Source organism: Mucilaginibacter sp. (assembly GCF_041660805.1).
Lineage (GTDB): Bacteria > Bacteroidota > Bacteroidia > Sphingobacteriales > Sphingobacteriaceae > Mucilaginibacter.
Genome location: NZ_JBAZVP010000007.1, coordinates 115,343 through 173,013, shown reverse-complemented (window position 1 = coordinate 173,013; position 57,671 = coordinate 115,343). Strand labels below are relative to the sequence as shown.

47 protein-coding genes and 1 riboswitch (2 of these 48 running past the window's edge) are annotated in these 57,671 nt (G+C 41.7%); of the genes, 27 read left to right on the top strand and 20 right to left on the bottom strand.

Features of this window, described 5'->3' with window-relative positions:
• The 5 genes from WC743_RS12245 to WC743_RS12225 all read left to right on the top strand — a co-directional run.
• Positions 1 to 278 carry the 3' end of a rhodanese-related sulfurtransferase gene (locus WC743_RS12245; protein ID WP_373012292.1) on the top strand. Its footprint begins 673 nt before the window's first position, so 278 of the gene's 951 nt are visible here — the last part of the coding sequence; the start codon falls outside the window, past its left edge; the stop codon is at positions 276 to 278.
• A 327-nt stretch (positions 279 to 605) separates the two neighbouring features.
• Positions 606 to 3,605 (top strand): SusC/RagA family TonB-linked outer membrane protein, encoded by a 3,000-nt coding sequence (locus WC743_RS12240; protein WP_373012290.1) that lies wholly within the window; start codon positions 606 to 608, stop codon positions 3,603 to 3,605.
• Positions 3,606 to 3,617: 12 nt separating this feature from the next.
• A complete protein-coding gene (locus tag WC743_RS12235) occupies positions 3,618 to 5,153 on the top strand; it encodes a RagB/SusD family nutrient uptake outer membrane protein (protein ID WP_373012288.1) in 1,536 nt (511 codons plus the stop codon).
• A gap of 87 nt (positions 5,154 to 5,240) precedes the next feature.
• Positions 5,241 to 6,593 (top strand): glucoamylase family protein, encoded by a 1,353-nt coding sequence (locus WC743_RS12230; RefSeq protein WP_373012287.1) that lies wholly within the window; start codon positions 5,241 to 5,243, stop codon positions 6,591 to 6,593.
• A gap of 108 nt (positions 6,594 to 6,701) precedes the next feature.
• A complete protein-coding gene (locus WC743_RS12225; protein WP_373012286.1) occupies positions 6,702 to 7,499 on the top strand; it encodes a prolyl oligopeptidase family serine peptidase in 798 nt (265 codons plus the stop codon).
• A 4-nt stretch (positions 7,500 to 7,503) separates the two neighbouring features.
• Here the strand turns inward: WC743_RS12225 and WC743_RS12220 are convergent, their stop codons facing one another.
• From WC743_RS12220 to WC743_RS12200, 5 genes are all read right to left on the bottom strand, one after another.
• The gene (locus WC743_RS12220) at positions 7,504 to 7,791 is read right to left on the bottom strand and encodes a hypothetical protein (protein ID WP_373012285.1); all 288 of its coding nucleotides are present in this window, start codon (positions 7,789 to 7,791) and stop codon (positions 7,504 to 7,506) included.
• A 748-nt stretch (positions 7,792 to 8,539) separates the two neighbouring features.
• Complete coding sequence (locus WC743_RS12215; protein WP_373012284.1) at positions 8,540 to 9,025, bottom strand: hypothetical protein; 486 nt, start codon at positions 9,023 to 9,025, stop codon at positions 8,540 to 8,542.
• Positions 9,026 to 9,035: 10 nt separating this feature from the next.
• Entirely contained in the window at positions 9,036 to 10,592 is a 1,557-nt protein-coding gene (locus WC743_RS12210) for a hypothetical protein (RefSeq protein WP_373012283.1), read from the bottom strand.
• A 222-nt stretch (positions 10,593 to 10,814) separates the two neighbouring features.
• A complete protein-coding gene (locus tag WC743_RS12205; RefSeq protein WP_373012281.1) occupies positions 10,815 to 11,576 on the bottom strand; it encodes a phosphosulfolactate synthase in 762 nt (253 codons plus the stop codon).
• 286 nt (positions 11,577 to 11,862) lie between these two features.
• Positions 11,863 to 13,266, bottom strand: coding sequence for a tetratricopeptide repeat protein (locus WC743_RS12200; RefSeq protein WP_373012280.1), 1,404 nt, complete (start codon positions 13,264 to 13,266; stop codon positions 11,863 to 11,865).
• Positions 13,267 to 13,505: 239 nt separating this feature from the next.
• Between WC743_RS12200 and WC743_RS12195 the strand changes: the two genes are divergently transcribed.
• Both WC743_RS12195 and WC743_RS12190 read left to right on the top strand, forming a co-directional pair.
• Entirely contained in the window at positions 13,506 to 15,047 is a 1,542-nt protein-coding gene (locus tag WC743_RS12195; RefSeq protein ID WP_373012279.1) for an aldehyde dehydrogenase family protein, read from the top strand.
• A gap of 28 nt (positions 15,048 to 15,075) precedes the next feature.
• Positions 15,076 to 16,752 (top strand): S8 family serine peptidase, encoded by a 1,677-nt coding sequence (locus tag WC743_RS12190; protein ID WP_373012278.1) that lies wholly within the window; start codon positions 15,076 to 15,078, stop codon positions 16,750 to 16,752.
• Positions 16,753 to 17,085: 333 nt separating this feature from the next.
• Here WC743_RS12190 and metF read toward each other — a convergent pair whose 3' ends face one another.
• The 5 genes from metF to murQ all read right to left on the bottom strand — a co-directional run bounded on the left by metF (position 17,086) and on the right by murQ (position 24,720).
• Positions 17,086 to 18,042 carry a methylenetetrahydrofolate reductase [NAD(P)H] gene (gene metF / locus WC743_RS12185; RefSeq protein WP_373012277.1) on the bottom strand — a complete coding sequence of 319 codons (957 nt, stop codon included), beginning with the start codon at positions 18,040 to 18,042 and terminating at the stop codon, positions 17,086 to 17,088.
• A 286-nt stretch (positions 18,043 to 18,328) separates the two neighbouring features.
• Positions 18,329 to 22,018 (bottom strand): methionine synthase, encoded by a 3,690-nt coding sequence (metH, locus tag WC743_RS12180; protein WP_373012276.1) that lies wholly within the window; start codon positions 22,016 to 22,018, stop codon positions 18,329 to 18,331.
• Between the two features lie 138 nt (positions 22,019 to 22,156).
• Positions 22,157 to 22,268, bottom strand: a riboswitch (SAM riboswitch).
• A 114-nt stretch (positions 22,269 to 22,382) separates the two neighbouring features.
• On the bottom strand, positions 22,383 to 23,120 hold the full coding sequence (locus WC743_RS12175) for a Bax inhibitor-1/YccA family protein (protein WP_373012275.1): 738 nt from the start codon (positions 23,118 to 23,120) through the stop codon (positions 22,383 to 22,385).
• Positions 23,121 to 23,232: 112 nt separating this feature from the next.
• Positions 23,233 to 23,799, bottom strand: coding sequence for a hypothetical protein (locus WC743_RS12170; protein ID WP_373012274.1), 567 nt, complete (start codon positions 23,797 to 23,799; stop codon positions 23,233 to 23,235).
• A 114-nt stretch (positions 23,800 to 23,913) separates the two neighbouring features.
• On the bottom strand, positions 23,914 to 24,720 hold the full coding sequence (gene murQ / locus WC743_RS12165; RefSeq protein WP_373012273.1) for an N-acetylmuramic acid 6-phosphate etherase: 807 nt from the start codon (positions 24,718 to 24,720) through the stop codon (positions 23,914 to 23,916).
• A gap of 110 nt (positions 24,721 to 24,830) precedes the next feature.
• Between murQ and WC743_RS12160 the strand changes: the two genes are divergently transcribed.
• Positions 24,831 to 26,420, top strand: coding sequence for a S41 family peptidase (locus WC743_RS12160; RefSeq protein ID WP_373012272.1), 1,590 nt, complete (start codon positions 24,831 to 24,833; stop codon positions 26,418 to 26,420).
• On the opposite strand, the gene WC743_RS12155 is transcribed toward WC743_RS12160, so the two are convergent.
• Positions 26,421 to 28,142: a glycoside hydrolase family 3 protein gene (locus tag WC743_RS12155; protein ID WP_373012271.1), complete on the bottom strand. Its 1,722-nt coding sequence runs from the start codon at positions 28,140 to 28,142 to the stop codon at positions 26,421 to 26,423. It abuts the gene before it with no gap.
• 126 nt (positions 28,143 to 28,268) lie between these two features.
• On the opposite strand from WC743_RS12155, the gene WC743_RS12150 reads away from it, so the two are divergent.
• Positions 28,269 to 28,961: a porin family protein gene (locus WC743_RS12150; protein WP_373012270.1), complete on the top strand. Its 693-nt coding sequence runs from the start codon at positions 28,269 to 28,271 to the stop codon at positions 28,959 to 28,961.
• Between the two features lie 155 nt (positions 28,962 to 29,116).
• Positions 29,117 to 29,992: a glycosyltransferase gene (locus tag WC743_RS12145; protein WP_373012268.1), complete on the top strand. Its 876-nt coding sequence runs from the start codon at positions 29,117 to 29,119 to the stop codon at positions 29,990 to 29,992.
• Between the two features lie 56 nt (positions 29,993 to 30,048).
• On the opposite strand, the gene WC743_RS12140 is transcribed toward WC743_RS12145, so the two are convergent.
• Genes WC743_RS12140 through WC743_RS12125 form a run of 4 tightly spaced genes read right to left on the bottom strand, consistent with a single transcriptional unit; the run spans position 30,049 to position 34,470 of the window.
• Complete coding sequence (locus tag WC743_RS12140) at positions 30,049 to 31,902, bottom strand: ABC transporter ATP-binding protein (RefSeq protein WP_373012267.1); 1,854 nt, start codon at positions 31,900 to 31,902, stop codon at positions 30,049 to 30,051.
• A 53-nt stretch (positions 31,903 to 31,955) separates the two neighbouring features.
• The gene (locus tag WC743_RS12135; RefSeq protein ID WP_373012266.1) at positions 31,956 to 32,879 is read right to left on the bottom strand and encodes a glycosyltransferase; all 924 of its coding nucleotides are present in this window, start codon (positions 32,877 to 32,879) and stop codon (positions 31,956 to 31,958) included.
• Positions 32,876 to 33,682 carry a glycosyltransferase family 2 protein gene (locus tag WC743_RS12130; RefSeq protein ID WP_373012265.1) on the bottom strand — a complete coding sequence of 269 codons (807 nt, stop codon included), beginning with the start codon at positions 33,680 to 33,682 and terminating at the stop codon, positions 32,876 to 32,878. Before WC743_RS12130 ends, WC743_RS12135 begins: the two co-directional genes overlap by 4 nt.
• Positions 33,682 to 34,470: a glycosyltransferase family 2 protein gene (locus WC743_RS12125; protein WP_373012264.1), complete on the bottom strand. Its 789-nt coding sequence runs from the start codon at positions 34,468 to 34,470 to the stop codon at positions 33,682 to 33,684. The genes WC743_RS12130 and WC743_RS12125 overlap by 1 nt, the downstream gene beginning before the upstream one ends.
• Positions 34,471 to 34,634: 164 nt before the next feature.
• On the opposite strand from WC743_RS12125, the gene meaB reads away from it, so the two are divergent.
• On the top strand, positions 34,635 to 35,510 hold the full coding sequence (gene meaB, locus WC743_RS12120) for a methylmalonyl Co-A mutase-associated GTPase MeaB (RefSeq protein ID WP_373012263.1): 876 nt from the start codon (positions 34,635 to 34,637) through the stop codon (positions 35,508 to 35,510).
• Between the two features lie 62 nt (positions 35,511 to 35,572).
• Here meaB and WC743_RS12115 read toward each other — a convergent pair whose 3' ends face one another.
• Entirely contained in the window at positions 35,573 to 36,859 is a 1,287-nt protein-coding gene (locus tag WC743_RS12115; RefSeq protein ID WP_373012262.1) for an aminopeptidase P N-terminal domain-containing protein, read from the bottom strand.
• Positions 36,860 to 37,006: 147 nt separating this feature from the next.
• Between WC743_RS12115 and WC743_RS12110 the strand changes: the two genes are divergently transcribed.
• The 9 genes from WC743_RS12110 to WC743_RS12070 all read left to right on the top strand — a co-directional run bounded on the left by WC743_RS12110 (position 37,007) and on the right by WC743_RS12070 (position 46,930).
• On the top strand, positions 37,007 to 38,386 hold the full coding sequence (locus WC743_RS12110) for an OmpA family protein (RefSeq protein ID WP_373012331.1): 1,380 nt from the start codon (positions 37,007 to 37,009) through the stop codon (positions 38,384 to 38,386).
• 75 nt (positions 38,387 to 38,461) lie between these two features.
• A complete protein-coding gene (locus WC743_RS12105) occupies positions 38,462 to 38,605 on the top strand; it encodes a DUF6728 family protein (protein WP_373012261.1) in 144 nt (47 codons plus the stop codon).
• Between the two features lie 37 nt (positions 38,606 to 38,642).
• Positions 38,643 to 39,023 carry a RidA family protein gene (locus tag WC743_RS12100; RefSeq protein ID WP_373012260.1) on the top strand — a complete coding sequence of 127 codons (381 nt, stop codon included), beginning with the start codon at positions 38,643 to 38,645 and terminating at the stop codon, positions 39,021 to 39,023.
• A gap of 13 nt (positions 39,024 to 39,036) precedes the next feature.
• On the top strand, positions 39,037 to 41,145 hold the full coding sequence (gene recG / locus WC743_RS12095) for an ATP-dependent DNA helicase RecG (protein ID WP_373012259.1): 2,109 nt from the start codon (positions 39,037 to 39,039) through the stop codon (positions 41,143 to 41,145).
• Between the two features lie 323 nt (positions 41,146 to 41,468).
• Positions 41,469 to 42,848, top strand: coding sequence for a M20/M25/M40 family metallo-hydrolase (locus tag WC743_RS12090; protein WP_373012258.1), 1,380 nt, complete (start codon positions 41,469 to 41,471; stop codon positions 42,846 to 42,848).
• A 134-nt stretch (positions 42,849 to 42,982) separates the two neighbouring features.
• On the top strand, positions 42,983 to 44,272 hold the full coding sequence (locus WC743_RS12085) for an MFS transporter (protein ID WP_373012257.1): 1,290 nt from the start codon (positions 42,983 to 42,985) through the stop codon (positions 44,270 to 44,272).
• Between the two features lie 282 nt (positions 44,273 to 44,554).
• Positions 44,555 to 46,132, top strand: a complete 1,578-nt coding sequence (locus WC743_RS12080; protein WP_373012256.1) for a tetratricopeptide repeat protein — start codon at positions 44,555 to 44,557, stop codon at positions 46,130 to 46,132.
• Positions 46,133 to 46,237: 105 nt separating this feature from the next.
• The gene (locus WC743_RS12075) at positions 46,238 to 46,609 is read left to right on the top strand and encodes a response regulator (RefSeq protein WP_373012255.1); all 372 of its coding nucleotides are present in this window, start codon (positions 46,238 to 46,240) and stop codon (positions 46,607 to 46,609) included.
• A 39-nt stretch (positions 46,610 to 46,648) separates the two neighbouring features.
• Positions 46,649 to 46,930, top strand: coding sequence for a hypothetical protein (locus tag WC743_RS12070; protein ID WP_373012254.1), 282 nt, complete (start codon positions 46,649 to 46,651; stop codon positions 46,928 to 46,930).
• Between the two features lie 10 nt (positions 46,931 to 46,940).
• On the opposite strand, the gene WC743_RS12065 is transcribed toward WC743_RS12070, so the two are convergent.
• Positions 46,941 to 48,257: a polysaccharide deacetylase family protein gene (locus tag WC743_RS12065; RefSeq protein ID WP_373012253.1), complete on the bottom strand. Its 1,317-nt coding sequence runs from the start codon at positions 48,255 to 48,257 to the stop codon at positions 46,941 to 46,943.
• A 107-nt stretch (positions 48,258 to 48,364) separates the two neighbouring features.
• Here WC743_RS12065 and WC743_RS12060 point away from each other — a divergent pair, with 107 nt between their 5' ends.
• From WC743_RS12060 to WC743_RS12045, 4 genes are read left to right on the top strand one after another with little or no spacing between them, the layout of a single operon-like run.
• A complete protein-coding gene (locus WC743_RS12060) occupies positions 48,365 to 48,958 on the top strand; it encodes a TetR/AcrR family transcriptional regulator (protein WP_373012252.1) in 594 nt (197 codons plus the stop codon).
• Positions 48,955 to 49,191 carry a hypothetical protein gene (locus WC743_RS12055; protein ID WP_373012251.1) on the top strand — a complete coding sequence of 79 codons (237 nt, stop codon included), beginning with the start codon at positions 48,955 to 48,957 and terminating at the stop codon, positions 49,189 to 49,191. The genes WC743_RS12060 and WC743_RS12055 overlap by 4 nt, the downstream gene beginning before the upstream one ends.
• 6 nt (positions 49,192 to 49,197) lie before the next feature.
• Entirely contained in the window at positions 49,198 to 50,475 is a 1,278-nt protein-coding gene (locus WC743_RS12050; RefSeq protein WP_373012250.1) for an MFS transporter, read from the top strand.
• Positions 50,462 to 51,445, top strand: a complete 984-nt coding sequence (locus WC743_RS12045) for a hypothetical protein (protein WP_373012249.1) — start codon at positions 50,462 to 50,464, stop codon at positions 51,443 to 51,445. The genes WC743_RS12050 and WC743_RS12045 overlap by 14 nt, the downstream gene beginning before the upstream one ends.
• 3 nt (positions 51,446 to 51,448) lie before the next feature.
• Here WC743_RS12045 and WC743_RS12040 read toward each other — a convergent pair whose 3' ends face one another.
• Entirely contained in the window at positions 51,449 to 52,342 is an 894-nt protein-coding gene (locus tag WC743_RS12040) for a PfkB family carbohydrate kinase (RefSeq protein WP_373012248.1), read from the bottom strand.
• Between the two features lie 265 nt (positions 52,343 to 52,607).
• Here WC743_RS12040 and WC743_RS12035 point away from each other — a divergent pair, with 265 nt between their 5' ends.
• Both WC743_RS12035 and WC743_RS12030 read left to right on the top strand, forming a co-directional pair.
• Positions 52,608 to 52,994: a VOC family protein gene (locus WC743_RS12035; protein WP_373012247.1), complete on the top strand. Its 387-nt coding sequence runs from the start codon at positions 52,608 to 52,610 to the stop codon at positions 52,992 to 52,994.
• Between the two features lie 150 nt (positions 52,995 to 53,144).
• Entirely contained in the window at positions 53,145 to 55,475 is a 2,331-nt protein-coding gene (locus WC743_RS12030) for a family 20 glycosylhydrolase (protein WP_373012246.1), read from the top strand.
• 141 nt (positions 55,476 to 55,616) lie between these two features.
• Here WC743_RS12030 and WC743_RS12025 read toward each other — a convergent pair whose 3' ends face one another.
• Positions 55,617 to 56,681, bottom strand: a complete 1,065-nt coding sequence (locus tag WC743_RS12025; protein WP_373012245.1) for an EamA family transporter — start codon at positions 56,679 to 56,681, stop codon at positions 55,617 to 55,619.
• The gene (locus WC743_RS12020) at positions 56,668 to 57,132 is read right to left on the bottom strand and encodes a DoxX family protein (RefSeq protein ID WP_373012244.1); all 465 of its coding nucleotides are present in this window, start codon (positions 57,130 to 57,132) and stop codon (positions 56,668 to 56,670) included. The genes WC743_RS12025 and WC743_RS12020 overlap by 14 nt, the downstream gene beginning before the upstream one ends.
• 80 nt (positions 57,133 to 57,212) lie before the next feature.
• Between WC743_RS12020 and WC743_RS12015 the strand changes: the two genes are divergently transcribed.
• Positions 57,213 to 57,671, top strand: partial view of a PLP-dependent aminotransferase family protein gene (locus WC743_RS12015; RefSeq protein WP_373012243.1) — the 5' portion only. 1,026 nt of this gene lie beyond the right edge of the window; the window shows 459 of its 1,485 coding nt (coding positions 1-459); its start codon is at positions 57,213 to 57,215; the stop codon falls past the right edge of the window.

The following is a 57,671-nucleotide window of genomic DNA, read 5'->3' as shown; positions in this document are numbered from 1 at the left end:
TGTTTGACAATCGCCTATCTGTTGATGTGAATAGTGTTAACCCTGTGGTTATTTCAAAATGCCTAAACTGCGGTACTACTACCCATAAAATGATAAACTGCGCTAACCCCGAGTGCAATGAGCATTTTACCCAGTGCGATGAGTGCGGTACAAAAATGGAAGGCTGTTGCAGCGATGCCTGTCAGGCCCATCCCCGTAAAAGGATTTATGACGGTACAGGTTACTATGTAAAAGTGCCTCAGCCGGTAAATACTGCTAAAAAAGAAATATTTAGTTAAACGAAACTACAGTTTTAAAGCAATTCCCTTTCTTTTTTCTACTGAAAGTTCAGGTATTTACATTCCATGCAACGCGCTAATTTACAGGATCATAATACACTAAGTAATTAGCTGTAATTCGTTTTCTTTTCGCCAAAGGCGAGAAAATGTATTACAATTGGTTTGGCATGTTGTATAAAATACACTATCTCCATTATCAATTTTGTTTCAAAAATTGATTTTATTAAAACATTCTTCATACAAATGTGTTAAATCCATCATAATAATGCCGGGGATATGTTTCGACATTAGAAAATCTATTATCCAAATACTTAACATTTAACCACTATGAAGAGAATTTCTACAATCTCAGGGTTGATGCTTTTGTTTTCCTTTTTTGTTAACACAGCTATAGCGCAAAACGTTGCCGTAAAGGGTAAAGTTACTGATGCCGCTACTGGCGAAAGCCTTATTGGCGTAAGTGTAGGCGTAAGAGGAACCGCAACCGGCGTCCAAACTGATGTAAATGGTGCCTATTCAATATCTGCACCATCAAACGCCACATTAACATTCAGTTATATTGGGTATACTGCCCAAGCCCTGCCGGTTAACGGTCAAACAACCTTAAATGTTCAATTAAAAAGCGAACCAAATGAGCTTAAACAGGTAGTTGTAATAGGTTATGGTACGCAGCGCAAGCGTGATGTTACCGGCGCTGTAGCCAGCGTAAACGGCGACCAGCTAACCAAGCAACCGGTACAAACCGCTACCCAGGCATTACAAGGTAAAGTTGCCGGTGTACAGGTACTATCATCAGGCCAGCCAAATGCGGCGCCTATATTGCGTATCCGTGGTACAGGATCTGTACTTGCCGGTGCAAACCCGCTGTATGTGGTTGACGGGGTATTAACTGATGACATCCGTAACATTAACAATGCAGATATAGTAAGTGTTGATGTTTTAAAAGATGCATCTGCTGCTATCTATGGTGTGCGTGGTGCTAACGGTGTGGTTATTATTACCACTAAAAAAGGTAAAAGCGGCCCTGCTGTTGTTAGCTATGATGCTAACGTAGGCTTCAGGGAAATTGCCAGCCAGATCCAGTTAGCTAACAGGCAGCAATATGTTGATTATTTAAACGTAGCCAACCCGGGTAAAATAGCAGCCGATGATAAATCGCCATTAACTATTCCGGGTACTACCAATTGGGCCGATGCCGTATCCCGTAAAGGTTTTTATACTAATCATAACATATCTGTTGCAGGCGGCGGCGATAAAAGCACTTATTTTATCAGCGCCAACTATTATGATGAGAATGGTGTTATTAAAACCAACAATTTTCAACGTTTTTCATTACGTGCCAATAATGATGTTAAAATATCAGATAAGCTAAAATTCAGCAATCAGTTGTCTTTAACCCGCGGTGCAGAGAGAGGTGTTCCTATTGCCGATATTTACGGTAACGTATATAGGGCTGCACCAATCATCCCTACAATATCAAACGGTTTGTATGGTAACGCATCAGCCTGGGGCAATGTAAGCAACCCGTTGCTGCAATTAGATAAAACCAATAATTTCACCCTTAACAACCGTGTGCAAGGTAATGTGGCAGCTGATTATAACCCGGTGAAATGGTTAACATTTCATTCCGCATTTAACCTTGATGCCCGTTTCAACAATCAAAAAAATTACGGATACCAGTTTAATAACGATGGTAGTACATTTACTGTGGGCGGTGGCAATCAGCGCCAGCCTAACAGCACGTTATTTGTACAGAACGATAATTCATACCAGTACCAATGGGACAACACGGTAACTTTCGACAGAACATTTAACAAACACCATTTTACAGTTTTAGGTGGTATTGTTACAGAAAAAGGACGTTCAAACTTTATCAACGGCTCACGTATTGATGTCCCACCTAATCAGGACCAGTGGTTTTTAGATCTGGGTAACCCCGATTTGAATGCGGTAGACAAAAACAGTGGTACATTGTTTACCCGCCAGTCATATATAGGCCGTATTAATTATGACTACGCCGGTAAATACCTGCTAACAGGCTCTATCCGTCGTGACGGCAGTTCTAAATTCAGCCAAAGATATGCCACATTCTATACTGTTGGTGCAGGTTGGGTAATTTCTGAAGAAGACTTCATGAAAGACGGCATTTTTGACCAGTTAAAACTTCGTGGCAGCTATGGTGAGTTGGGTAATGATAATATCGATCCGGCATTATTTATTGTAACAGGCTCGCCATATCAGCCTTATTACTTCAATAATGGCCAACTTGCAGCGGGGACGGTGATACAGGACATCAAAAACACTAACCTTAAATGGGAAACTACCAAGCAATTAGATATCGGATTGGATTTTGGCTTCCTGAACAACCGTTTAAGCGGTGAGTTTGATTACTATGATAAAAAAGTGAACAACGCTTTAACCTATATAACTCTTCCGGGTATATTAGGCGATCCTGATAACCGCTATATTACCAACGCAGCATCATACCAAAATAAAGGTGTTGAGTTTGCCCTGAGATGGAGGGATAACATTAACGATCATATTTCTTATAATGTTGGTGCTAACATTAGCTACAACAAAAACACTATTACGGGTTTAAATGGCGGCCAGGCGCTTAATGCAGGTGGCGCCAACTCGCAACCCATTACCCGTACAGACAATGGCCAGCCAATTGCAAGTTACTATGTGCTGAATGCTATTGGTGTATTTCAAAACCAGGCAGAGGTTGATGCAGCACCAACTTACGATGTTGGCGAGGCGAAACATATTGGCGGTTTAAAATATGCGGATACAAACGCTGATGGTAAAATTGACGCTAATGATCGCATTTTTGCAGGTTCATACCAGCCTAAATATTTTGGCGGTTTTAACTTTGGCATTAACTACTATAGCTTTGACCTTAGCGCCGATTTCTATGGCAACTGGGGCAACAAAATTTACAATGGTAAAAAGAATGCAAGGGGTAATGCAAATGATAATATTGAGGTCAGCTATGCTAACAGTCGCTTTACACCAACTAACCCATCATCAACCGACCCTGATGTAATTAGTCAAAGTACCCCGCCATCAACCTATTTTATTGAATCGGGCGCGTTTTTAAGGTTAAACAACTTAACTGTGGGTTATACTATACCCACTAACATGTTAAAACGTATAGGTATCTCCAAATTTAGAATGTATTTAACCTCGCAGAACCTATTTACTGCTAAACGCTACAGTGGCTCATCGCCGGAGTTGTTTAATACTGATATTTTAACATCAGGTATTGATGCTACCAACTATCCGGTAACACGCACTTTTGCATTTGGTGTAAATGTTCAATTTTAACGCTATTGTATTATGAAAAAGATATATAAGAAATATTCAACACTGCTATTTATTTGCGCAGCTGTTATAGCAAGTACTTTTAGTGCTTGTAAAAATTACCTGGATGTACAGCCACAGGGCCAAATAACCCAGGACCAGATAGCTACAGACCCGGCACAGGCCAAAAACCTGGTTACGGGCATCTACAATGTATTTTACATTGGCGGTTTTGATCCTGATATCGATAGTTTTCAGTTTGTAATCATGACCGATATTGCATCAGATGATGCGGACAAAGGTAGTGAGCCGCTGGATTATGGAGATGCGCTGCAAATTGATAACTTAACCACATCGGCTACAAACGGCGTAGTAAACAACGTTTGGACAGGTCACTATCAGGGTATTGCCCGTGCCAACCAGGCGTTAGATAAGTTAAACGCCGCCCAGTTTGATGCTGCTACAAAAAACGCGCTGATAGCCGAGGCCCGGTTTTTAAGGGCATATTTTTACTTTAACCTTGTGCGCCTTTATGGTGGTGTGCCTTTGCTTGATAAAGTACCATTGCCAAGTGAGGCTAATGACGACAAATACCAGACCCGTGCTACTGCAGATGATATTTATAAATTTATTGTTTCTGATCTTGATTTCGCGGCAGCTAACCTGCCGGATAAGGGGGCAACGGATGTTGGGCGTGCAACTAAAACTGCGGCACAGGCTTTAGAGGCCAAAGTATATCTATATATGAAAGATTACCAGAAAGCATATGAGCTTTCAAATGCTGTAATTACCAGCAATAAATATTCATTGGTGAACGATTACTCGCTTATATGGAGGCAAAAAGCGGTTAATGGCGATGGTGGCAATAACAATAATGAATCGATATTTGAGATACAGGCAGGTATTAACAAAAGCTGCACCGCGGGGATAAACCTGTATACTGTATCACAGGGCCCTCGTGCCGGTGGTAAAAGAGGCTGGGCAGATTTGGGTTTTGGCTTTAACAACCCATCACTAAGTTTGCTTAACGAGTATGAGCCTAATGATGTAAGGCGAGCTGCAACAGTACTTACTATTCAGCCAAACGGAACTGTATTATTTGACGGCTTCCGTATTCCAAGTCGCGATTCTGTTCAAAATGACCGCTATAGCTATAAAGCTTATCACAGCCGCACCGCCGAAGATAACTGCGGTGGTAATACAGACCGTTTACCAAAACAGGTCCGTATTTTACGTTATGCCGATATACTGCTGATAAACGCCGAGGCTGCCATACAAATTGGCAACACAGGTGCAGCAAATACAGCACTAACAGCAGTGCGTGCACGTGCTAAATTAGCCCCGGTTGCACCAACCCTGTTAAACGTATGGCATGAACGCCGTGTGGAAATGGCCGAAGAGCATGACCGTTTCTTTGACATAGTGCGCCAGGATGCCGTACAACCCGGCCGCGCAGCAGCAGCATTTGCGGCACATGGCAAAACATGGGTAGCCAGGGCGGCACTGTTCCCTATCCCGCAAACACAAATTGATTTAAGCGGGGGCCGTTTAAAACAAAACCCGGGATATTAATACAATAAACATTTACTTTGAATAAGTTTTAAGGTTGTCCGTCCGCATGGGCGGGCAACCTTTCTTATTTACCTGAAAAACCATTTCATGAAAAAAATATTCTTATCCGCATGCCTGTTAATGATAGCTGTTTGCGGTATGGCTCAAAAAAAAGGTGGAAAAGAAAGCGACGCCATTAAACCTGTTGGCATCATAAAAGGCCTTTCGGACAGTGCCTTGTTAGATGTGGTACAACGCCAAACCTTCCGGTATTTTTGGGATTTTGGGCATCCAAAAAGTGGCCTTGCGCGTGAACGCAGCAATGTGGCCTTTGATTATGGCAACGAAGTAGTTACTACCGGCGGCACAGGTTTTGGCATTATGGCTTTAATCGCAGCAGATCATCGTAAATTCATTCCCCATGACCAGGCTGTTAACCGTATGGTTAAGATCGTTGAATTTTTATACAAGGCCGATTCTTACCATGGCGCGTTTCCGCATTGGATGAATGGCGAGACCGGTAAAACCATCCGTTTTGGCCGCCGGGACGATGGTGCCGATATAGTTGAAACCGCATACCTGTTCCAGGGGTTATTATGTGCCCGCCAATACTTTACAGCTGATGACCCAAAAGAGCGTCGCATACGTGATATGATCAACTGGATGTGGGGCGAAATGGACTGGGCATGGTTTACCCGAGAAGGCAGGGATAACCTGTACTGGCACTGGAGCCCTAATTACGGCTGGGCCATGAACTTCCCTATCCGTGGTTTTAATGAGTGTTTAATTACCTATATCCTTGCCGAATCATCAGACCGCTCGCCGGTAAGTGCCGATATTTATGACAGGGGCTGGGCGCAAAGCGATTTTTTTAAAAATGGCAAAACGTTTTATGGTTATAAATTGCCGTTGGGTTTTGATTATGGCGGACCGCTTTTCTTTTCACAATACTCTTTCCTGGGTTTAAACCCCAAAGGCTTAAAAGATAAATATGCCGACTACTGGGAGCAAAATGTAAACCATACTTTAATAAACCGGGCGTATTGTATTGATAACCCCAAAAAGTTTAAAGGTTATGGCGAAAATTGCTGGGGACTAACAGCAAGCGATAACTTTGAAGGTTATAATGCCCATTCACCCACTAATGATCTTGGGGTGATCACGCCAACAGCCGCTTTATCAGCATTCCCCTACACGCCGGAATATTCTATGAAAGCGCTACGCCATTTTTATTATGACCTGGGCGATAAAATTTGGGGCGAATACGGTTTTACCGATGCCTTTAGCGAATCAAAAAACTGGTATGGCAAATCATACCTGGCAATTGATCAGGGGCCCATTATTGTAATGATAGAGAACCAACGCTCGGGCCTGTTATGGAAGTTATTCATGAGCTGCCCTGAAATTCAACGTGGCTTAAAAAAGCTTGATTTTCAAAGTCCGGCATTGAGTAAGAATTAATTTATTGAAGCATTTTTTTAGGTTGGCATCAAAAAAAAGCTAATTTGCGCTAATATTACCGCGGTATGTTCCATTACATGCTGCAATTATAACATCAACCTGAGAACAATGACCATAAAAAAAATAATAGTTTTAGGAATGCTGTGTGCCATGTACCTGACATTTCCTTTTTTAGCCCATGCACAAGTAAACGGAGCGTTTGACAGGGGGAGCTTCATCAGCAAAAAAGATACTCTTCCATACCGCATCCTTTTCCCTGAAAAGTTTGACCCTAAAAATAAATACCCGCTTATAATTGTACTGCATGGATCAGGCGAGCGCGGTACTAACAATGAAGCACAACTGGCTTACGGGCCGCAATTATTTTTGAATGATACTATCCGCACAAACTACCCGGCTATAGTGATATTTCCGCAGTGCCCTAAGGATAGCTACTGGAGCAATGTTGCTATTGACACAACAGGAGGCAAAAGAAAATTCAACTTTATTGAAGGCGGCGAACCAACCCGTGCTATGAGCGCATTAATGGGCATGGTTGACCAGTTTTTGGAAAAGCCCTATGTGGAGAAAAAACAAGTATACATAGGCGGCCTGTCAATGGGTGGCATGGGCACTTTAGAGATATTAAGACGCAAGCCAAACGTTTTTGCCGCGGCATTTGACATTTGCGGTGGCGATAATACCAACAACGTTAAAAAGTATGCTAAGAAAGTGCCGTTATGGATCTTTCACGGGGCAAAAGACAGCGTTGTACCTTTCACACATTCAGAAGCTGTGGTTAGCGCCCTTAAAGAAGCCGGAGCTACCCCAAAATTTACCGTGTACCCTAATGATGATCATAACAGCTGGAACGATGCCTTTGCCGAGCCGGAGCTGATACCATGGCTTTTCTCGTATAAAAAATAAAAGGTTATATTACTGATCGGTCGCCTGCTATTTCTGCATCGGTAGCGGTATCACCGCTTGCCGTTTGGCTGTCGGTTGCTCCGTATGTATCGGCATTAAGCGCTGTTGATGGCTCAGTATCGCTTAGGGTCTCTTGTATGCCATCCATATCTGCAATAGCACCATCCGCGCCATCTGTATTTACCACCTTGTCAGCCTCGTCTGCATTGGTTACTATACCCTGCTCTGCCTTATTGGTTTTCGGGCCGCCGTTTGGATCTTGTGCAGGAACCTTGTTTTCTGGAGTGCTCATAATTATCGCTTTTTAACAACAACATATGAAAAATAGGGTTGTTTACGAAAAGCTCACCCGGCTTACATCTAAACTTGATAGGAGGGCTTTTATTTTTTTATATTTCCCATACCGGCAGTTAAGTTGAAAGCTTAATACTACTTAGGTCGAAGTTATAAACTTCGACCAGTGGGGGATTAAATATTATATCGTTTTTTAAACCATACAGGAATAAAGTAAAGCTCTAATAGTAAAACTGAGATGATCCCCGTGAGGCAATACGAAATGGTTATTTTAAGCGATTTATAATAAGTACTCATACTGGCTTCATCATTGTATAAAACTCGCGATAAACAATAACCAACCAATAATGCAAAAAGACATTTTAATATCAAGTCGTTTTTTAGTTTGATAATATTAAATAGATAATAATAAACGATCACGCAAATTGCAAAGATCCAACTGTGAAAAATTAAAAAGTCGATAATATACAATCCTAAAAAATTAATCCTTTTTAAAGCATTTGTAAAGTTAATTACCATATCCCCTATAAAGCTAACAACAGATAAATTGATGCTTATAATTAATATCGAAAGGGCTAATCGTGCTATAAGATTTGATTTCATATTCCAACTGGTCGAAGTTTAGCTAAAGCTAAACTTCGACTTATAATTAAAAAAGCTTCCGGCTTAATTACGCAAGAAAACTCTTGCCACATTTTAGATCGAAGTTGGAAACTTCGACCAGTTAGGGTGGGGGATTATAATTGTTATGGCTGCGGTTTGCTATACCCATACAATAACAAATTTGGCATAAAGATGGTTCCCGGATCATCTTTAATCAGTTGAGACATGTAGCCCCAAATTTTTGCAGCTGCATCGTTTGGTGCATAAAACATCTTATCCCCCGGCTTTTCTGTACAGCCTTCCAAGTTATCAATTCCAAGATAAAACACAATTGGATGCTTATCAATTTTCATTTTCTTTGAAAACTGATGTCCTATCAAAAAATCAAATGCGGTTTTAATTTCATTGGGAGGGTTATTCACGAATTCAATTTTTATTATTTTGTTTTTGTTATCCGTTTTTACTTTTACAATCGCATACATCCATTCGCAGTTAGTTTTCAACTCATTCGGTAAATGAAAATTTCTTAATACGAATTGCGTAAAAGACTTAATTTCAGATGATGTTTGACTCTTACCTATAAAAGGGAGAATTACAAATAACAAGATGACGAATACCTTTTTTAACATATTTTAGGTTTTATGGTGTACATGGCTGGCCACTTGTTCCAGATTTATAAGCCGAATTGATATTTGATATGTTGTTTTTTTCCACTGTACTAAGACTATTATATAACGATCCAGCTTCACTCTGTAATCCTCCCCAAGCTAAAGCATTAGCATCGGATGCGGATAAATTGGGGTACATTGATTGTAATTGAGTAGACATTGAGTTTAAATAATTTCTCGCCATGTCCAAATGCTGGTTTACAATTGTTTGGCTGTAAGATAAATAAGCATGCAGTGCTTCATGTATTATTGTTGCAGTTACATATTCTTTAGACGAATTTGATAAAGAAGAATTTAATCTTATTGATACATTCATAAAGTCTATAATCTTTCGATTGGTTCCATCTGGTTGTTTTATCAAGTGTGATTTAATATTATCTACGGCAGCATCCCCATCTACATTAGGGCTCGAAAAAGTCTGAGGTAAGGCATCGGTGAAATCGATATTGAAATTTGTATTTTGATCAAAAACGGAATTCATTGTTTCATTTAAACTATATTGTATGTTAACGCTCCTCGACGCTTCCACCATTTTATGCAAACAGGGATCTTTTACTTGATTATCTATTTTAGGTGGCTCTTCTACCGGTGGCGGCTCTACAGGGCATCCCGCACCCGGATCACCGCCCTGCACTAATCTAATCATTTTTTTGCCGTTAATAGATTCTACCAATATAGGTGGGTTAGTTGGAGGGGTTCCCGGGGTGCCGGGAGGACAGGTGGGAGGAGTATACCCACCACCGCCGCCACCACCTGTCGCAGGAGTGCAATAAGTGTATTCTTCAGTATATATCAAAACCTCATCAGAACAAAACTCAACATCTGAATAGGTTACACATGTCTGCTCAAAATAACCAATAAGGATTGTTTCACAGTCGCCGGGTGCCGGCAGTAAAAAAACCTGCGGCCCGCCTGGCTTTGTAGCCTGGGTAACTGTTCTTTTACTCGTACGGGTTATTTTGCCATTTTCATATATATTACCATTAACAAAAAGCCCCTGCAACGTAGTGTAAAAAATATTACCGCTAAAATTTTGCGGTACACTCATATAATGTACATTAGTAATATTGCTTCCCGGTTCGCCGTGTACCTGCATTAAAGCGGCGCTCAAATCGCCGTTACGTTTATCCTTCAAAACCAGCAGCCGGGTTATACCATTAACATTGTTTTGAGTACCATCTGTAGTAAAAGCTATCTTTTTTACATATTTAGCGGGCACTTCTACCACGTAAAAATTGGTATCAACCGCAGTACGGGCGCTATCCCAAAGCGGTGTAAAATTGGCTATTTTACTCAAAAAAGAAGTTTCGGAGGTTAGCTTTATTTTTGTTGCCAACGTAGTTTTGTTGTTGCCAAACCATGCTTTGGCATCGCTAACAGCAAGATGAGAAGCGGTTTCAACTGAATTGGTTTGCTGCCCTATCAGCTTAGTATCCTTGCGGCAGCTATTTATAATTAATACCATTGTAAGCATAACAAGGGCGCAGCAAGCGGTTTTAATAAACCGGGTGAGTACAGTTTTTTTCATTGACTTGGTTTAGGTAGTTCTGTATACGATGTTGCAACATTAAATGTTACTATAAGGAAGGCTATTGGTTAATTATTATTTAAGTAAATAAATTAATAACAATACTTTCCTGCAAGCATATTAAGTGCAAGTTTACCATCCAAAACGGGAGTATGCAACACGTAGAACTACGCAATTTGCAATCAGGTATTTTTACTTTAAAAGCTTAGGGAGGAGGTTCTATTACTTCTTCAGGAAATGTTCAAATGTATCGCTCCTGATGCCCAGGCGCAATGTTTCAAGCGGGATAATATCTGCGGGAGCTATATTGCCCAGGCTTACGTTGGCGCCTATTAGTTTTATAAACCAAACCTGCTGTGCCTTTTGGGGAGCTTCCCAAATAATGGTTTCTTCGGGGATCTGGGTCAGGATCTCGTCTACCAAACCCTGCCTTACTTCGCCAGAATCGCGGTAAATGCCCACATTGCCGCTTTCGCGTGCTTCGGCAATCACCTTCCATGACCCGGCCTCAAGCTCGGCTTTCATCAGCTGGATCCATTTATAAGGGGCAAAGATCTTTTGCACGTCTTTAGAGCCTACTTCAGATATTACGGTGATCTGTTTACTTAACTTGCGGATATACTCGCATTTTACGTCGTGCTCAATAGTGATAGACCCGTCTGATACTTCGGCGTATTCCATCTGGTATTTGTCCAGGATGCGACAATAATCATCAAACTGCCCTCTAACTATCATGGCCTCAAACAAAGTGCCGCCAAAGTATACGGGCAAACCAGCTTCTTTGTATAATTTTAACTTGGCATCCAAATTCGGACTAACATAGGAGGTGGCCCAGCCTAACTTTACAACATCAGTATAACCAGCCCCCATTTCAATAAAATCTTCAACCTGCCTAAGGCTTAGCCCTTTATCCATAACCATAGTTAAACCGCTGTTACGTGGCTTGGCTGTGCGTTCCGGAAGATCATTGATTTGGTAGTTCATATAGTATGTTATAGGTTATAACTAAAAGTATTAACGCGGCAAATATCCGCTTTGCTGTGCAGATATGCAAACTTCAAATTGCACTGCACACATTATTTGACATTTAATGTACAAGATGCTTACATAACGGTTATTGCAAAAAAAATGTGCAGATGAGGAAGATGTGCGGATTTCAAATGTGCAGATATGCAGATGAGGAAGATGCTTGCATGATGGTTATTGCAAAAAAAATGTGCAGATGACTTTTTTCATCTGCACATCTGAAATCCGCACATCTGCACATCTCTTATTTCGTATATCTGTTTATAATATCAATGATGATCTTATTCTCCTGCAGCTGTGGCAGATAATCAAACAGGATATAATGTTTTTCAGGGTCTGATGACAGGGCCATCTCCAAATAGCTTAACGCTTCATTAAACTCTCCTTTAGCAAACAGATAGGCCACCATGCGGTAGTAAAGCTCTGCAGCATCGGGGTTGTTCTTTATCGCGTCAGATATTATACCAATAGCATCTGCCAGGCGTTGCTGCTCATACAATATGGAGGAATAATCCAGCCATGCATCAACATCCAACGGGTTCAGCTCCACCACTTTTTCGTAAGCCTGCTCGGCCTCGTGCATGTGGCCAAGCTTATATTCAGCATCGGCAATGGCAAACCAGTAATCGGCATTGGCAATATCAAGGTCAAGCGCTTTTTTGTAAAAGTGCAGGGCCTCAAAATACCGTTCTTCAAAATCAAGCGTAACACCAATACCAAACCAGGCATCAGACAGCTTAGGATCCATCTTCACAGATTTTTTGTAGAAAGACCGCGCTTCATCCATCTGCTCCAGTTTTTCGTAGCACTCGCCTATCGCGCAATAAGTATCGGCATTAGGTTGTTCATACTCAAACGTTTGGCGGTATACATCAATCGCTTCGGCATATTTCTCTAAATTAACCAGGGCGTTACCTTTGTTAAAATAGGCCGATGCAAAGCTGTCTTTTATCAGGATAGCATAATCGTACGCATCAATGGCTTTTTCAAACAGGCTCAGTTTAGTATAAGCGTTACCTAAGTTATACCATGCGGCATAGCTGTAAGGTTCGTTATCAATATAAGCCTGATAAAACTGAACACTTTCCTGCTGGTTATCTAAAACATCATAGCAAAACGCAAGCTCATAAAGCGCGTCCTGGTTTTCCATGTTTTGTTTAAGGCACAGCTTAAGGTAAGTAATTGCCGTATCATAATCGCCCATATTTTGGTAAACGTAGGCTATATGCAGTAAAATTTCGTCGGTTTCTTCGGCAAGGCCAAGTGCCTTTTCGTAGTTCTCCAGCGCCTCGGCATTACGCTCCATGCTCTCATAAAGGTTACCCCGTATAATGTATATGTCGGCATCTGATGCTTCCAGCATGGCTGCTTTATCAAGTGCCGCGAACGCCTCGCTCGCGCGATTGGTAACTACAAGCAATTGCGCCTGTTTTATTAAAAATACAGCAGCGAAAGGATGCTGATTACGTGCATATTCTGAAACCTGCAAGGCTTTAGCCGGATCGTTCTTTTCGATGTAGTAGTCAATGATGTTCTCAAACGCCTGTGCATCAAAAAAGTACTGATCATGATTGCGAATCATTTCTTCGTACCGTTCTACCGAAAACTTTGGATCTTCGGTAAAACCAAATTCAAATTCTTCTTCCATTCAAGTTTATTTGCAGAACACCCTATTTTCCCGGCGGATGTTTATCCGCAAGGCTTAAACAATGAGTTCAAATTACAATAATAAGCGTCTATAATGCAATTAAGTTTTCAACATACAAACATTATTAACACCGGTTAATACAAATAGCTGATAATAAATGAAAAGCATTTTTTAACCGGCAGCAGGTGAGTTGATTTATTTTGCCCTAAAGATTTTTACCTTTGACAAAAGTAACCATTATGAGCTTAGCAATAAAAGATATTCTTAATCATTTACATATTAACGACATAAATGACGCTTTTAGTACAGGCAGTACCTGGGGCAGCAGCCCAAATGCCGCTGTAAAAGACATCATATCGCCGGTTGATGGTAAAAAGATAGCTGCCGTAAAATTCGCGTCGGCCGGTGATTATAACACCGTAGTTGAAACCGCCGCCAAAGCTTTTAAAACATGGCGGCAGGTACCTGCGCCAAAGCGCGGGGAAATAGTACGCCAGATAGGTGATTCATTAAGGGCCAACAAAAAACAGCTGGGCACACTGGTATCATACGAAATGGGCAAAAGCCTGCAGGAAGGTTACGGCGAGGTGCAGGAGATGATTGATATCTGTGATTTTGCCGTTGGGCTAAGCAGGCAATTATACGGCCTAACCATGCACAGCGAACGCCCCGAGCACCGTATGTATGAGCAGTATCATCCGCTGGGGATTGTTGGTGTAATATCGGCGTTTAACTTCCCGGTAGCGGTTTGGAGCTGGAACGCCATGCTGGCCTGGGTTTGCGGCGATGTATGCATTTGGAAACCATCAGAAAAAACACCGTTAACCGCTATAGCCTGCCAGCACATTGCGCAGGAGGTTTTTAAACTTAATAATATTGATGAAGGGGTATCATGCCTGGTAATAGGCGACCGCAACATTGGTGAACTGATGGCCAATGATACCCGCGTACCCCTAATATCAGCCACCGGATCCACCCGGATGGGGAAGGCGGTGAGCGCGGCAGTTGGCGCACGTTTAGGAAAAAGCCTGTTAGAGCTGGGCGGCAATAACTCCATCATCATTACCGAAAATGCCGATTTGGATATGTCGCTTATTGGTGCTGTGTTTGGCGCAGTGGGCACTGCTGGTCAGCGTTGTACAAGTACCCGCAGGCTTATTATCCACGAAAGTGTTTATGAAGCTTTTAAACAGAAACTGGTTAGCGCCTACGCTCAGATTAAAATTGGCGACCCACTGGATGAGAACAACCACATGGGCCCACTGATAGATGTAGATGCGGTTACCTTATATTTAACCTCGATTGAGAAATGCAAGGCTGAGGGCGGCAGGTTTGTTGTTGAAGGCGGTAAGCTGGAGGGCGAAGCTTATGCATCCGGCTGTTATGTAAAGCCCTGCATTGCGGAAGTAGAGAACCAATATGCTATTGTTCAGCATGAAACATTCGCGCCTATTCTTTACCTGATAAAATACGCGAGTATTGAGGAGGCTATCGAACTGCAAAATGGTGTACCTCAGGGCTTATCATCGGCAATTATGACCAATAATCTGCGCGAAGCAGAAACATTTTTATCATACGCCGGTTCTGATTGCGGCATTGCCAACGTTAATATAGGTACATCAGGTGCCGAAATTGGCGGGGCGTTCGGCGGCGAAAAAGAAACCGGTGGTGGCCGTGAATCAGGTTCTGATGCATGGAAAGTTTATATGAGGCGGCAAACTAATACTATAAACTATTCAAAAACGTTGCCTTTAGCACAGGGTATTAAATTTGATCTGTAATTTTTTTAGATAAACTATTTTTTAACACATGCACAAAATTTGCAAATTTATAGCCGGGGCCGTTCTATCTGGCTTCGTACTCATCAATTATAGTTCAGTAGCGCAAACGGCGCCAAAATCAGCGGCGACAGCCGCGGCAATAGAACTTCCGAAGAACTGGCATACCATGGACCTCAAAACCGATGGTTATTTTGGCGTAAGCCTTAACCAGGCCTATTTGTTTGTAAAGGGCAAAAAAAGCAAACCGGTAGTAGTAGCCACTATTGATAGCGGCATTGATACCGCACAGGCGGATCTGAAACCCATACTGTGGGTGAATACGAAGGAAATTCCGGGTAACGGTATTGATGACGACAAGAATGGCTATGTTGACGATATACACGGCTGGGACTTTTTAGGTGGCCCGGGTGGCAAATGCAACTATACTGAAACCACCGAAGAGGTACGTGAGTTTAACCGCTTAAAAGAAAAATACGCTAATTTAACAGCTGCACCTGCCGGTAATGATAAAGAATATGCCTACTGGTTAAAGGTTAAGGAAACACATGATGCTACCGTAACCAAATCACAAGGCGAAATTCAACAACTGCAACCTGCAATGAACGCGTTAATGGTTACCAGCGGGTATATTAAAAGAGCGCTTAACTTAAAAACAGACGACTCGTTTAAAGTTACAGATCTTGCAAAGATCACAACCACTAACGACACCATAAACCGCAGCAAATATGTTTGGGAATCGGTTTTTCAGCAGGAAGGCGGTAGTTCTGATAATGCTAAGATCATAAAAGACCTGAGCGAATACCTGGCCAAATTAAATAACGATGTTAACCCTGATCTGGATGCCCGCAAACGCATAATTGGCGACGACCCAAATGTTAATGACGGCAAACCTTATGGTAATAACCTTTTAAAGTTTGCTGATGCATCGCACGGAACAGGTGTTGCGGGCTTAATTGGCGCGGTACGTAATAACAAATATGGCATAAATGGCATTGCTGATAACGTTAGGTTAATGGGCATTAAAGCCGTCCCTAATGGCGACGAGTATGATAAAGATATTGCTAACGCGATACATTACGCCGTTGATAATGGCGCGAAAGTGATCAATATGAGCTTTGGTAAAAAGCTATCGCCGCATAAAGCGTGGGTTGATGAGGCCTTTAAATATGCAGCCGCTAAAGATGTACTATTGGTACAGGCATCTGGTAACGACAACCAGGATGTAGATGCTAAACCGGAGTACCCGAATGACATGTTTGAGGATGGCTCGGCAACCGATGCGCCTAATGTGATAAGTGTTGGTGCTTCGGCAGAAAAACAGGATGAAAACCTTGCGGGCACTTTTAGCAATTACGGTAAAGCAAATGTGGATGTATTTGCACCGGGTGTAAAAGTTACTTCTATTGATATGGATGCTGAATTTAACACTGCGGATGGCACCAGCTTTGCATCGCCTATTACAGCTGGTATAGCAGCTTTAGTATTGGAGTACTACCCAAACCTGAGCGCGAAACAGTTGAAACAGGTTATAATGGAATCGGCAACGCCGCTAACCGGTACCATGGTATTAAAGCCAGGCAGCAAAACAGATAAGGTTGATTTTACCACTCTGTCAAAAACAGGCGGTGTAGTAAATGCTTACAAGGCATTGGTAGCAGCCAGCAAATTAAAAGGCGAAAGAAAACAAGTCAATTCTTCCTTATAAATGAGAGGGAATTGCAAAATACGGAGATTGTTTTAGTCAAAGATAATTGGGCTAAAGCCCCGTATTACCGCTTATTACCCGTTGACTTTAGTCAACGGCAATGAAAACAAAAAAGCCGGTCTGTTAAGGACCGGCTTTTTTGTTTTATATTAAAATTCGCGAAAATGATATGTACTGGGGTCATCCTGAGCTTGTCGAAGAACGTGCGCAAGGGCCTCTGCCCGCAATGGTTCGACAGGCTCACCATGACAAGACAAGCTCAGCATGACAAGACAAGCTCAGCATGACAAGACAAGCTCAGCATGACCCAAGCCTCAAACCTGTCATGGGCAATTAAAATATCGCTTCGGCTATTTTCTTGGTTGGGCCGGGGTTACCCATGGTATAAAAATGCAATACCGGCGCGCCAAATTTTACCAGTTCTTTGCATTGGTTTATCATCCATTCAATACCTACATCTTTCACATTCTTTTCTTCTTTACAGTCATGAATAGCATCACTTAATGCTTCCGGAATATCTATATGGAATGTTTTAGAAAGGTTAACCAACTGCTTTGATGTAGTGATAGGTTTCAATCCCGGAATAATTGGCACATTGATACCCGCTGCACGGCAGTTATTCACAAAATCGAAATACTTTTGATTATCAAAAAACATCTGCGTAACAACGAAGCCCGCACCCATATCAACCTTTTGTTTTAGATATTTAAAGTCGGTTTTTAGGTTTGGCGCCTCAAAATGCTTTTCGGGATAACCGGCAACACCTATACAAAAATCTGTCTGGTAAACGCCTTCATGGTTCTCATGCAGGTAAATACCTTTATTCATGTTAACCACCTGCTGTAAAAGATCAGTAGCATAGCAATGGCCATTAGGTGTAGGCACAAATGAAGAATCGCCCCGGCGGGCATCACCACGTAATACCAGCACATTATCGATACCTAAAAATTGTAGATCTACCAAACCATTCTCGGTCTCATCCTTAGTAAAACCACCGCACAATAAATGCGGAACGGTATCTACCTTATACTTATTCATGATAGCCGCGCAGATAGCAATTGTGCCAGGGCGTTTGCGATAAGCAAGCTTCTCCAGCAATCCGGTTTCATGCTGTTTATAAATATAATCTTCGCGCAGCGATGTCACATCAATAAACGGCGGCTTAAACTCCATCAGCGGGTCAATAGCATCATAAATACCCTGTATGCTCTGCCCCTTTAATGGCGGTATCAATTCAAAGGAAAATAAGGTTTTGCCGTTGGCATTAGCAATGTGTTCTGTAATTTTCATTTAGGTTTATCTCTATCGCGTCATTGCGAGGAACGAAGCAATCTCAAAACTGTGCATATCAAATATGCCTATCGGGAGATTGCTTCGTTCCTCGCAATGACGCTTTATTATTTTTATGTATTCTTTCTAATAATTTATATTCGGCCCAAGCCATCTTTCTATTATTTTATAATCATGTTATTGCGAGCGATAGCGTGGCAATCTCGTCGCATGCTAAGCGTTCATGCATTGGCGACGAGATTGCCGCGTCGTTCCTCCTCGCAATGACATTTATTTTATGCCTGATCTAATAATTTATATTCGGCCCAAGCCATCTTTCTACTGTTTCAAGCGACATGTTTTTTCTCTTCGCATAATCTTCTACCTGATCTTTGCTGATCTTGCCCAAACCAAAATAACGGGCCTCGGGGTGTGCAAAGTAGAAACCGCTTACAGATGCTGCCGGCATCATGGCCAAACTTTCGGTAAGGTGCATGTGGGCGTTGTCTTCGGCCTTTAGTATTTCAAACAAGGTTGTCTTTTCGGTATGATCCGGACAAGCAGGATAACCCGGTGCCGGGCGGATCCCCTGGTATTCTTCTTTGATCAGCTCATCGGTATCCAATTGTTCAGCTTTAGCATAACCCCAGTATTCCTTACGTACCAGTTCGTGCATTTTTTCGGCAAATGCTTCGGCAAGGCGGTCGGCAAGGGCTTTAGCCATAATGCTGTTATAATCGTCATGGTCTTTTTCAAACTCCGCCACCAATTCATCGCAACCAATACCGGTAGTTACCGCGAAACCGCCCCAGTAATCAGGCACTCCGCTTTCCTTTGGAGCAATAAAATCCGACAGGGCATAATACGGCTCACCTTTCACTTTCTCTGCCTGCTGGCGAAGCGTATGTATACGGGTAAGCAAATGCTGGCGGGTATCATCAGTATAGATCTCAATATCATCGCCTACGCTGTTTGCAGGCCAAAAGCCTATAACACCGTTTGCACGCAGTAATTTCTCGTCTACTATTTTCTTTAACAATGCCTGTGCATCGTCATAAAGCTTTTTAGCTTCAACGCCCACATATTTGTCATTAAATATCTTAGGATAACTGCCACGCAATTCCCAGGTGTGGAAGAAAGGTGTCCAGTCAATATATGGCACCAGCTCCTCTAACGGATAAGCTTCAAATACCTTTGTACCTACCAGCGTTGGCTTAGACGGTACAGAACCATTCAGGTTAATCTGGCATTTTTGCCCGCGTGCTTCCTCAATGCTTACAAATCGTTTGTCGCTTTTTTTATTGGCATGTGCCTCACGGGCTTTTGCGTATTCGTCTTTAATCCCCTGTATGTAGCCATCCCGGTTATCTTTATTCATCAGGCTGCTGCAAACTGTTACACTGCGCGATGCATCCAGTACGTGTATGGCAGGGCCTGAATAATTTGGCGCCACCTTTACCGCCGCATGGATCCGCGATGTTGTTGCACCACCAATAATTAACGGAATGGTGAATCCCTGGCGCTCCATTTCTTTAGCAAAATGTACCATTTCATCTAATGATGGGGTGATCAATCCGCTCAGGCCAATAATATCAACATCATGCTTTTTAGCTTCTTCAATAATGCGTTGGGCGGGTACCATTACACCAAGGTCTATCACCTCAAAGTTGTTACAGGCCAATACAACGCCAACTATATTTTTACCAATATCATGTACATCACCCTTAACGGTGGCCATTAATATTTTTCCTGCATTGGCACGGCTACCGCTGCTGTCTTCTCCGGCATCAATAACACGTTGTTTTTCCAGCTCAATAAATGGCAGCAAATAAGCCACCGCTTTTTTCATTACACGTGCGGATTTTACTACCTGCGGTAAAAACATTTTCCCGGCGCCAAACAGGTCACCTACTACGTTCATCCCATCCATCAGCGGGCCTTCAATTACCTCTAAAGGTTTGGCAAACTTTTGGCGGGCTTCTTCTACGTCATCATCAAGGTATTCTATAATACCTTTTACCAGCGCGTGCGATAAGCGTTTTTCAACCGGATCTTTGCGCCATTCTTCATCACGCACAATCTCTTTACCCTTACTTTTTATGGTATCGGCAAACTCAACAAGCCGTTCTGTGGCATCATCGCGGCGGTTCAGTAAAACATCCTCAACAAGTTCCAGCAGGTTCTTAGGGATCTCTTCATAAACCTCCAACATACCCGCGTTTACAATGCCCATATCTAAACCGGCACCAATAGCGTGATACAAAAATGCCGAGTGCATAGCCTCGCGCACGGTGTTATTCCCCCTAAAGGAGAACGAGATATTACTTACACCACCGCTTACTTTAGCGTATGGCAGGTTTTGTTTTATCCAGCGGGTAGCCTCAATAAAATCTACCGCGTAGTTATTATGTTCTTCGAGCCCGGTTGCAACGGTCAGGATATTGGGGTCGAAGATGATATCCTGCGGAGGGAAACCAACCTTATCAACCAGTATGCGGTAGGAGCGTTCGCAGATCTCTTTACGGCGCTCCAATGAATCGGCCTGGCCGGTTTCATCAAAAGCCATTACAACCGCGGCAGCACCGTAGCTTAAGATCTTTTTAGCATATTCAATAAATTTCTCTTCGCCCTCTTTAAGGGAAATGGAGTTTACAATCCCCTTCCCTTGCAGGCATTTTAGCCCGGCCTCAATCACCGTCCATTTAGATGAGTCGATCATGATAGGCAACTTGGCAATATCAGGCTCCGATGCAACCAGGTTCAGGAATTTCACCATCACCGCTTCCGAATCAATCATCCCCTCATCCATGTTTATATCGATGACCTGGGCACCACCTTCTACCTGTTGCAGGGCAACGGCAAGGGCGGCTTCGTAATCTTCGGCTAATATTAGTTTAGAGAATTTTGGCGACCCGGTAATATTGGTACGCTCACCTATGTTGGCAAAGTTAGTTTCGGGGGTTAAGGTAATGGCTTCTAATCCGCTCAGGCGTAAATAAGGCTCAATTACAGGTTTTTTGCGGGGCTGATATTTGGCAGCTTTATCCGCAATGCATTTAATATGCTCCGGCGTGGTGCCGCAACAACCACCTACAATATTTACCAACCCTGCTTTTATAAAATCATCAACCTGGTGGGCGGTTTCATGCGGCGTTTCGTCATAGGCGCCAAACTCGTTAGGCAGGCCCGCGTTAGGGTAGGCCGATATAAATACATCAGCTTTTTGAGAAAGTTCCTCCAGGTGGGGCCTCATTTCTTTTGCACCCAAAGCACAGTTTAACCCTACCGACAGCAAATTGGCATGGCGGATAGAGTTCCAGAATGCCTCAACCGTTTGCCCCGAAAGGGTACGGCCGGATGCATCAGTAATAGTACCCGAGATCATGACAGGCAGATGGATGCCGGTTTCGTTCGCGTAACGGTTTATGGCAAATAGCGCCGCCTTGGCGTTAAGCGTATCAAATATGGTTTCTACCAGTAACAAATCCGACCCACCATCAACCAAACCCCTTACCTGCTCGTAGTAAGCTTCACTCAGATCATCAAAAGTAACGGCACGGTAACCCGGGTCGTTCACATCTGGCGATAAGGAGGCCGTACGGTTAGTTGGACCAACAGCACCGGCTACAAAGCGGGGTTTATCCGGGTTATTTTTAGTGTATTCGGTAGCAACTTCTTTGGCTATGCGGGCACCTTCGTAACTCAACTCGTAAGCCAGTTCTTCCAGGTGATAATCGGCCAGCGAAATGCGTTGCGTGCTGAAAGTATTTGTTTCAATAATATCTGCACCGGCATCCAAATACTCGGCGTGGATGGCTTTTATAACATCCGGGCGCGTAATATTCAGCAGGTCATTATTGCCTTTAAGATCTGATGCATGGTCACGAAAACGCTCTCCGCGGAAATCTTCCTCGGTGAGTTCGTACCGTTGTATCATGGTGCCCATTGCACCGTCAATAACCAGGATGCGTTTCTCTAATTCTTTTTTAATATCCATTTTTTCAGTTGGCCGTTGCCAGTTACCAGTGGGCAGTTAAATAAATACTCAGATACAGCAAAACACCGCAAACTGCTTACTCAAAACTGCAAACTGTATAATAGCTTATCTCGAAAAGTCGGGTATATGGTTGACTTTCACTTATCTGTCCCAGGCCATTCATTTGGCCGGAGTAGAATGTAGCACCTTGTTAAGTAACAGGTTGCTAAGACATCGCAGGGTCTAATCCCTCCGTCTTTCTCCATAAGCGACACAAAGATGAGTAATAATGTTGTAAAGTGCAAGCCAATACTACATCATTACAATTGTACTATAAACAAAAAAGCCGCTCCTAACAGAGCGGCTTTTCATAAAGACTTTTAAATTATCTTCTGTTACCGCCAAATACGCGCAGCAACATCAGGAAAAGGTTAATAAAATCAAGATACAAGGTCAATGCACCCATGATAGCCATTTTTGAGGCCGTTGCATCGCCATACTCTAAGCCTGCGCCAATGCGTTTTAGCTTTTGCACATCATAAGCGGTTAAGCCCACAAACACGGCAACACCTACGTAGCTGATGATCAGGTCAAGGCCACTGCTGTGCAGTATTAGTAAATTTAATACACTTGCTATAATGATGCCTACTAATAGCATGATCATGATTGAACCAAACTTGGTTAGGTCCTGATGTGTGATGTATCCTCCTACAGCCATTACACCAAACACAACGGCAGTTGTGATAAACACACTTGATATGGTACCTACTGAATAAGCAAAAAATATGTAGCTTAAACTTATACCCATCAAAGCAGAAAACGCCACGAACATCAATACTAACCCAATAAATGGCAGCTTGTTAAAGCCTACCCTAAAAAGTAATACAAAAATTAATGGGGAGAACATTACAACTGTTCCCATGATGTTATTTCTCCCGGTAGCCGGATCACGCAATAGTGATGACAACTCCGGATTGAAGGCGAATATATATGAACATACAGCCGAAAGGCCTAACGCAACAAACATCCATACAAATACATTTGCTATGAACCTTCGGGACGCATCGGCATTTTCAACATAACTTACGTCTTCGTAGACGTAATCAGTGGTTTTAGTTTCCATTTTTATAAAGAATTATTTTTATACGAATATAGGGGTTTTAGCTTGAAAACGTTGCAGGGGTTATATTTGTTGTAAGAATTATAAAGCTTACAAACGGATGTGAATTTAAGCCTTAATTCAGCCGTTTCTGTAGTTGTTCTTCTACCCTTTTAAATACCTGCAGGGGTTTTAAAGAACGCCAGTTAAGTTCATCCAGTTGGCCGCCAAAGTTTATGTAGTAATCAATATTGCTTTTCTTAAACTCGCCAATAACATGATCCTGGAAATTTATGCCGGCTATCCAGCCATCTTCCACCTCCTGAAACCATTCTTCATAATAGCTATCGTCAGAGAAATGGAAGTTCAGCACATTCTCGCCTATCAGTATATACTTATTTATGCCCTGATCTATCATCAGCTCAAAAAGCTCCCGCTTCATCAGCATAATGTCGTTATTAATGGCATCGTTCCATTCTCCAATAAATTCTATAATGCTGTAACCACGGTCATAATCAACGTATAAAATTTTAAGATATAACGTGTTCGAGCCAAATGAATCCCACTGCGGGTGCAGCAAATAGTTATATATCTGCTTATCATACTCAAACTCGTTATACTGTGTGGCATAAAAAGGCGAAAACTCATCCTCAGATGCTATATAGTCATCCCTCCACCTGTAATATGGTTCTATTTCGTGCATAGTTCTTTATAATGTGCAAATATGCAATTGTGCAGCGGAACTGCGCATTTTGCTGCATATCTACTGTTATTTAATTCATTGTATTTAATTTGCACATCTCCCGCATTTGCACAGCTATTTATGAAACGCTTCAACCGCTTTCCTAACACTTCCGTTCTCTCTAAGCAACCTGGCCGACTCCTGTTCATCTAAACCGGTTTCGCTCATTACCATGTGGGTGCCGCGGTCAATCAATTTATTATTGCTTAACTGCATATCAATCATTTTATTACCTTTTACACGGCCCAGCTGTATCATTACGGCAGTGCTTAGCATATTCAAAACCAGCTTTTGCGCGGTACCTGCTTTCATACGGGTAGATCCGGTTAAAAACTCGGGGCCGGTAATCACTTCAACTGCATATTTAGCTTCGGCTGCAATGGGGCTGCCGCTGTTGCAAACTATACAACCGGTGATAACGTTATTTTCATTTGCCGCTTTTAAGCCGCCAATTACATAAGGCGTTGTACCTGATGCGGCAATACCTACCACCACATCTTTGTCGTTAATATTAAACTCGGCAAGGTCTTTCCAGGCCTGCTCGGTATCATCCTCTGCAAATTCAACCGCTTTACGAATAGCGCTGTCGCCGCCCGCTATAATGCCAATCACCCAGTCAAAAGGCACCCCAAACGTTGGCGGGCATTCTGATGCATCAACAACACCCAGCCTGCCGCTGGTACCGGCGCCTATGTAAAATAGCCTGCCGCCGTTACGCATGCGTTCGGCTGTAATGGTTGCCAGCGCTTCTATCTTCGGCAGGGCTTTTTCAACCGCTGCGGGCACTGTTTTATCCTCGTTATTTATGTTTTGGAGCAACTCCTTTACTGACATGTTTTCGAGGCCGGTATAGTTTGAATCCTTTTCGGTAGTTCTATCCATTTAATTCAAATATTTTTTAACAAAATTGAATAAAAAACATCAAAGCAAAGAACATGATATAAATTATCGGTAATACCCGGTAATGTTTAAATTTGCAAGGCGATATAGAGATGAAAAGAACTGCGGGTATTATTTTCCGGACATTAATACTGATCCTTATTGGGGTAACAATTGGATTGCTGATAAGTGACAATAATTTTTCAACACACCCCCTTGGCTTTAATTTATCAAAGGACAATGGTAAACTGTCAAAAGTGCTTTACCTGGTCACCAATAAATATGTAGACTCCATAAATACCGACAGCATTGAAGGGATTACAGTTAACGATATGCTGCAAAACCTTGATCCGCATTCGGTTTACCTGCCCGCGCAACAGGCCCGCTCAATTAACGAAAGATTAGAGGGTGGCTTTAACGGCATTGGTTTAGAATACCAGCTGCTGCGCGATACCATTGTTATTACCCTTATATACCCTAACGGACCGGCAGCCAAAGCAGGCCTTGAAACCGGCGACAAGGTGATAACTGTTGATGGCAAACCATTTTCGGGCACTAAGCTTACCGTAAACCGCATCAGTAAAAGCTTTAGGGGCGATAAAGACACCCGCATTACGCTTGGCATATCAAAAAACCATGGCCCTGTGAAGGATTACCTTATTAAACGCGGCCGCGTTGACCTGAGTAGTGTAGATGCCGCCTACCTGGCCGGTGATAAAACCGGGTATGTTAAAATAAGCAAGTTTGCATCACAAACTGATACCGATTTTAGAAGCGCGCTATTTAAATTAAAGGCCGAAGGCATGCAAAAACTGGTGCTTGACCTGCGCGGAAACGGCGGCGGATATTTAAACACTGCTACCGCCCTGGCCGATGAATTTTTGCCAAAGGGAGATTTAATTGTTTACACTTTAGGTGTACATGAACCACGTACAGATTATTTCGCGACAGATTCAGGGAGTTATGAAAAAGGTAAGCTAACCGTTATTATAGATGAATATTCGGCATCTGCCAGTGAGATATTGGCCGGGGCTTTACAAGATCTGGACAGGGCCACTATAGTGGGCAGGCGTTCATTTGGTAAAGGGTTGGTACAGCAGCAGTTTCCGTTTGGCGATGGCACGGCGGTAAATTTAACTGTTGCCAGGTATTACACCCCATCCGGCAGGTCAATACAAAAATCATATAAGAACGGTGTTAGCAGTTACCGTAATGAACTGGCAGACCGTGTACGCAAAGGGGAACTGTTAACAGAAAGCAGTAATTTAAGCGACAGCGTTTTTTTAAAGGGCTCTGCTTTTCATACTACCAGCGGCCGTAAGGTTTTTAGTTTTGGCGGCATAATGCCCGATGTTTTTGTACCCGCAGATACCACTCAAAACACACGGGTTATCAGCGACCTGTATAACGAGCAATTATTTACAGGCTATGTAATAGACAAGCTTCAGCCGCAGTTAAAAAAGTTTAATACTTCTTATGATTTTATTAAACAATTCGCTGTAAGTGACGAAGCTTTTGGTGATTTTGTTATTTACGCGTCGCAAAAAGTAAAGCAGATGGATTTGAATGAGCTGCGCATATCACGGGAGACCATCAAAACGCTTTTAAAAGCAAATGCCGCGCGCTTTAAATGGGGCACTAATGCTTATTATTACGTGATGAACGAGAACGACAGCACGTTTAAAACTGCCCTGCAGCAGTAATTATAAAGCCACACTCATGCCGGTAGTGAAGTACATATTTATACTTACCGGTAATTTACCAATTGGTTTTTGCTGCCCGGTTATCACTTTTACCGCCGAACGCTGTAAGGCATCATCTTTTTGATAACAGGCCAATAGCGCACCGCTTTTTTCTATTCCCGGCAAGCCGGCAATGGAATAAGGATTGGCAAAAACACTTATTACCGAATTTGGCCTGGCTGCCAGGTCAGCAATCAGCAGTTTTACATCGCTGCTATAATCCAGCTTACTTGCCGGGCGCAGGCGGGTATCATGTATGCCTACAAAAACCTGATCATACTGTTTTAGAGCGGCCAGGATGTTGTTTAGCTCGGGTACAGGAGTATTCTTCCCTACCACAAATAAGTTGCTGTTTGGGTACCATTTAAAAAGCTCACGCTGGAAAGTAGTTTGCCCGGTTACACCAATGCTGATAATAGCAGTTCGCTTCATTGGGTCCTGCCTTAATACGCGGCTATCTCCCTTTATCATAGTTACCGCGGCATCGCTTAGTTGCTGTATCAGTTCGGCAGCGGCCGGGCGGTTTAGGTCCTGCACCAGGTTTGCCGGCGAGATCTCCTTGTAATTATTTAAGCCGGCCCAGTATTTTGCTGCCAGCATCTTTTTTACTTTCGCCTCAAATTCCTCTTTTGATATTTTGCCTTTCCGTACTGCCTTGCGGATCAGCTTCTCGGCATTCTTTGAGTTTTCTGATAGTTCAATCAGGTCATTCCCCGCCAAAAATGCGTGCAAATCGGCCTCTCCATTTGGGAAATACTTGGTTACCCCTTTCATTTCCATAGCATCAGAAGCTACCAGTCCTCTAAACCTCAGCGAATCTTTCAGTACCCCGGTTACAATGGGCCTTGATAACGTTGATGCTAAGTTTTTTGTAGTATCAAGCGCCGGTATATTCATGTGCGCTATCATAACGCCGCCTATGCCCGCGTTGATGGCTTCGCGGAACGGGTATTCTTCTAATGAATCTAATCTTTCGCGGCTAAAAGAAAGCTGCGGCAAATCAAAGTGCGAATCAACGTTGGTATCGCCATGGCCGGGAAAGTGTTTGGCTATGGTAATTAATCCGGCATCCTGCATGCCGGTAAAATACGCTATGCCTTTTCTGGCAACGTTATATTTATTATCGCCAAATGAGCGGTAGTTTATAACCGGGTTATCCGGGTTGTTATTTACATCAAACACGGGCCCAAAGTTTATTTGCACGCCCAGGCGCTTAAAGTCATAAGCCACCATCTGGCCCATTTTATAGATCAGGTTGTTATCCTGTATAGCGCCCAGGGTCATTTGGTACGGGTATGATACGGTCGAGTCCAGGCGCATGCCCAAGCCCCATTCGCCATCCATGGCAATCATCAGGGGCACCCTTGATTGTTTTTGATAAATATTGGTAAGGTTAGCCTGCCTTACCGGGCCGCCCTGAAAAAACACAAGGCCGCCTACATGCTCATGCTCTATCACTTTCCCTACCGAATCTTCATAGGCCTTGCCCCTGTTGGTATGCGCCCTTATAAAAAACAATTGTGCAACGCGCTGCTTGCGGTTTAATTTTTCATAAACAGAATCTACCCAATTGTTTTGCCCATTAAGGGTATTTATAAGACTGGTTTTTTGTGCCAGGGTATTTTTGGCAAGAAAACTGATAGTAAGTAGCAAGATAATAGTAAAGATCTTTTTCGGCTGCATAATGTTTCAAATGTAGCTTAAATCTATTTTTTACCAATATTGTTTTATGCTGATTTTAATTTTAACACTATCCAAAATAAACCTTATCACAAAAAAGCACTCTATGGGTTTATAAAATTAAACACAATGAAAAAAATTCTCTTTTTAGCTATAGGCTTATTTATTGCCGGTTCGGTAAGCGCGCAGCGCGTTTATGATGGCCCCCGTCGCAGTCACCGCCGGGTTGTAAGGCGCGCCGCGCCAGATCAACAAAGGCAGCGCATGTATGATGATTTTTACCGGCCAAAAGTTGGTATAGCAGGCGGTTTAAATATTTCAAACACGGTTGATGCGTACAATGCTGACTTTAGCACCACCAGTATGAGCGGCGCCCATGTAGGTTTAACCTTTGAGGTACCGTTAATATATCCTTTATCATTTGCACCCGAAGTTTTGTTTTCGCAAAAAGGTTATAAAGCCGAAACCGGTGATGGCACTTTTAGACAAAAGACCAATTATATTGATATACCATTGCTTGCAAAATTTCGTGTAACACGTGGGTTTAATATAGTAGCCGGCCCGCAGCTTACCTTTTTAACATCAACCCGTAACACTTTTGATAACGGCTTTAACACTGTTTATATTGATCATTATAATAACCGGGGCGACAGGAGTTATGTTGCAGGTGTTTTGGGCGTAGGTTTTGATATTAACCCTAATGTTGAACTGAGAGGCCGGTACGCGATAGACCTTGGACACAATAACGGAGACCTGAATTCAAACCTGCCCGATTTTAGGAACCAGGTTTTTCAGATAGGTATAGGGTTTAAGTTTCAATAAAGCGAAACACCCCTTTTCCCCTTTATTAATAGTTTAAAAAGCTGTAGCGTTGCTACAGCTTTTTGCGTATAGAGCAATACGGAGTAATTTATTTCTATATTTGCCGTTATTGGTATGTATAGTTACAGTAATTACATCTACTTATTTATTTAATTATGATATCAGTAATTATATCTTCTATCAACCCGGAGCAGTTAAGCAGAATAAGCAAAAATATTGAGGATACAATTGGTACGCCCTATGAGTTAATAGCTACTGATAACAGGGGAAGTGATAAAGGAATATGCCAGGTTTATAATGAGGCTGCTGCTAAAGCCCGCTATGAGATACTGTGTTTTATTCATGAAGACATTATTATAAAAACCGACAACTGGGGTAAAGGGCTTGCATCATTGTTTAAGCAGGACCCTAAGCTGGGGCTTGTAGGCGTTGCCGGAACAGGCTATGTACCTTTATCGCCGGCAAACTTTGGGCCTGTTGGCATTGATACCCGGTATATTAATATTATACAGGGCTTTAAATTTAAAAAGAAGAAGCAAACACTTCATTACCGGAACCCTAATAACGAAAAGCTGGCTTATGTTGCCTGCCTTGATGGCGTATGGCTCACCACAACAAAAAGCGTTTTTGCCGAATTTAAATTTGATGAAAAAACTTTTAAAAAGTTCCATTGCTATGATATGGATCTTTCCTTATCGGTAGGTACCAAATACAAACTAGCCGTTACCTATGATTTACTGATAGAGCATTTATCAGAAGGAAGATATGACAAGGAATGGCTGGAAGAGAATATGAATATTTTTAATAAGTGGAACGATGTTTTGCCATTAAATAAACAAAACCTTTCCCCTGAGGAGGTTTTCAAGGCAGAAAAATTATCATTTAAATTCTTTGTCAATCAGCTTGTTGAATTTAAACTCCCTTTAAGCATAGCATTAAACATGCTATCTAAAAACAACAGGTTTTATTTTTTAAGTAAGTTGTTATTCTTAAAACTGCGGTTTTACATTTTCAAGAAAAAGCTGGCATAGGGGTACAACTACCTGATAGCGTAATACCTGCTTTAAATTTCATACATAACCCGTACTTATTCTGATGCAAAGGCCTGCATATCTATAAGCTTTTTATAAAGCCCGTTTTGCAGTAATAATTCCTGGTGGGTGCCTTGTTCGGCTACCTGGCCATTCTCCAGTACAAATATCAGGTCGGCATTTTGTATAGTGCTTAACCGGTGTGCAATAATCAATGATGTGCGGTTTTTCATCAGGTTATTAAGCGCATCCTGAACCAGCTTTTCAGATTCGGTATCTAATGCCGAAGTAGCCTCATCCAGCAGCATTATGGGCGGATTACTTAAAACAGCCCTGGCTATACAAATGCGCTGCCTTTGCCCGCCCGAAAGTTTTGTACCGCGGTCGCCCACATTTGTGCTATATCCATTCTCGGTCTCTAAAATAAAATTGTGCGCGTTAGCTATCCGTGCAGCGGCTTCTACTTCGGCAGGCTGTGCATTTTCTTTACCAAAAGCGATGTTGTTATAAATAGTATCATTAAACAATACCGATTCCTGGTTTACCACGCCCATTAACGCCCGTAAAGAATGCGCGGTAACGTGCTTTATGTCTTTACCATCAATAGTTATCATACCCTGCTGCGGGTCCATAAAGCGCGGTATCAGATCCATCATGGTTGATTTGCCACCGCCGGACGGGCCAACCAATGCCACTGTTTTTCCCTTAGGCACCGTAATATTGATATTTGATAGCACCTGCTTTTCCTGGTAAGCAAATGATACGTTCTCAAAACAAATAGCGTTGTTAAAATCAGTGATCTCAACAGCATCAGGCGCATCGGTTATTAAAGGCTTTTCATCAATCAGCGCCAATACCCGCTCACCCGCTGCTATGCCCGAATGTATATTACTGAACGAATCTGTAATGGCTTTGGCAGGGCGCATTAACTGCGAGAACAAGGCGATGTAGGCAACAAAATGCCCCGGATCAAGCTCTGAAGAATTATTGAAGATCATGTAACCCCCATAAAGCATTATAAATGATACCATCATAATGGAAAGGGTTTCTGATACTGGCGAAGCTAATTGCTGGCGTTTGGCAATTGACCTTGAAATTTTAGAATAACGTATGTTTTCGTTGTTAAAACGTTCTTTAATAAAATCGGTAGCGTTAAAGGCTTTTACAATTCTAATACCTGATAAGGCTTCATCCAAATAGCTGATCATATTACTGTATGATTCCTGCCCGGCTATGGCCTGTGATTTTAGGCGCTTAACAATGCGCGATATAATGAAACCTGAAACGGGTATAACCAGTAACGAGATCAGCGTAAGCTTTACCGAGATCATGAACAAGGCTACCAGGAATGCTATGAGCTGAAACGGCTCTTTAAAAACAACTTGCAGGGTACTGGTTACCGAAAACTGCACCACCTGCACATCTGATGCTACTTTTGTTAAAATATCACCTTTACGTTCATTATTAAAGTACCCAAGGTGCAGGTTCATTACATTGTTAAAAACGGTTTTACGTAAATTTAACAGGGTATGCACCCGCAGGTTTTCCATTATGCGTTGCGATAGATAGCGGAAAAAGTTACCAATTATAACGGAAGTTACAATTACGGCGCATACAAATTTGAGGGCCGTCCAGCGGTCATAGTGAACCAGAAAAAACTGGAGGTAATATTTGAACCAGCCGGATAGATCAAGCAACGACGGTTTTTTCAACTCCTGCACGGCTGTTTTTGCGGCATGTACCGCCTGCCCCCCGGCACCATCAATATTAAATAGTGTGGTAAGCAGGGGCCCTAACAGTACAATTACACTTGTACTGAAAATAACATATATTATAGTGCAGATAATATATGGTATAGCAAATTTTTCAATTGGCTTTGCGAACGATAATAATCTGAAATAGGTTTTCATTTAACCCTCAAAGTTAGTGTTAATTATTTTTAAGCTAATTGCATACTTGCAGGTTAGTTACCGGGCTTCTCTATCTTTCGTGAATACTTTATGGCAAAATTCAATTTTGATAGTCCTTTTCTTTCCTTTAGATCTGGAAAAAGCTGCCGGTAATAACTATTAACTATTCTTATAAGTGGCATTGAGATAGTGTTGGTAAACTTTAAATTATATGCCCTGTTAAGATCAGTGATAAATTTTTTGTCGGGCCCGTTTAAGCCTTTGTACCTGGTAAAATTACCAATCATTACCGAAACGGTATTCGACAAGATCCTTTTCAACTTTTGTTTATCATTGTTCATGTCCTTTTGAATCACCGAACTTTCATGCAAACGGTACCGGGTTAAACGCTCATTTAAATAAATTAGCTTGTTATTATACAGCGCTATAAAACCCATCCACCAGTCATAAAAACCAGCATCCGGAAAAGGCAATATATGCTGCAGAAACTCCCGTTCCATTAAACAGGTATGCCCGGTAACAACATTCATCAGCAATAAACTGCGATAATCCCTGTTATCGTGGTTATATGTACTTAACAGCTTGTTAGTGGTAGCACTCCCATCGGCCGTTATAAGCACCGAGTTTGAAAATATGAGCCAGTTATTGCCAATATTATCTACCAGCTTTTGAATTTTATCAGCTTCCCAAATATCATCCTGATCGCTTATTGCTATGTAGCTGCCCGTTGTTAACCGCAATGCCCGTTCAAAATTCTTATTGTACCCTAAATTGGTTCCATTTTCATAAACCTTAATGCGGTCATCCTTAGCGGCAAAGCTTTTTGCTATCTCAATAGTTGCATCAGCAGAACGGTCATCAACAACTATTATTTCAAGGTTGCGGTATGTTTGGTTAATAATGCTATCTAACTGTTCGGTTAAAAACCTTTCACCATTGTAAGTGCAAAGCGCTATTGATACTAATACGGGCGTCATAAATATTGATTTAGGCCGGCATCACACCAGGTTTTCTTTTGCTCAAGCGCCTTGTTAAACATTATATCATTTTGTGAAAGGCCTGTACGTGATTTCTCGGGGTGGTAGTTATGGTATACTATACCTCCGAATTTAATGATGCGCTTGGCTATCCCGCTGTAAATAAGCCTTACAGCAACTTCGTTGTCTTCGCGGCCCCAGCCTATAAATTCTTCGTTATAGCCATTTACCTTTATAAGATCGGCGCGCCAAAAAGCCATGTTGCAGCCCCGCAAATAAAGAATATCATCTATTTTATATCTTTCGGAAAGATACCCGCGCAAAAAAGCCGACCGGTAACCATTCAACTTATTAGTTACTTCTTTGTTAAAAAGACTAACATTGGTTTTACCTGTTTGCAAAATATGTGCAGAATAGCTTTTACCCAGCATTACCCTGCTGCCGCTAACAAATGTTCCCTTTTTGGCAAATGCCGAATGGTCTGCAATAAACATGGGGTGCAATATCAGGTCGCCATCAATCTGGATGATATACTCTTTGGATGCGGCCGCTATTGCCTTGTTCCTTATTCTTGAAAGCTGGAAACCTTCATCGGGCTGCCAAACATGAATTAGCGGTACCGGAAAATCTTTTTGGAAATGCTCTACAAGTAACCGGGTCTCTTCGGTAGAACCATCATCGGCTACTAAAACCTCATCCGGTAATACTTTTTGAGATTTAACGCTCAGCAGGCATACATTAAGGGCTTGCGGCCAGTTATAGGTTGATATGATTAATGATGTGGTGATATTGTTCTTCTTCATCAATTGCTTACTTGCCCGTATCCGTTCTTAGTTTGTTGTATATTTTGTTCTTTAACTCTTTCAACCGTTTGGCGCTGACCGGGCTCGTTATCCTTATTACTTACTTTATGGTATAAATGATACTGTACAGCACAAAGTTTTATAATTTTTTTAATAATACCCGCATTAATGAACCGCGCGGCCAGTTCTTCATCCTCATGCCCCCAGCCCTGCAAATCGTTATCGTATCCGTTTATTCTTATAAAATCGGCTTTCCAAAATGCAAGGTTACTTCCCCGCACACTATTTGATGACATTTTTTTGCGTGCGCCAAGTGCCCTTAAAGCAAATAATCGTAATGCATTGTTGCGGTGTTTTATCCCTGTTGACAACCACGAGATATTAATATCCTTATTATCCAAAACCTCCTTTGTGCGTTCGGGCGTTAGCATGGCGCGCGTTCCCCTTACAAAAGCACCAGGCTCTGCCGATGCCAAATGGTCGGCTATAAAGTGTTTATCAAGTATCACATCGCCGTCTACCTGGACTATATAATCATACTTACTTTTATGAACACCCTTGTTCAAAACAATGGTTTTGCGAAAACCCATATCCTCATGCCATACATGATGAACCGGCACCGGGAATTTCTCAGCGTAGCGGGCTATAAGCTGCCTGGTTTCTCCGGCCGAGCCATCATCTGCTATGATCACTTCATCAGGTAGGTGCTTTTGTGCCAAAACACTTAACAGGCAAACTTCAAGCGCCCCTGGCCAGTTATAAGTAGATATAATAAGAGAGCACTTCATTTAAAGGCAAAGATAATAAATGCTATGGCTTTGTTATTCGGGTACGGATGCTTGCCGCGCGTAATAGCTAAAACTGCATTAATAAACATTATATTACCTTATGTTATTATAAATTTATTCATTTGTAATACAATGTTAACGTAGTATCTGATATAAGGCAATTAATGATAAGCAGCGATATTAACTTCAGGCAGGTTGCACGTGCATTAACTATTGTTGAGAATGATCTTAAAGGGGCAAACGCGCTTTTAAAAAGCCTTGCCTTCAATAACGATGTACCTATTATAGGTATAACCGGCCCGCCGGGCGCAGGCAAAAGCACCCTGGTGAACGCTATTATTAGCAACTTACTGCAACAGGGCAAAAAAATAGCCGTATTGGCCATTGACCCAACATCGCCGTTTAACTTTGGTTCTTTACTGGGCGATAGGATCCGCATGGCATCACACTTTAACCATCCCGATGTTTTTATACGCTCATTGGCTACACGCGGTTCATTGGGTGGCCTTTCTGCAAAAACCATTGAAATGGCCGATGTGCTGCGCGCCTCGGGCTTTGATCATGTAATAATTGAAACTGTAGGCGTTGGCCAGTCTGAAGTGGAAATTGCCGGCCTTGCCGATATCACCTTTGTAATGCTGGTGCCCGAAGCCGGCGATGAGATCCAGAACATAAAATCGGGATTGATGGAGGTTGCTGACGCTTTTATTATTAACAAAGCCGACAGGGATGGCGCCGACCTTTTTATAAACAACCTCAAAAAGATCATCAGGCAAAATAATAAACAGCTGCCTGTATTTAAAGCGATAGCCTCCAAAAACACGGGGATTGATGAGATAACTGATTTTATACTATCGCACCCAAAAATGAAGAACAGCCGGAGAGAGTTGTTGCTTACCCAAAAAGCATACCATATCATACAACAAAAAATGATGGCCGGCATCAACAAAAAAAAGCTTCAGCAAGATATTGCCAAAGCTTTAACTAAACCAGGATTTAACCTTTACAGTTTTATCGAAGGATACCCCCCGCCCCCCTGAAGGGGGAGTTTTGAAGAGCATAAATCATCCTATTCGGTTCCCCCTTCAGGGGGGTTAGGGGGTTAATTCATTATTTCCTCAATATGCTCCGCCTCAATTGGGATACCGGCCATCAGGTCGCGGTTGCCATCTTTGGTTATGAGTATATTATTCTCTAAACGGATGCCCAGGCCTTCTTCTGGTATGTATATGCCCGGTTCGCAGGTAAGAATGTTACCCACTTCAAAAGGCTTGTAACGGCTGGCAAAGTCATGCACATCTAAACCCAGGTGGTGCGATGTGCCGTGCATAAAGTACTTCTTATATAAAGGTGCCTTAGGGTCTTGCTTATCAACCTCGTGTTTTTTCAATAAACCAAGGTCAATCAATTCGCCGGTCATTATCCTGCCCACCTCTTCATGGTATTCATTCCAAACCGTACCGGCAACTATCATTTGGGTTGCTGCACGCATTACCCTAAGCACAGCATCGTAAACCTGGCGCTGGCGTTTGGTAAAGCGGCCATTTACCGGGATAGACCGGCTCATATCAGCATTATAATTAGCGTATTCGGCGGCCCAGTCAAATAATATCACATCACCATCATTACAAACCTGGTTATTCTCAACATAATGCAGCACTATAGCGTTCTTGCCTGATGCTATTATTGGGTTGTAAGCATGGCCTGTGGCGCGCTGCCTTAAAAATTCGTGGCTTATTTCGGCCTCTATCTCATACTCGGTAACGCCCGGCTTTACAAATTTAAGTACACGTATAAAAGCGTCGCGGGTAATATCACAGGCTTTTTGCGTAAGCTCAATCTCTATATCTGATTTTACCACCCGCAGATCGCGCAGTACTAATGCCGACCGCTCATAATGATGTAAAGGATATTTTTGGCGAAGGCTCTCAAACATTCTTAAATCGCGATACGGCACAGTATGGCTATAGCGGTCATTCTCGTTTGTATTTATATATATATTATCGGCATAATTTATTATTGAATGCAAAATAGCATCATATTCGCTGAGCCAATATATACTTTCAATGCCTGATGCCTTCCGTGCTTCCTCTTTAGTATACTTGTGCCCCTCCCAAATTGCTATCAAATCGCTGGTTTGTCTTAAAAAGAGTACTTCTTTGTATTGCTGATTAGGACAATCTGGGTACAAAAGCAGAACACTTTGCTCCTGATCTATACCCGTGAGGTAAAAAAAGTCGGGATTTTGCTTAAAAAGGAAATTTTGGTCTCCGTTTCTCGGAAACTCATCATTTGAGTGAAAAATGGCTATAGAATTGGCTTTTATTCGCGAAACGAAACTTTTTCTATTATTTGTAAATAAGCGCTCATTAACAGGTAGATATTTCATATTTATAAAATATTAATTTTTATAAAAACAATTTATTTTGATTATTTGTAGTAGATATTATAAAAATTGGAACAAAGTTTGGTATTGGTTCAAACATAATTACTAATTTTGAAAAAAATCACAATTAAATCGTTTAATCTTAAAACTATGAATTATTCTACATTAAAGAAATCAGCAGCATTATCGTTTGCGTCTTTGATGGTAGCGGGAATGGTTAGTGCTCAAACAGACAGTACTAAAACAACTACTACCACAACGTCAGACACGACGAAAGTATCTTCTGAAGCAACTACCGCCAAGGTATTTGGTGGCAGAGGACAGTACAGAACCTTTAGCATTGGTATCAACGGAGGTGTAACATCACCAGTTGTTGCTCTTGGTGGTTCTAATGACTTTACTAAAAAACAAATATCTTACGGATACGGTTTATCTTTAAGATCACAGTTAGCCCATTCATTTGGCTTACAACTTGATTTACGCGGTGGCCGTTTAAAAGGTAACATGGACAACGAACCTGCTGTAGGCGGTGTACGTGCCGGTGTTGCTAGCTTCCAAACAGATTTTTACCAGGCTACTTTAAGCGGTGTTGTTAACGTTGCTACTATCGACTTCTTACGTCGCGAAAACTCTGTTAACTTCTTCGTTAACGCTGGTGCTGGTTTAGCATTCTACAACCCAGGTATTGCTACTACCCCAGGTGGTGACATTACTAAATTCACTAACTCTGATGGTGGCAAACACTACGTTAAAGAATTAGTTATCCCAGTTGGTGCTGGTGTTAAATTCAAATTATCTGATGTAACTGCATTAAACTTAGGTTACACCATGAACTTTATTGATGGTGATAACTTAGATGGTTTAAACTTCCAGTATCCAACAAAAGATAAATACTCTTATGCTTATGCTGGTTTAGAATTCACTTTAGGTTCAAAATCAAAACCGAACCTGGATTGGGTTAACCCAGTTGCTATGATGTATGACGAACTGTATGATGCAGCTTTACGTCAGGAAGTTGAAGCTCTTAAAGGCCGTGTAACTAACGTTGAAAACGCAGTTACTGATCTTAAGAAAGATTCTGATGGTGATGGTGTATCTGATCAATTTGACAAATGCCCTAACACTCCTGCTGGTAGCGTTGTTGATGGTTCTGGTTGCGTTATCGTATTCCCTAAACCTGATTCAACTGCAACTCCTGCAGCTACAGCTTACTCTAACATCCAGTTTGAATTTGATAGTTCAGTTTTGAGAACTTCTTCTTACCCTGTGTTAGATGCAACTTCAGCTGACTTACGTTCATCTGGTGCAACTGTTGAGATTGATGGTTACGCTTCATCTGAAGGTACTGCTGCTCACAACATGTCATTATCACGTGACCGTGCTAACTCTGTAAAAACTTACTTAGTTAACTCAGGTGTTACAGCATCTAAATTGAAAGTAAAAGGCTTTGGTGAAACCAACCCTATTGCTGACAACTCTACAGAAGAAGGTCGCGTACTTAACCGTCGTGTATCATTCAAAAAAAGATAATATTTATTAAATAATATTTCTGCGAAAGCCCTCCGAATAACTCGGGGGGTTTTCTTTTTTTATTAGTTTTGTATTATGTATTTTTTCAGAAAGAAAGACCCTAACAGGCCAACCAATTTTAATCTTAAAGTAATGCATATTATAAATGCCATTGCAATAAGTATGTTCTTGCTGGGAATAATCTATAAGCTTATTGATTGGTTCATTTTAAAAAAATAATCATCATTAGCTACCTTAAAACAATTCAATACTACCAATGAAAACGATCATCAATACTAATAATGCCCCTGCCCCTATAGGCCCCTACAGCCAGGCCGTTGCCACCGGAAACCTCATCTTTATATCAGGCCAGATACCAATGGATGCTGCAACCGGCGAGATCATTTCAAGCGATGTTAAAGCCGAAACCAAAAAGGTGATGGAAAACATTGAAGCCATTTTAACTGAAGCAGGCAGCGGCTTTGACCAGATCATAAAATCAAGCATCTTTTTAACCGATATGCAAAGCTTTGCCCAGGTGAACGAAGTGTACGGCTCATACTTTACAGCTAACTTCCCTGCGCGCGAAACCGTACAGGTATCGGCCCTGCCAAAAGGTGTTAATGTAGAGATCTCTGTAATTGCTTTAAAGTCCTGATTGTATATAAAAATTGAACAACCAGCAGTTTCAAACACCCATTGAGTATTTAAAAGGGGTGGGCCTTCAACGAGCCGAGGTCCTTAAAAAAGAACTGCAAATATTCAACTTCGGAGATCTGCTTAAACACTTTCCTTACAAGTATATTGACCGTACCCGGTTTTATAAAATTAAGGATGTACAGCCCGATATGCCATACGTACAAGTATTGGCGCGCATAACCCACAAAGAAATTATTGGCGAAAAACATACCAAACGGTTAGTTGCCCAGGCTAAAGACGATACCGGTATAATTGAGCTGGTATGGTTTCAGGGAATTAAATGGGTGGAGAAAACACTTATCCCCGGTAAAGTGTATGTTATTTTTGGCCGGCCGGGCTTTTTTAACAACAAGGCCCAAATGGCCCATCCCGAGATGGAGCTATATTCGGCAGCAGCAATTAAGCAAAAGGGAAACCTTACCCTGCAGCCCGCCTATAACTCTACTAAAAAATTAGAGCAGTTTACTTTAGATAGCAAAGGCCTCTCCAAACTGATAGCAGGCCTGCTGGAGCAGCATGCTAAAGATATTCATGAAAACTTACCGACATACATAATTAACCGTTTCAAACTGGCGGGCCGTGCCGAAAGTTACCGGAATATTCATTTCCCTAATGATGCCAATCAATTAAAAGAGGCAACATACCGGTTAAAATTTGAAGAACTGTTCCTTCTGCAGCTAAAGCTATTGAAGAGCAAATTACAGCGCGTTCAAAAATTCAAGGGCAATATCTTTGAATCTGTTGGCACCTGCTTTAATGAATTTTATCATCATAAATTACCTTTTGCATTAACCGGCGCGCAAAAGCGGGTTCTTAAAGAAATTAGACTGGATACCCAGCGCGGTGTACAAATGAACCGCCTGCTGCAGGGCGATGTTGGCAGCGGCAAAACGGTTGTTGCTTTAATGAGCATGCTGATAGCTATTGATAATGGTTTCCAAACCTGCATTATGGCACCAACAGAAATTTTGGCCAATCAGCATTACCAAACCATAAAAGACCTGGTTGGCGATGGCTTTATTGAAGTGGCATTACTAACCGGATCGGTGCCTAACAAAGCACGCAAGGTAATTCATGAAAAACTTGAAGACGGCAGCCTGAACATACTGATAGGCACCCATGCGCTTATTGAAGATAAGGTGCAATACAAAAACCTGGGGCTGGTTGTAATTGATGAGCAGCACCGTTTTGGTGTTGAGCAGCGAGCAAAGCTTTGGCGCAAGAACATTGTACCGCCGCATATACTGGTAATGACGGCAACACCTATCCCCCGTACATTGGCCATGACCTTATACGGCGACCTGGATGTATCTGTAATTGATGAATTGCCGGTTGGCCGTATACCCATACAAACCCTCCATTTTTATGAAGCGCAACGCCTGCGGGTGTTTGGTTTTATGAAACAGGAAATTGCCAAAGGCCGGCAGATATATGTGGTTTATCCACTAATAAAAGAAAGTGAAACGCTTGATCTGAAGAACCTGATGGATGGCACAGAGGTGATGGGACGCGAGTTTCCGTTACCGCAATACCGTATTAGTATTGTACATGGCAAGTTAAAGCCTGCCGAAAAAGCATTTGAAATGGAACGCTTTATTAAAGGCGAAACGCAGATAATGGTGGCTACTACTGTTATTGAGGTAGGCGTTAATGTGCCCAATGCCTCCGTAATGATCATTGAAAATGCCGAACGTTTTGGTTTATCGCAATTGCACCAGCTACGCGGCAGGGTTGGCCGTGGCGCCGAGCAATCATTTTGTATTTTAATGAGCAATCACAAATTAAGCAGCGATGGCCGTATACGTTTAAATACTATGGTTAAAACCAACAATGGTTTTGAAATAGCCGAAATTGATATGCAGCTGCGCGGCCCCGGCAATATTGAGGGTACCCAGCAAAGTGGTGTTTTAGACCTGAAAGTAGCCGACCTTACAACAGACCAGGAAATTTTACAACAGGCCCGTAACTGTGTCATAGAGATCTTTGATAAAGACCCGCAACTGGCCCTGCCCGAAAACCAGATCCTAAACCGGGCATTCCAAACAAAAAATGCAGGTTTAAGCTGGGATAAGATCTCCTGATGGGTGATTTTTAAAGTACAAATACTACATTTGTTTTATAGCACTTGATCATACTATAAATCCCGGAGGGATTAAATGTTGGTAGTATCACCACAAGTGTTCGGAAGATGAAAAGAAGCGGCGGGTTGTGCGATTCCCCTCTTGAGAGGGGTGGAGGGGTGTGTCCTTTGCATTTGAATAACACACCCCTGCAGCCGCACTATCAACGCTCCCCCTCTCAAGAGGGGAATTTGTTAGCAATACCAATCTTCCGAACACTTGTGGGTAATCACCGGCATATTTTGCTCCAAACGAATCGATTAATTTAACACTAACTACACATCATGAAAAAAACCTTACTCCTTATCACTTTCCTATTTGCAGCCTTTACGTTAAAAGCCCAGGATTCGTTAATGATCCGTAAGTTTTTTGATGAGGCGTTGGTTAATGGCCAATGTTATGAAAACCTGCGTTACCTGTGTAAAAACATAGGGTCGCGGTTAAGCGGATCTGAGGGTGCACAAAAATCTGTAGACTGGAGCAAGAAGCTCATGGAAGGCTATGGCTTTGATAAGGTTTATTTACAGGAAGTAATGGTACCGCACTGGGTACGCGGCGCCAAAGAGCAGGCATATATTATTGATGGCAAAACCCGCATCCCGGTAGCTATTGCGGCCCTGGGCATGTCTGTTGCTACACCAAAAGGAGGCATCACCGCTAATGTAATTGAAGTAAAAAGCTTAAAAGAGCTTGAAACTTTAGGCGAGAGCGTTATAAAAGGAAAGATCGTTTTCTTTAACCGCGCGTTCGACCCCCGCTTTATTGAAACCGGCCAGGCTTATGGCGCAGCCGGCGATCAGCGTTTTGCGGGCCCTGCTGCAGCCGCCAAATATGGTGCGGTGGGTGTAATTGTACGCTCATTAACACAGGCGCTTGACAACTACCCGCACACTGGTGCAACCGGTTATGATCCAAAAGGGAATAACATCCCGGCGGCCGCCATATCAACCATAGCAGCCAATAAGTTGAGCACCATGTTGAAGCTGCGTAAACTGCCGCTTATTAAATTCTACTTTAAACAAAATTGCCAGCACCTGCCTGATGCAAAATCATACAACGTTGTTGGCGAAATAACAGGCACACAAAACCCAAACAAATTCATTACCGTTGGCGGTCACCTTGATTCATGGGACCTGGCCGAAGGCGCGCATGATGATGGCACGGGTGTGATGCAGTCTGCCGAGGTTTTAAGAATTTTTAAAGCGACGGGCTATCGTCCAAAAAACTCAGTAAGAGCGGTGTTTTTTATGAACGAAGAGAACGGTCATAAAGGCGGTATAAAATATGCGGAACTGGCAGCTGCAAATAAAGAAGAACACATTGCCGCCATTGAAACAGACGAAGGTGGTTTTACCCCGCGTGGTTTCAGCTTTGCCGGTGTAACGCCCGCATTCCTGAAACAGGTTAACCAAAATTGGAAAAAATTATTTGAACCTTACGAAGCCGACAGATTGGTGGCAGGTGGCGGCGGTACCGATATTGGTCCGTTAAAAGAAACCGTACCGTCAATTATTTTGATAGGCTTCCGTCCGGATTCACAACGTTATTTTGATATCCACCATACACCAAATGATGTGTTCGAAAATGTTAATAAACGCGAGCTGGAATTAGGTGCCGGATCAATTGCCGCGCTGATTTATCTGATAGATCAGCACGGGTTGTAATCCATACAATAACGAGAAGCATTATTGTGCTTCTTAAAGTTTTTTAGAGGAAATTAGAGATTTTTAGAGCCCTTTTAATCCTGCATTTTTAGGTAGAGGGTTACTATTTTCAAAATAAAATATTAATAAAAAAAGTGCCAGAACCAGAAAGTATCAGCCCCCGGATAGATTCATTTGCAGCCCTTAAATACAAGGACTTCCGTTCATACGTAGGTATGCGTTTTTGCTTCACGTTTGCTTATCAAATGCAGGCGGTTATTATTGGTTTTTACATTTATCATCTTACTAAAAGTGCCTTTGCATTGGGGTTGGTTGGCCTATGCGAAGCTATCCCCGCGGTAGGTATTGCCCTATACGGAGGCTACATCGCCGATAAATCTGAGAAGCGAAAAATGCTCCTGCTGATCTTTATCGGGGTTTTTATATCATCGTTTGTAATGTTTTTGGTCACTACTAAAAACGCCGGGAACTACATACATGCCAGCTGGGTAGTACCCATCATATACATAATGATATTTGCCAATGGTGTTGCCCGCGCCTTTTACGGGCCGGCCACATTTGTAATATATACGCAAAGTGTACCTAAAGAAATATACCCAAATGCCAGCACCTGGAGCAGTTCAAGCTGGCAAATAGCATCTATCCTTGGCCCTGCAGCCGGCGGTTTGATCTATGGGTTTTTCGGTATATCGGTAACGTTCGTTGTCATATTGATATTCCTGGCTATATCACTCATTTTAATATACTTACTGCGGTCGTACCCGCCGGTATTTATCCCCAAAGAAAGTATCTGGAAAAGCCTGTCAGAAGGGATCCATTTTGTGTTCAACAATAAAATGATGATCGGCGCTATGAGCCTTGACCTGTTTTCGGTTTTCTTTGGCGGGGCTGTAGCCCTGCTGCCTGTATTTGCCAACGAAATATTAAAAGTTGGTGCCGAAGGTTTGGGTATTATGCGTGCTACTACCTCATTAGGTGCGGTTTTAACCATGCTGGCTATGGCAAGGTTTTCGCCAATGGGTAAACCATGGCGTAATTTACTCATAGCAGTAACCGGTTTCGGCGTGTCAATCATCTGCTTTGGGTTATCGCGCAGCTTTTATTTATCGCTTTTGTTTTTATTTACCGAAGGGGCGTTTGATAGCATTAGTGTAATTATTCGTGGTACCATTATGCAGCTTTTAACGCCAGATCACATGCGCGGGCGGGTGTCAGCAGTTAACTCAATGTTCATAGGTTCATCAAATGAAATTGGCGCTTTTGAATCTGGTACAGCAGCCAGAATTTTAGGGACTGTACCTGCGGTTATATTTGGCGGCAGCATGACCTTGATAATTGTGACCATCACCTATCTTAAAACTAAAAAGCTTATACCCTTATCATTACATCAAATACAGTTACCATCACCCGATAAAGAAGGCTAATGGCTTAATCTTGTACAATTGTAGTTTTATACTGCAATTACTATATATTTAAGCCTACTAATTAACTATAATTAAGAATTGGCAACATGTATAAATAACTTCCGGGTTTATGCATTGCATTTTACGCTTTTATGCCTAATATGTGTTTTCCCTTTTCTAATATCGGCCCAGGAGAAAATCAAACCTGTATACAATCCCAAGCTCTTTTCAACTATCAAAACCCTGCCTCAGGGTCAGCGGGTAGAAGCCGCCAGGATCATTTATAAGGCTAATTGCAGGCAAATGAGTGAGGCAGATGCAATAAATTGCCTTAATGACCTCTCTCAATTAGCAAATCATATCAATGATATTCAACTGGAGTGTGCCGTATATGATATGCGTGCCGATTTTTACTCGGTTAACAGAGGGTGCAATGAATTAAGCACTAAATACTTTGATGATGCCATCCTGTTTGCAAAAGAACATCATCTTGATGTGGAGGTGGGAATTTATATGCACCGCAAAGCTATCTATTATTTTGTGTATAAGCTTAATACAGCCGCATGCCGCTATTTTCTGCTCTCACAGGATGTGTTCCGCAGTGTAGGATATGAAAATGTGCCAAACATTGGCGGGCTGTTTTCTGAAACTGCAGATTTTTATTATTCACTGGGTGATTTTGCAAATGCACGCAATAATCTCCGTAGCGCTCTAAAATACCAGAAGCCATCATCCAGGAACAGGATAAATATCTTAAACACTATTGGGTTAACTTACCGTGATGCCGGCCAATATTCTGTAGCTACAAAGTATTTTGACAAGGCCCTGGATATGGCAAACTCGCGCAAGGATAGTGTATGGATAACTATTACATCGGGCAATATTGGTTCAATATATTTTTTGCAGCACAATTATAATAAGGCTCTACCACTGGTTGAAGCTGATTATCAGAATTCCTTAAAATATAACCAGCTATTAAATGCCTCTATTGCATTACTAAGATTGGTAAGAATAAGCATTGATACCGATGATCTTAAAAAAGCGGCACAACAACTTAATACCGCAGATAAGCTACTTACAAATACAAACGAAAATGTACTAACCTATCGTGTTGAATATTATGAATTGAAGGCATTATTAAGTGAACAGTTGGGCAATGTTAAGCAAGCAGTACTTTATCGCAAAAAATTTGAATTGTTAAGGGATAGTGTTGCCAAACGCGATAATATAGCAGCCATTGAAAGAGTACGTTTACAATGGGAAACGGATAAAAGCCATGCAGAATTAAACAAAATAAAAACAATTGCCGAAATTGAAAAATACAAGCAGAACACTATAATAATTGTGCTGCTACTTTTAATTATTATAAGCGTATTAATATATAACCGGCAAAGATTAAAGGCCAAAAAAGATAGGGAGTTATTGGCATTAGAAAAACGGCGTGTAGATGATGAGTTAAAAAACGCCACACTTGCCTTACATGGCTATACCGAAAACCTGATGCAGAAAAACATTTTAATAGAAGGCTTTAAAGCCGAAGTTGAAAGGTTAAAACTGAAATTTGACGATGCAGATGGTGCCGCCATTTTAAATAAAATGATGCAGGCACACATCATGACAGACGAGAACTGGAGTGAATTTAAAAAGCTCTTCACAAAAGCACACCCTACATTCTTTTATAACCTCCGTAATAAATTCGGCCATTTAACCAGTACCGACGTAAGGCTGCTTGCCTTATTAAAGCTGCGCCTTAATAACCGTGAAATTGCCGGTATGCTGGGTATTACTACCGATGGCGTTAAAAAAGCCAAGCAACGTTTGCGAAAAAAAATGGATCTGCCACAAGTTATTGAATTGGAAGACATTTTAGCCCAGTTATAGCATTCTATACCTATAAATCGTTATTTGTCTCGTTTTTGTCCCCCCTTAAAATTCTTCCAGGGATATTATATCCACCATATTTGTTGTTTATAACCTATTAACCTTATGCAAAAACTGTATGTCTACATTGTGGAAGACAACCCTTTAACTGCTTTTGCGTTAAGGCATATCATTACCACTATTGGGCATCACATTTGCGGAGTAGCAGAGTGTTATGATAAGGCTGTAAAAGATCTGCATGTATTAAAGGCAGATCTGGTGATAACGGATATTATGATAAAAGGCAGTGAAACAGGAATAGATCTGGCCCGGTATATTAATGATCATTTGCACATCCCTTTTATTTTTCAATCATCCGTTACATCCATAGAGAAGATAAGGCTGGCCAATCTGACCAGTCCAAGTGCTTTTTTATCCAAACCGGTTAGCCGGCGGGCTATAGTTAATGCCCTTAAAATGATACCTGTTCAATATTAACGAATGTCAAAAAAACTTTTAAATGTTACATAAACCCTAATGGAAACAAAAAAGCAATTAAAAAAATGCCCCCATTGTAATAAAGGAGTATTACGCAACCGGGCTAAAAGACCGCTAATATTAAAGGCAACATTGTTTTGGTTACCTATAAAAAGGTATGAATGCAGCTATTGCTATAAAAAATCATACATATACGGTTCTGTATTTGAACACATTGATAAAGCTGATGATAACAACTTTGACGACGAGGTTCCTAAAAAGATGGGTACTGAAATATTAAAAGAAGTTAAAGCCAAACTTAACGGCGAGGCCAAAAACTAAACGCATACTATCAACTACCTGATAGTATAATTGCCGTAGTGTTTGGGTAGGCCTGGTACAAAACATAGCTCCCCTTATCTCCTGATATAACTATTGGTTTAAACACCCGGGTTTTATTGCCTTGTGTTACTTTAACCGACTTCCATTTTTGGGGTACATAAGTTTTAAGCGTTAACGGCACATTGTACATGCTTTTATCAAGCGTATGGTTAAGGTTAATAGTAATCGCTTTGCCCTTTTGAATTGATTGTACCTTGGCGTTTTGCCGCTCGCGAATATAGCGGGTAACATTACCAAAGGTAGCTACCCAAAGCCCATCTTTTGCTTTAATATACTTAAAGTAATCGTCAAGTTGCTGGTGCGATAAAGCCTCCCAGCCTATGCCATCAACCCCATGGAAAGTAAGCACCAGCCATGTATTGTTTTTATTGGCAGTAGTATCAACCCAGGCTTTCATCATAGGCATAGGTGTTTTGGTTGTAGCCCCCCGCTGAAACTGTATATATTCTTTATCGGTATTACCGGGGTTATTCCTATCAGACCGGCTTATCTCTTTTAACCAGGGCTCGGGCATTCTATTACGCAGGGCAGGATAAACTTTGTAGGCATATTGCATAACCCGTTCATTCTCGGTACCAAAAGGCCCTTCTCCGCTAAACGTATATTTAGGCCCTAATTGCTTCAAAATATCAGCTTTACTTTTTTCAAGTTCATACATCATATTGGGCTCATCCATTATGGCTAATCGCGGGTGAGTGATCATATGACTGGCAAACTCGTGCCCTTGCGCTGCATATTTGCGTATATCATTCCAGGTAGTCCCATGCGCATCCATGTATTCGGTATTATGTTGTATGCCCGGCCTAAACTCACCTTTTCTCACTTTCAAATAAAGTTCGTCAATTAGTTTACATGCTTCATCAACTTTACCGGCATCAACCAATGCCCCCGCGTTATAGTGATAATCAAGCGGACCAATCAGGCCTAAATATCCCGCTGCCGAAGCACGTTCAAAAAGATTATTCTTAGTGGTTGGGATTGTAGCTGTTTCATTGATGATATCCTTAACCGGCCGCCCTATAAACTTACCATGATATTGCGAACCCGGTATTTGCCCTGTGATAATGAAAAAAGTAGCAGGCAATTTTAAATTATTCAATACCGGTATTGCCTGTTTAAACTGGTTAATGGAACCATCATCAAATGTTATTGATACCGCGCCTTTTTTGCCATACTGCCATTGGGTAATTTCAGTTTTGCCTATAATCTGGGCATTACTGCTAACAAATGATGTTACAGCTAAAGCAGCTAAAAGTAATTTCTTCATGGGTTGAGGTAAAATTGGTAATGGCTAATATACGATTTACAATTTCATAATAAATAATTTCTATAACTAAATGAATATTCACTTATATTTGCACCAATTTCAATTAAATGCGCACCAGGAATATAGATAAGGTACAACTTGTAAAGCAAAAAGCAATTGAGCTGATTGTTAAAAACGGACTGGAAGGCTTCAGTATGAATAAGTTGGCCAGGGTCTGCAACATTTCTGTAGCAACGTTGTACATATATTATAAAGATCGCGATGATTTGATTATAAAAGTGGCCATTGAAGAAGGCCGCTTAATGGGCGATGCCATGATAAAAGATTTTGACCCGGAATTACCATTTGAGCAGGGCTTGCGCAAACAATGGGAAAACCGTTATCAATATATGATAGCAAACCCTATCATGGCTTTATTTTTTGATCAGCTGCGCAGTTCATCCTATCAGCAGGAATTTCTCTCATCTTTCCTGAAAGGTTTTCAGGTAGTTGTGGGCAAGTTTATGCACAATGTAATTGAACGCGGCGAAATTGATGCAATGCCCTTTGAGGTATACTGGTCTGTTGCGTTTGCCCCGTTGTATAACCTTATCCGCTTTGAAACTGAGGGACAAAGCATGGGGGGCAAACCCTTTAAAATGACCGACGAGATTTTATGGAAAACTTTTGACCTGGTAGTAAAAGCACTAAAAAAGCAATGAGAAATATGACGGATAACTTTGATCACATATTGCTATTTAAAACCAACGTAAGCTGCCCCGGCGATAAGCTGTTTCTGCATGCTGTGCTGGATTGCAATACAGATATTGAACAATGGACCGTAGACCTGGAGGATGAGGATTGCGTGCTCCGGATCATATCATACACTTTAACACATAAGCAAATAATTGAATTATTAAACCATCATGGCCATGCATGCTGTGAATTAATCTAAGCCCCAATGCAACAACAAGAATCGGTACCATTTACCGGCTACCAAAAATTTGTAATATTTATTTTAGCTATTACCCAGTTTACCGTGATACTGGATTTTATGGTGATGTCGCCACTTGGCGATATGCTCATGAAATCGTTAAACCTGAAACCATCGGCATTTGGTTTCGCGGTATCGGCCTATGCCTTCAGCGCGGGCATTTCGGGCCTGCTTACAGCCGGCTTCGCTGATCGGTTCGACCGTAAAAAACTGCTGTTATTTTTTTACATAGGTTTTATAGGCGGTACCATTTGCTGCGGATTAGCACATACCTACGCCATACTGGTAGCGGCCCGTATCATAACCGGTTTATTTGGCGGTGTAATTGGCTCCATATCTATGGCCATAATAACAGATCTGTTTGCTTTACAGCAACGTGGCCGGGTTATGGGCTTTATACAAATGGGCTTTGGTGGCAGCCAGGTTTTGGGCATACCAATTGGCTTATACTTAGCCAACGCCTGGGGATGGGAGGCACCGTTTTGGATGGTGGCAACATTAAGCATAATTATAGCATTACTGATAGCGGCAAAGCTGCAACCCGTTACGCAGCACCTGGCGCTGCAAAATGATAAGTCGGCGTTTGTACACCTTTGGCATACGGTTGCTAAAGGCGATTATCGCATTGGCTTTGCGGCTACAGCCCTGCTATCAATAGGTGGTTTTATGATGATGCCTTTTGGCAGCGCATTCGCTATTAATAACCTGGGGTTAACCAATCAGCAGTTACCTATGCTGTTCATGGTATCGGGCGTAAGTTCATTAATTATTATGCCATTGATAGGTAAGCTGAGTGATAAGATAGATAAGTTTAAAATATTCGCGGTAGCATCTGTTTGGATGATGATCATGTGCGTGGTTTATACCAACCTGGGTGTAACACCACTTATATTGGTTATGGCGCTTAACATTTTAATGATGATGGGCATTATGAGCCGTATGATACCGTCTTCGGCATTAACCAGCGCCATACCCGAAATGGCCGATCGCGGTGCTTTCATGAGCATTAACTCATCATTGCAGCAAATTGCAGGTGGTGTAGCAGCAGCCGTTGCCGGGATGATAGTATCTCAAAAAGGCAAAGGCACACCGCTGGAGAATTATAATGTGGTTGGTTACGTAATTATAGGGATATCAATATTGAGCATCTTACTAATGATGCGGGTAAATAACCTCACCAAAAAGAAAATGAATAATAAAAAGGTGGTAATACCTGAAGAAGCAGTAATAGGTGGAGAGTTTTAAATTATTATTATATAAGAGCATCACTTTTTATTTTGATGTTACTTTGTTAAATAATAATTACTTTGTACAAAAAGTATTTGACAACCACCAGCTCAACAATCTATATGAACGGGATGTTTTCTTTGATTATGGGAATGTAACGATGAAAGCATATCATTCTATTTGCTTAATAATTTTATGCCTCGCTGCGTGTAAACAGCCTGATAAAACCCGTATTGTAAAAAAACCAGTACAAATTAGTAAATCAACTCCTGTAATAGTTACAAACGATAATATATATAGCACAGTTATTAATTTCCCCAAAGACACAAATTACATTGCAGAAGTTTTAACTACAGAAGGGGTCGCTCATAACGAAGAGGTAGATCCGCAATTAGCAGATCATGAATGGATGGGGATTTTCAAATCAGACAGCGGCTACTATATCAGCGACACAAAAATAAAAATATCTCATGCACACGATGAAATAGTAGATGAAAAGGAAATCGAAAAAACCGGTTGGCGAGTGGAGTCACAAATTAAAGACAGTGCTGTTCTTCTTATTTCAAACCTCAATTACTTGAAGCCCCGGCCTATCAAATCTTTTAGGTTCGGGAAGAACTTTGTTCTGCCTGGTTACAGTAATACATTTAATTATAACGATGTTTCTTACACGCTTTATGCAACAGGCCAGCAATTGCGCAACTCGAAACCGGAGGAAATCTATAATATATCACACTACAAATTATATATAAAAGCGACGATTGAGGGAAAAAGTTACAATCAACTTTTGGTTTATATAGATGGGTTTGATGATGCTATGGTTGACATAATATTTGCAGGAGATATTGATGGAGATAGCCGACCGGATTTTATCATCAATACGACAAATGATTATAATTTAATAAGACCAACGCTTTACTTATCGAAACCTGCAGAAAAAAATCAACTATTAAAAGTAGTTGGTTTGCATAATTATGTTGGGTGTTAGGCCCTATCTCTCCAACATCCCTATAACATCCTCTTCCGTTCCGCTAAACGGTCCCGATGTTTCAATTTTCAAACCTGCCATAGCGGCGGCAAATTCGCCGGCTTGTTGTATGCCTGCGCCTTTTGCACGCTTATACAGGTAGCCAGCCATATAAGTATCACCACAGCCGGTGGCATCAACTACTGCAACGGGTTTATACGCCGGTATATCGTAAAAAACACCATCGGCATAAATTACAGAGCCTAAGCTGCCAAGGGTAACTACTACTTCTTTAACACCCCAGTCGGCCAGCATTTTTGCGCCATCATGGATCTCGGCATGGCCGGTTAATACCTCCAGCTCATTTTCGTTAACTTTCAATATATCTACATATTGCAGGGCATCTTTTTTATCGGCCCAGTCAATAGCATGTACATCATTATCAACTACCTCACGTAAATAGCCCTGCGCATCTACAGATACCTGCGCCCTCCCGCTCAATGCCCTAATTAATTCAGTCGACATATCATCTGCCAGCAAAGCACCCAAATGGAACACTTTGGCATCTATATCCAGCAGGTCGGCAATGGTAAAGGCGTCAGCTTTTTGCAGTACGCGTTGGGTGCGGTGGTCCTGGTTTTCGGCATAAATATTTTCAAAATAAACAGAGTGGGCGCTTGGCAAGGCTTTCACTTCAATGCCTTTAGCACGCAGCTTAGCAACTTCCTGCATTTCAGTTTCGGCAAGGGCCGTTACCAGTTTGTATTGCACCGGCATGTTACTTATAGCGTTACTAAAATAAAACGCGGTGCCCCCCGCCATGTGCTTAATCGCAGCAGCGGTTACTATCTTATCTAAGGTGATGTGCCCTATGCAACAAATATCATACATGAATTTCCATAATAGGTTAGCTTGCAAATGTAATATAGCCTGCCTATTATTTAATATATAATTAATGTAATATTATTAAGCAGGCAAATAAGGCCCATTTTTTGCCAAAAAGTTGTGGTTTAAACATACTTATTATGTGTAGAAAACAATCGTACTAAGCTGAAATAAATACTGAACTTTACAATAAACTTAACAACCGGCTAACCTTAACTAATTATTACGCACCTAAATTTACTAACCGGCTGTTAAGTATGCCATTCTCTCAAATTATTAACCTTTTAAAAATTAAATCATGGACCCAAATGCAAACGCACTTAACTGGTTTGAAATTCCAGCAACAGACATTGAAAGAGCTCAACGCTTTTATGAAGGCATTTTTGATATGGAAATGACGCCAATGCCAGGTATGCCGGACATGAAAATGGTTGGCTTTCCTATTAACATGGATAGCCTTAAAGTTTCAGGTGCTTTAGTTGCCAGCGAGTATCATCAGCCATCTGCCGAAGGCACACTTATTTATTTGAACGCTAATCCGACAATACAGGTAGTAATTGACCGTGTAGAAAATTTTGGAGGAAAGATTGTTCTGCCGCGTACAGAAATAACCCCCGAATATGGTTATATGGCCTTCTTTATTGATACCGAAGGTAACAGGGTTGGGTTGCACGCACAGGCATAATTTACTTCATTTATATTATTACATTATATAGCCCGTTTATGCGGGCTATTTTTTTGCAATACCAGTGTGTCAACTAATTGTTACGGGTTAATGTATAAACCTTTAGCTATTATTTTTACATTAGCCATTATCAATACATTAAGCTTACTCATGAAGCAAAAACATCTACCTAAAATATTACTAACATATAGCCTGCTACTGATTTTTACCTTACAAGTAATCAATACAAAAGCACAGGCCCCGGCACAAGCTAATGACCCTTACTTAGGCATTATCCCGGCACCCGCATCTATCAAAAAAGTTCCGGGTACATTTGTTTTTAGTCAGCTTACGCAGATAAAAGCAGATCTGCCAAAAGGTAAATTTGCAGCGTTGCTTCGGGATTTCCTCTTAAATAACAGGCATTTTAACAACCGGATCTCCAAATATAATCCGAGGCTTAAATCGGCTAAAGGCACAATTTTAACCATTACCTCAGTAGGTGCTAACAAACTACCAAAAGAGGGCTATAAGCTTACCATCACTCCACGCCGTGTAACTATTGTTGGTAAAGATGCAGGCTTGTTTTACGGCATACAAACCTTTATGCAACTGTTCCCGGTTGAAGTTTCGGGCACAGAGAAACTGCCTTGTGTAACTATTGAAGATGCACCCAGGTTTGGTTATAGGGGGATGATGCTGGATGTTTCCCGCCATTTTTTTACTGTACCACAGGTTAAAAAAGTAATTGAGCTGATGGCTACCTACAAGCTGAATAATTTTCACTGGCATTTGGTTGACGGGCAGGGCTGGCGCATTGAGATCAAAAAGTATCCGAAGTTGACAGAAGTTGGTGGTTTTAGGCAACAGACCATGTTTGGTAATAACCGCGACTGGCCTGATGGCGTTTCATACGGCGGCTACTATACACAGCAGGATATTAAAGATGTAGTAAAATTTGCTGCGGATAGATTTATTAATGTAGTGCCAGAAATTGAGATGCCCGCACACTCTGATGCTGCATTACGCGCTTACCCTGAATTAAGATGTGAGCCACCTGCCGATACCAAAATACCATCGCGTGGAATAAACAGTATTTACTGCCCTACCGAAGAAACATTTACCTTTTTAGAAAATGTACTCACCGAAGTGATGGCTCTTTTCCCAAGCAAATATATTCACATTGGTGGCGACGAGGCTGGGAAACAACCCTGGAAAGAATCGGCATTTGTACAGAACCTGATAAAGGAAAAGGATTTGAAGGATGAGAAAGGCGTACAAAGCTATTTCATACAACGTATGGAAAAATTCATCAACTCAAAAGGCCGCAGCATTATTGGCTGGGACGAAATACTGGAAGGCGGCCTTGCACCAAACGCAACCGTAATGAGCTGGACCGGCGAAGAAGGTGGTATAGCAGCGGCACATCAGCATCATAATGTGATAATGACACCGCAAACTACCGGGAATTATTTTGACCATTATCAAAGTGGTTCGCCGCAAGAGCCTGTATCGTTTGGCAGATACGCGGTTTTAAAGGAAACTTATGAGTACGACCCGGTATCAAAAGAATTGACACCAGATGAGCAAAAGTACGTCATCGGCACACAAGGCAATCTGTGGACAGAATACGTACCAACTGTAGCCAAATTGCAGTACCAGATATTACCCCGCTTGTTTGCCCTGAGCGAAGTTGCCTGGAGCAAACCCGAGAATAAAGATTATAATAACTTTGCCAATGTAAGGCTGGCCAATCATTTTGCCCGGTTAGATAAAATGAATTATAACTATCGCGTGCCTACCGCCTTACCTGTTATTGATACTATGGTAATAGGTTCGCAGTTTACTTACGCGCCGGTATCTGTTGTGCCTGGGGCCAGAATATATTACACCTTAAATGACCGCGATCCGCTGGATACCGACCTGGAGTATACATCGCCAATAACATTTAATATCCCTGAAAACGAAAAGAGGGAATTTAAAACAAGGGTGATAACCCCATCAGGCAGGAGAAGTATAGCTACAAGGGTTTTAATGTATAACCGGCCATTAATACCTGCAACAAATTATACAGCTAATAAACCGGGGCTGACTTACAAGTTATTTAAAGCCAAATTTAACCGGGCCGATCAGTTGGATTATCAGTCTACAAGAGATTCGGCAATAGTTGATAAATTAAACGTTGAACAATTAAAAAAGGATAACTCAAATTTTGGTGTGATTTATAATGGCTATATCAGCATACCCACTGATGGTTCTTATAACTTCAGCCTTGCATCTTATAAAGACACACAATTACTTATTGATGGTGAAGAGATCAATGAAACCGAAAGTATAGTACCGCTTGCCAAAGGTTATCACAAAATAAGAGTAAAATACATTTACAATGCACCGGTGCAAACGGCCGGTGGCAGGGTAAGGCAAACACCGTTACGTGTATTTGTTACAGACCCTTTAACACAGGCAAAAAAAGAAATAGACGGGGTAAGTTGGTACAACTAAAGTTGGATTGTACTACCCCACATAAAGGAGCGAATAATAAAGATAACCGGACGTTGCGGTTTATAAGCCAATAGAAACCATGGTAACAAAATGGAATAAATGCAATTAAGAAGTAAGCCCCTTTATTTAAGGGGCTTACTTTTATTTTATTAAACTAATCAGCATATAAGCATTCTCGTTCTGTCGTAATTTTAAGCGGCTCCTTTTATCAAACTTAAGGAAAGGCCGGGCAGGCTTAACCGGATTTTCTCCGTCAGCTTTTCCACTATCGTTTTTACTGTCCTTACGGTATTTTGCCAGGTTAATAAGTAATACACTTAACAAGATGATCACCAAACCACCTATCTGTAAACCGGATATATGCTCCCGGGCAAACAGCACACCCAGCAATACGGCAATAACGGGGTTAACATATGCATGTGTGCTTACCTGTGTAGCCGGCCTAACCTGCAATAACCATACATAAGCTGTAAACGCGGCTATTGATCCAAACAATATTAAGTAGATAATAGCCGCCCATGATTGCGCAGGCACTTTGGTAATATCAAAGCCTTTAAATTCATTATGGATAATGCCTGCAGGCAAAAAGGCAATGCCGGCAATGATCATTTGCCAGGCGGTATTAAGGCGGGCAGGGCCGCTGCTGGCATGGTGCTTAGAATATAATGACCCCGCAGACCACAGCGCCGGGCCGAACACTAACAGCACCACTCCCCAAAACTTAGCCGGGCTGTACGTTTCATGCAGGGTTTTGCTTACCTGTTCGCCAAAAAGCAATATTACACCGGCAAAACCTATTATTAAACCAATAATGGTTGCCTTGCTTTTAAGGTTTACATTCCAGTTGCCTTTATCTAATACAACAAACCATATTGGGCCTGATGATACCATGATAGCAACCATGGCACTTGGCAATACCTGTTCTACCCATATCACTATCCCTGTTGCAAGGGTTAGCATTAGTAAACCACTCACACCCGAATTAATGATATCTTTCTTTACAAATATTTTATCGCCTTTTAAGGCACACCAACCCAGCATTAATAAGCCGGCGGTAGTATACCTGAAAGCGCCCATCAGCATTGGCGGGAAACCATGTATAGCCATCTGGATAAAAAAATAGGTTGAGCCCCATACAATATACACTGTAGCAAATGCTATAAGTACTAATAATACAGGTATTTTTTGTTGTTCAATGCTTTTCATTTTGTTGTGATTTTTGCAGTAAAGAATCTATGCTCCATTTAAAACCGGGCTGTATAGCCAGCAGGAAACTCGCCGCACTTACAGTAAATACAGAATAGCCAATGGGCGATTCAATTCCAAAGGAAATGGCCATTGCCAGCGCAAATAAAAAGCTTAGTACACCACTCCCGACAGCGGCCATACGTGTAAACAATCCAATAAGTAATAATATACCAAATACAGCCTCAGCAATAGTAGCCATAACAGCGAATACCGGCACCCGGGCGGCAGGTATAAATGCCAGGGTTTGGCGGGTATATTCTGTAAAGTGTGCCCAGTCGCCCCAGCCTACATGGGGTTGCCCATGCGCACCTAAAAATCCAAGTCGATCTGCAACTTCCCAAAGATAACCCAAAGCCAGGGTTACTCTAAGCATTAATACAGGGGCCACATAATTTTTAACAGATTGCATATTTTTTATTTGCTGATATAAAATTACAAATACATTGGCCTATCTTTATAGGCCAGAAATAACAAACAAAGTAGTCCAGTATGCAATTCACTACAGCGCTTTTAACAATTGATAAAAACCACCAGATCCCTGTATATCTTCAGATAGCAAATGGCCTGATTGGGTACATACAACAAGGTAAGTTAAAACCGGCAACGCCTTTGCCCAGCAGCCGGATAATGGCATCCGCATTAAATGTGCACCGTAATACGGTGGTAGCCGCTTATGATGAGCTGTATGCGCAAAGCTGGGTTGATGTTTTCCCCAGGAAGGGGATCTTTGTGGCTGCCAATCTGCCCGATGTGTCGTCAAGGCCGATAAATAAAGATATGCTGCCTAATACGTATCCATCAAAAACTTTTTTTGAGGTTGACGATAATAAAGTATCATACATAAGTATGTATAAAGAAAAGGCGGGGCATAATCTTACCTTTACTACCGGCATGCCCGATACAAGGCTTGCCCCGGTTGAGTTAATGGTGCGTGAATATCGCCGTTTT

What these genes read in the sequence shown, in the direction of transcription:
- WC743_RS12215 (WP_373012284.1), bottom strand. Translation starts at nt 9,025, where the DNA reads ATGTTAAAAAAGGTATTCGTCATCTTGTTATTTGTAATTCTCCCTTTT.
- WC743_RS12140 (WP_373012267.1), bottom strand. Translation starts at nt 31,902, where the DNA reads ATGAAAACCTATTTCAGATTATTATCGTTCGCAAAGCCAATTGAAAAA.
- WC743_RS12105 (WP_373012261.1), top strand. Translation starts at nt 38,462, where the DNA reads ATGTATTTTTTCAGAAAGAAAGACCCTAACAGGCCAACCAATTTTAAT.
- WC743_RS12025 (WP_373012245.1), bottom strand. Translation starts at nt 56,681, where the DNA reads ATGAAAAGCATTGAACAACAAAAAATACCTGTATTATTAGTACTTATA.
- WC743_RS12030 (WP_373012246.1), top strand. Translation starts at nt 53,145, where the DNA reads ATGAAGCAAAAACATCTACCTAAAATATTACTAACATATAGCCTGCTA.
- WC743_RS12035 (WP_373012247.1), top strand. Translation starts at nt 52,608, where the DNA reads ATGGACCCAAATGCAAACGCACTTAACTGGTTTGAAATTCCAGCAACA.
- WC743_RS12110 (WP_373012331.1), top strand. Translation starts at nt 37,007, where the DNA reads ATGAATTATTCTACATTAAAGAAATCAGCAGCATTATCGTTTGCGTCT.
- WC743_RS12200 (WP_373012280.1), bottom strand. Translation starts at nt 13,266, where the DNA reads ATGGAAGAAGAATTTGAATTTGGTTTTACCGAAGATCCAAAGTTTTCG.
- WC743_RS12240 (WP_373012290.1), top strand. Translation starts at nt 606, where the DNA reads ATGAAGAGAATTTCTACAATCTCAGGGTTGATGCTTTTGTTTTCCTTT.
- WC743_RS12020 (WP_373012244.1), bottom strand. Translation starts at nt 57,132, where the DNA reads ATGCAATCTGTTAAAAATTATGTGGCCCCTGTATTAATGCTTAGAGTA.
- WC743_RS12195 (WP_373012279.1), top strand. Translation starts at nt 13,506, where the DNA reads ATGAGCTTAGCAATAAAAGATATTCTTAATCATTTACATATTAACGAC.
- WC743_RS12135 (WP_373012266.1), bottom strand. Translation starts at nt 32,879, where the DNA reads ATGACGCCCGTATTAGTATCAATAGCGCTTTGCACTTACAATGGTGAA.
- WC743_RS12220 (WP_373012285.1), bottom strand. Translation starts at nt 7,791, where the DNA reads ATGAGCACTCCAGAAAACAAGGTTCCTGCACAAGATCCAAACGGCGGC.
- WC743_RS12115 (WP_373012262.1), bottom strand. Translation starts at nt 36,859, where the DNA reads ATGAAATATCTACCTGTTAATGAGCGCTTATTTACAAATAATAGAAAA.
- WC743_RS12190 (WP_373012278.1), top strand. Translation starts at nt 15,076, where the DNA reads ATGCACAAAATTTGCAAATTTATAGCCGGGGCCGTTCTATCTGGCTTC.
- WC743_RS12080 (WP_373012256.1), top strand. Translation starts at nt 44,555, where the DNA reads ATGAGTGAGGCAGATGCAATAAATTGCCTTAATGACCTCTCTCAATTA.
- WC743_RS12060 (WP_373012252.1), top strand. Translation starts at nt 48,365, where the DNA reads ATGCGCACCAGGAATATAGATAAGGTACAACTTGTAAAGCAAAAAGCA.
- WC743_RS12090 (WP_373012258.1), top strand. Translation starts at nt 41,469, where the DNA reads ATGAAAAAAACCTTACTCCTTATCACTTTCCTATTTGCAGCCTTTACG.
- WC743_RS12150 (WP_373012270.1), top strand. Translation starts at nt 28,269, where the DNA reads ATGAAAAAAATTCTCTTTTTAGCTATAGGCTTATTTATTGCCGGTTCG.
- meaB (WP_373012263.1), top strand. Translation starts at nt 34,635, where the DNA reads ATGATAAGCAGCGATATTAACTTCAGGCAGGTTGCACGTGCATTAACT.
- murQ (WP_373012273.1), bottom strand. Translation starts at nt 24,720, where the DNA reads ATGGATAGAACTACCGAAAAGGATTCAAACTATACCGGCCTCGAAAAC.
- WC743_RS12205 (WP_373012281.1), bottom strand. Translation starts at nt 11,576, where the DNA reads ATGAACTACCAAATCAATGATCTTCCGGAACGCACAGCCAAGCCACGT.
- WC743_RS12175 (WP_373012275.1), bottom strand. Translation starts at nt 23,120, where the DNA reads ATGGAAACTAAAACCACTGATTACGTCTACGAAGACGTAAGTTATGTT.
- WC743_RS12075 (WP_373012255.1), top strand. Translation starts at nt 46,238, where the DNA reads ATGCAAAAACTGTATGTCTACATTGTGGAAGACAACCCTTTAACTGCT.
- WC743_RS12130 (WP_373012265.1), bottom strand. Translation starts at nt 33,682, where the DNA reads ATGAAGAAGAACAATATCACCACATCATTAATCATATCAACCTATAAC.
- WC743_RS12055 (WP_373012251.1), top strand. Translation starts at nt 48,955, where the DNA reads ATGAGAAATATGACGGATAACTTTGATCACATATTGCTATTTAAAACC.
- WC743_RS12065 (WP_373012253.1), bottom strand. Translation starts at nt 48,257, where the DNA reads ATGAAGAAATTACTTTTAGCTGCTTTAGCTGTAACATCATTTGTTAGC.
- WC743_RS12145 (WP_373012268.1), top strand. Translation starts at nt 29,117, where the DNA reads ATGATATCAGTAATTATATCTTCTATCAACCCGGAGCAGTTAAGCAGA.
- WC743_RS12100 (WP_373012260.1), top strand. Translation starts at nt 38,643, where the DNA reads ATGAAAACGATCATCAATACTAATAATGCCCCTGCCCCTATAGGCCCC.
- WC743_RS12210 (WP_373012283.1), bottom strand. Translation starts at nt 10,592, where the DNA reads ATGAAAAAAACTGTACTCACCCGGTTTATTAAAACCGCTTGCTGCGCC.
- WC743_RS12170 (WP_373012274.1), bottom strand. Translation starts at nt 23,799, where the DNA reads ATGCACGAAATAGAACCATATTACAGGTGGAGGGATGACTATATAGCA.
- metF (WP_373012277.1), bottom strand. Translation starts at nt 18,042, where the DNA reads ATGAAAATTACAGAACACATTGCTAATGCCAACGGCAAAACCTTATTT.
- WC743_RS12155 (WP_373012271.1), bottom strand. Translation starts at nt 28,142, where the DNA reads ATGCAGCCGAAAAAGATCTTTACTATTATCTTGCTACTTACTATCAGT.
- WC743_RS12235 (WP_373012288.1), top strand. Translation starts at nt 3,618, where the DNA reads ATGAAAAAGATATATAAGAAATATTCAACACTGCTATTTATTTGCGCA.
- WC743_RS12125 (WP_373012264.1), bottom strand. Translation starts at nt 34,470, where the DNA reads ATGAAGTGCTCTCTTATTATATCTACTTATAACTGGCCAGGGGCGCTT.
- WC743_RS12230 (WP_373012287.1), top strand. Translation starts at nt 5,241, where the DNA reads ATGAAAAAAATATTCTTATCCGCATGCCTGTTAATGATAGCTGTTTGC.
- WC743_RS12050 (WP_373012250.1), top strand. Translation starts at nt 49,198, where the DNA reads ATGCAACAACAAGAATCGGTACCATTTACCGGCTACCAAAAATTTGTA.
- WC743_RS12070 (WP_373012254.1), top strand. Translation starts at nt 46,649, where the DNA reads ATGGAAACAAAAAAGCAATTAAAAAAATGCCCCCATTGTAATAAAGGA.
- metH (WP_373012276.1), bottom strand. Translation starts at nt 22,018, where the DNA reads ATGGATATTAAAAAAGAATTAGAGAAACGCATCCTGGTTATTGACGGT.
- WC743_RS12225 (WP_373012286.1), top strand. Translation starts at nt 6,702, where the DNA reads ATGACCATAAAAAAAATAATAGTTTTAGGAATGCTGTGTGCCATGTAC.
- WC743_RS12160 (WP_373012272.1), top strand. Translation starts at nt 24,831, where the DNA reads ATGAAAAGAACTGCGGGTATTATTTTCCGGACATTAATACTGATCCTT.